The sequence below is a fragment of the Aeromonas sp. L_1B5_3 genome, assembly GCF_963866575.1.
Taxonomy (GTDB): Bacteria; Pseudomonadota; Gammaproteobacteria; order Enterobacterales; family Aeromonadaceae; genus Aeromonas; species Aeromonas jandaei.
This window is the reverse complement of the sequence record NZ_CAWMDN010000155.1, coordinates 1-57097: the sequence shown is the minus strand read 5'-3', so window position 1 is coordinate 57097 and position 57097 is coordinate 1. Positions and strand designations below refer to the sequence as shown.

Genomic DNA, 57097 nt, shown 5'->3' with positions numbered 1-57097 from the left:
GTGTTGGCAGTGGTGTGTACCGCGCCGGATACCAGGCCGTCAACTTCATTGCGCTCCAGCATCATGGTACCCAGTACCACGTTGTCTTCCAGCTGCTCGCGGGCAACCACTTCGGTCATGCCCTTGTTCTTGCGCAGCTCGACCAGACGCGGCACATAGCGCTCGCGCACAACGGCCGGATCGATGATTTCGACGCGATCGGTCAGAACAACACCCTGCTGCTCGGCAACGCGACGGATCTCTTCCGGGTTGCCCAGCAGCACCGGACGGGCAATGCCACGCTCGGCACAGATGGCGGCAGCTTTGATGGTGCGCGGCTCGTCGCCTTCCGGCAGCACGACACGTTTGTTGGCCTGACGGGCCAGCTCGGTCAGCTGATAACGGAAGGCCGGCGGGCTCAGGCGACGGGAACGGGTAGAGCTGATGGTCAGCGACTCGATCCAGTGTTTGTCGATGTGGCCAGCGACGTAGTCCTGTACCAGCTCGATACGCTCGCGGTCATCTTCCGGGATATCGACGTTGAAGTTCTGCAGGCTGACGGCGGTCTGCCAGGTGTTGGTACCGGTCATCATGATCGGCAGGCCGGTGGCCATGGCCTGTTGGCACAGCGCCATTACCTGCGGCTCCGGATGATAGTTACCGGTCAGCAGCAGGGCGCCCAGCTTGACGCCGTTCATGGCGGAGAGGCAGGCGGAGACGATGACGTCAGAGCGGTCGCCGGAGGTGACCAGCAGGCTGCCCGGACGGAAGTGCTCGACCATGTTGTGGATGGAGCGGGCACAGAAGGTCACGGTCTGCAGACGGCGGCTGTCCAGCTCACCCTTGTGCAGGATCTTGGCGGCCAGATGCTTGGCGAGATCCTTGGCGCGCGGGGCGATCAGCTGGGTGTTCCAGGGGATGCAACCCAGAATGCGCAGCGGGCTCTTGCCAAACACTTGCAGCACTTCCAGGTTGTGGGCGGCGTCGGAAGCGTGGTGATGGGCTTCGAACATCTCGGTCAGATCAGGGCGGGTTACGCCATGCTCGTCAACCGGCGCGCCAACCTTGTTGATCACGCAACCAACGATGCGGGGGTTGTTGACACCACCGAAGTTGGAGCAGGCCAGTTCGATGCGCTCTTTCAGCTTCTGGCTGGAGTCATGGCCCGGGTGGGTCACGAATACCATGTCGGCATCCAGCGCCTTGGCAACGTCATAGTTCAGCTTGTTGGCAAAGGGCTGCTTGTCGGTCGGCACCATACCTTCGACAACCAGCACTTCGGCACCGCTGGATTTCACGTGCTCTTCGAAGCGGGCAACGATCTCTTCCAGCAGGATATCGGTGTTGCTGGAGCTGATCATGTTCTCGGCGTAGGAGAGGGTGAAGGGCTCGGGCGGATTGATGTTGGCAGCTGCGCGGATAACGGCGGTTGAGCGCTCGGCACCGGTTTCACCCGGACGCGGCTGGGCAACCGGTTTGAAGAAGCTGACATTGACACCGTGACGTTCCATGGCGCGAACAACGCCAAGGCTTACGGAAGTTACGCCGACACCAGTGCCGACCGGGATAAGCATAATAGTGCGTGCCACTTTATACCCCTTGTTCATTTTTTGGGATCAGGAAAAGGCCGCCCTGGTGGGCGGCCTCGAGTTACTGCGTCAATTAAGCGCCGACCAGTTCCAGCGCGTCGTGGGCGATAACCCACTCTTCGTTGGTCGGGATTACCAGGGCCTTGGTAGAACCAGCCTTGGTGATCTCGCCACCCTTGCCGAAACGAGCCTTCAGGTTGGCGTCGTGATCGACGTCAAAGCCCAGCAGACCCAGCTTGTTCAGGGTGATTTCACGGATCGGGGCGGAGTTTTCACCGATACCACCGGTGAAAACAACGGCGTCCAGACGACCGTCCATGGCGGCAGCGTAGGCGCCGATGTACTTGGCCAGGCGATAGCAGTAAACGTCCATGGCACGCTTGGCTTCTTCTTTGCTGTCGTAGTTGTCTTCAACAAAACGGCAGTCGGAGGTGACTTCGGTCAGACCCTGCAGGCCGGACTCTTTGGTCAGCATGGTGTTGATATCGGCAACGCTCATGCCCAGCTTGTCGTGCAGGAAGAAGATGATAGCCGGATCCAGATCACCGGAACGGGTACCCATCACCAGACCTTCCAGCGGAGTCAGGCCCATGGAGGTATCAACGGATTTGCCGTTCTTGATGGCGCAGACAGAACCGCCGTTGCCCAGGTGGCAGTTGATGATGTTCAGCTCTTCCACCGGCTTGTTCAGCTGCTTGGCTGCTTCCAGGCTGATGTAGTAGTGGCTGGTGCCGTGAGCGCCGTAGCGACGGATGCCGTTCTCTTTGTAGAGTTTGTACGGCAGAGCGTACAGGAAGGCTTCTTCCGGCATGGACTGGTGGAACGCGGTATCGAATACGGCCACGTTCTTGTCAGCCAGCGCCGGGAATACACGGCGGGCTTCACGGATACCGATCAGGTGAGCCGGGTTGTGCAGCGGCGCGTACGGAACGGCGGCTTCGATGCCGGCGATCACGTCGTCACAGATGACAACGGAAGAGGTGAAGCGCTCGCCGCCGTGAACAACACGGTGACCGATGGCGATCAGGTTCTTGGACAGTTCCGGGTTGAGCGGCAGGATCTTGTTGACGATGAAGTCCAGCGCTTCCTGGTGAGCGGCACCAGCGCCCAGATCGGCACTGCCTTTCTCGCCATTCAGTTTCCACTTGATGCGGGCGTCGTCGAGGTTGAAGCACTCGGCCAGGCCGGACAGCAGGTCATCACCGGTGGTTGCGTCAATGACAGCAAACTTCAGGGAAGAGCTGCCACAGTTAAGAACAAGAACCAGCTTACTCATGAATAAATCCTATCGCAGATTGGGTTGTGTAGGCGGATGCGTTGGACGCCGGACGTCCAAAAACTTTCAACTTATCCTTATGAGGGTTGGCAATCTGTTGCTTGCCCCTTGTATAGTGATACAAGACCCGAAATCCAGACGTCCCTGACAGGTCAATAGCAAGATGCTTTTGACGCAAAAATGGGCGTACAAAGGATAACCCGATTGTTGAAAAATAACAAAGTCATCCTCAACCTTTGTTACTTTGCATCAAATTTTGTCGAGGTTTTGCCGTTAGTACGTTCAAAAAGCGCTCGGAGGTAGTATGAGCATGAACATTTTTGGAACTAAGTTACAGCAAGGCCGCCATTATATGACGCTTTGGCCGCGCCGTCCCGAGCTCAATTCGATGTTTCCTGAAAATCGGGTGATCAAGGCGACCGAATTCGCTCTCAAGGTGATTCCGGCACTGGCGGTGCTGAGCGTGATGCTGCAGTTCCAGTTTGGGGAGCAGCACTACTGGCCTTCCGTCATCACTTCCGTACTGTTTCTGCTCAGTCTTCCGCTGCAGGGTTACTACTGGCTCGGTCAGCGGGCCGACACCCGGTTGCCCCCGTCGCTGGCGAGCTGGTATCGGGAGATCAACGGCAAGATGAACGAGCAGGGCGGCCGCCGTCAGCTGGTCTCCCAGCCCCGCTATGAAGAGCTGGCTGATACCCTCAAGGCCGCCTTCCAGCAGCTGGACAAATCGTTTCTCTACGAATAACCCGATTGAAACGTAAAAAAGGCGCCAGTGGCGCCTTTTTTGTTGTCTGATGGCCTGCCATCAGGCTGCCAGCACTTTGCGGATCTCCTGGATGGAGAGCTTGTATTGGCGCGGACATTGGCGCCACACCTGCAGCATCCGCTGGTATTTGTCGCGCATGGCGATGTCGCTGGAGAGCTCGTCGCACGGGCACTTGAGCTCGGGGAAGCGCTTGTCCACTTCCAGCAGGAAGCAGACATAGTCGGCCAGCTCCCGCTCCTGACTGCGGCTGTAGCCGTTGAACTCCAGCCGGCTGGCGTTGATCTCGCCCTGATCGGCAGCATCCAGATTACCCCATGAGATGGCCAGCGCGTGGTGCAGCTCGAGGGTATCGATCACCTCCTGGCAGGTCGCCAGATCCAGATGGCCGAAGCTCTTCTCCAGCTCGAGGATCTGCAGGCAATAGCCGCGCTCGATGATGGTGCTGGCACGCTGGTAGAAGTCCGCTTTCTCCGGATTGAGTTTTGCCAGAATTTCGTACTGGTTGCTCAGGATCAAACGCTCTGTGTTGCTCATGTTCATGGGATATCTCGCTGGAAGATGATTCTGGGGTCACGTTAACCCATATATAAAATGAATTTTTTGATCTGGGCGGGGGGTTGGTGAGAAAAATCTTCAGGCAAGAGATGGCTTGCCAGAACAAAAAGGCCTGCGTGGCAGGCCTTTCAATAATGCAGAGGAGGGTTACCCCTTGAGGAAATCCAGCACGACTTGATGGTGATCGCTGGTCTTGAACTTGTCGAAGTGGTGGGCAATCTTGCCCTCTTCGTCGATGAGGAAGCTCTGGCGGTGAATGCCGTCATACTCCTTGCCCATGAACTTCTTCGGGCCCCAGACGCCAAAGGCATCGGCGACAGCGTGATCCTCATCGGCCAGCAGGGTGAAGTTGAGCTGATCGCGCTCTTCGAACTTTTTCAGGCGCTTGGCCGGATCCGGGCTGATACCGAGCACCACCACATTGAGGGCGGCCAGCTCGACGTTCACGTCACGCAGGCTGCAGGCCTGGGTGGTGCAGCCGGGGGTCATCGCCTTGGGATAGAAGTAGACCAGCACTTTTTTGCCGCGCAGGGAGGAGAGTTGCAGCGGATTGCCGTTCTGGTCGGGCAAAGTGAAGTCGGGGGCGGGGCTGCCAGCTTGTAATGGTTGCATGGGTTCTCCTTGAGTGAGTGCTCAGGCGTGTTTGCGATTGACGATAAACTCGAACGATTCTGCGCCCAGTTCACGACAGAATCCGGCGAAGGCGGTCTGCGACCGTTCAACCTCTCCCTCTTTGGCCAGATTGAGCTGGAAACTCATCTTGAGCAGGTTGAATGGCTGCTGTTCCAGGGTCATGGATTGCATCGCCTGAATGTTCCAGCCATGTTCGCTGAAGAACTGGGTGCATTGGCTTACGATGCCCGGCTCGTCACGGATCAGGATCCCGACGCTGGCGCTCACGTCATACTGGAGCGACTGGTGGCGCTCGGTGCGCTTCATCATGGTGATGAGATCCCACTCCTGACTGCGCAGGGGGAGGCTGATCTCGAGTTGCATCATGCTGTTCCAGTCGCCCGAGAGCAGCATGATAAAGGTGAATTCATTGCCGAAGATGCCAAGACGGCTGTCCACAATGTTGCAACCACAGCTACTGACGTGACGGGTCACTTCATTGACAATGCCAGGCCTGTCCGTGCCGATGGCCGTTACGACCAGATAGTGAGTCATAAATCTTCTCTCGTCCGTTATGTATCTTGAAAGCCGCACAGGATTGCCGATTTTCGGGCTGTGGATGGCCCGCCGCGAGGTGCTCCCCCGACTCTCATTTATTGCTTTTTGTGGCCGATGGTATCACGGCTTGTCCCCTCTCTCCCTTGTTTTTCAAAGGGGGCAGCTTTACCATTACGGCCCTGAAAATCGGGAGAAATATCCATGTTGCGCGGTAGTATTGTTGCCCTCGTTACCCCTATGCTGGCTTCAGGTGAAGTCGATTGGGCCAGTCTGGCCAAGCTGGTCGAGTATCATGTCAGCGCCGGAACCAGCGCCATTGTCGCGGTTGGTACCACAGGGGAGTCGGTGACCCTGAGCGAGCAAGAGCACATTGCCGTCGTTGAAAAGACCGTTGAATATGCTGCCGGTCGCATTCCTGTCATTGCCGGCAGTGGCTCCAACAATACTGCCCACGCCATCGAACTGAGCAAACGTCTGGCCAAAACCGGCGTGGTTGCTGGTCTCTCGGTGACCCCTTACTACAACAAACCCACCCAGGAAGGTCTCTATCGCCACTATTGTGCGATCGCCGAGGCTAGTGGTCTGCCCCAAATTCTTTATAATGTGCCCGGTCGCACCTGCTGCGATCTGAAACCGGAGACCGTGGCCCGTCTGGCCAAGGTGCCCGGTATTATCGGCCTGAAAGAGGCAACCGGCGATTTGAGTCGCACCCCGCTGCTGCGCGAGCTGTGCGGGCCGGATTTTGCGCTCTACAGTGGCGACGATGCCACTGGCTGTGATTTTATGCTGCAAGGCGGTGATGGTGTCATTTCGGTCACCACCAATATTGCAGCGGCCCAGATGGCCGACATGTGTCGTGCTGCGCTGGCCGGTGATGCCGGTCTGGCCCATGACATCAACAATCTCTTGATGCCGTTGCACAAGACTCTGTTCTGCGAACCGAGCCCCACCCCGGTGAAATGGGCCTGTGCCCAGCTGGGATTGATTGCAACAGCAACCTTGCGTCTGCCGCTGGTTGAACTCTCTCCCGAGGGTGAACAGCAGATGGCGCGAGCACTGACCACTGCGGAGTTGATGGCGAGTGTTTAAATCAAATGGAAAGGGAAATAGTGCCCGTCTGGTGCTGACTGTTGCGACCGCCGCCGTGCTGGCCGCGTGCAGCACGCCCCAGGATCGCAAAATGGCCAACCGCGACTTCGGTTATGAAGATGCCCGCCTCGAGGGCCGTGCATTCCTGATCCCGTCAGGATTGAGCGCTCCCGCCTTCAACAGCCAGTTCGATATTCCGCCGTTGCCCGAGAGCAGCCGTGACGGTGCCCTCGGCGCCAAGATCGACGTGCGTCCTCCCGCCCAGCTGCTGACTGTGGTGCCGGGTAGCCAGGTTGTACAGAATGCCAGTGAACCGACCATCGCCTACTATGCCCTGAGCACCAGCCAGAGTGTGGAGCGCGACACCTGGTCGTTCCTGATGAACTTCCTGGCCAAGTACAAGGTCACCACCGAGAAGCTGGACCAGCAGGCCGGCGTGCTGCAGACCGGCTGGTTTGACAACACGGTCGCCCTCGATGGCTGGGGTGAAGATGACGACGATTTCAAAATCCGTCAGCGTTATCAGTTCACCGTGCGCAACGATGCTGCGCGCCATGCCGTCAACATGTCGGTACGGGTACTGGATCACGAAGAGAGCTTCGATGGCGAGACCACTACCCAGCTGAGCCCGGCTGAAGCGCAGCGTTATGCCGTGCGGGTGCTCAACCAGTTCTCTCTCTATTACGACAGCCAGCTCAAGTCCCGCGAACAGCACAAGTCCAACGAGGGCATGGGGCTGGAACTGGGTCTGGACAACAACGAGCTGAGCGCCTGGATTGCCGATGGCTCCTTCGAGCAGGTATGGCGCCGTCTCAACCAGGTGCTGCCGGGTTACGGCTTCGTCATCAAGGATACCCAGCAGTCGCTGGGCTGGATCGACGTCGAGTATGAAGCCCCGTCAGCCGAGTTCTGGAAGGCGAAAGGGAGCGAGCCGTTCAAACTGGAAGAGGAGAAGTACCGCTTCCAGCTGGGTGAAATGGCAGGAGGCAAGACCTCCATCACCCTGTTCGACAAGGACAAGAAGCCGGTGTCGTCCGGGGTTATCTCCCAGATGTACATCAGCATGTCCGAGGCGTTTGCCAAAGGACTGGCTGCACAGGCAGCAAAATCAGAATAAATACAGGGGCCTTGTGCCCCTGTTTTTTTATCTCTGCACGGCTGGCCAGCCACTCAATGTGGATGCCGGCGTGCAGGGCATGGATTGATTACCCCCAACGAGAGCGGAGCTTGCGGCTTCTCTCTTAATACCCCCCACAAACAGGAAGTGTTATTAGCCATGAGTCTTGCAGACCAAGTATTGGCGGTGAATGACGATTTGCCGATCCGTACCGATAAGCCTGTCCATTCCGGTAAAGTGCGTAGCGTCTACTGGCTGACCGCCGCAGATAGCGCCCGTCTCATTCGCGAGAAGGGTTATGACGTGCCAGCGGATGCGCCGCTCGCCATCATGGTGATCAGCGACAGGATCTCTGCCTTCGACTGCATCTGGCAAGGTGTGAACGGGCTGAACGGCGTACCGGGCAAAGGGGCGGCGCTCAACGCCATCTCCAGCCACTGGTTCAAGCTGTTCAAGGAGAAGGGGCTGGCCGACAGCCACATTCTCGACATCCCGCACCCCTTTGTCTGGATCGTGCAAAAAGCCCGTCCGGTGATGATCGAGGCGATCGCCCGCCAGTACATCACAGGTTCCATGTGGCGTGCCTACAAGGATGGCGAGCGCGAGTTCTGCGGCATCACCCTGCCGGAAGGGCTCAAGAAGGATCAGAAGCTGCCGGAGATCCTCATCACCCCGTCCACCAAGGGCGTGCTGAAAGGACTGGATGGCGTGCCGGAAGCCGATGACGTCAACGTCTCCCGTGCCGATATCGAACGCCACTACAAGGGCTTCAACTTCAGCAAGCCGGCCGATATCGACCGCTACGAAGTGCTGCTCAAAGAGGGCTTCAACGTCATCAGCGACGCACTGGCCGAGCTGGATCAGATCTTCGTCGATACCAAGTTCGAGTTTGGCTACGTCCACGATGCCGCCGGCAACGAAAAGCTCATCTACATGGATGAAGTGGGTACCCCCGACAGCTCCCGCATCTGGGATGGCGCCGCCCTGCGTGACGGCCAGATCGTCGAGAAGTCGAAAGAGGGTTTCCGTCAGTGGCTGCTCAACCACTTCCCTGATCCGGACATCCTGCTCAACAAGAACCGCATGCCGGAACGCTTCGCCCTGGCCCGCGACAACAAGCTGCCGACCGAAGTGATGATGGATATCTCCAGCACCTACGTCGGGATCGCCGAGAAGATCATCGGCCACAAGCTGGAGCTGTCGGCCAACCCGAAGCAGGAGATCATCGATATCCTGCGCGCGCAGTACGGTCTGATCGACTAAGGGTTGCGCTCTTTTTTGCCATCAGGAAACAAACGTTTGCCGATAATGAAGAAGAGATGCAGAGAAACAGACGGGCCCCATTGCGGGGCCCGTTTTTTGTATCCGGCGCACGGCGATCAGCCGTTGACCTTGAACACCTGGCCGGTCTGGATGCCCAGCACCGACTTCTTGTAGGCCTGCGCCACCTTGGCGGCGGGTACCGGCACGAACCCTGGGAAGAAGTCGGCGTATTTGTCCATCGACTCCGCCAGCACGGTCGGGCTTACCACGTTGATGCGAAGGCCCCTTGGCAGCTCGCAGGCGGCCGCTTTGACGAAGTGCTCGACGGCGCCATTGATGGTGGTCGCACTCGCCCCCCAGTTGATGGGCTCTTCGCTCAGGATACCGCTGATCAGGGTGATGGAACCTTTGTCGCTCAGGTGGGGGATAGCGGCGCGGGTCAGGTTGATCTGGCCCATCAGCTTGCTCTCAAGCCCCACCTGCCACTGCTCGTCGGTCATCTCGGTCAGGGCATTGAAGGCCACGTTGCCGCTGGCCACTACCAGCGCATCAAACTGGCCCAGCCCGGCGAATAGCGCCTTGATGGAGGCGGGATCGCGCATGTCGACCGTGGCGTCCCCCTGGCTGTGGCCGACCCGGATCACTTGATGATCTTTGGCGAGCAATTCGCTGACGGCAGAACCTATGGTGCCGGACGCACCCACAATCACAATCTTCATCTCTGTCACTCCTCGGTTGGGATGTGTTGATTCTAGTGCAACAAAAAAAGAGAAAAAGCGCGTAAAATAAACCAATTGTTTCCATATTGGAGCTAATGATGGATATCGCCCATCTGGCCAGCTTTTACGAGGTGGTTTTGCGGGGCAGTTTCTCTGCCGCCGCCGATGCACTGGGGGTCAGCAAGGGGATGCTGAGTCGCCACGTCAGCGCGCTGGAGTCTTCCCTCAACGCCCAGTTGCTGCAACGCACCACCCGCCGGCTCAGTCTGACCGAGGCGGGGTCGACCCTCTATCTGCAGGCGGGCGAGATCTTCGCGCTGGCACGGCAGGCGGAGCAGGATATTCAGGCGCTGACCGAAGAGGATAGCGGACGACTGCGCTTCACCTGCCCGATCAGCACCGGCGATCGTATGGTGAGCGAACTGATCGCTCGCTTTGCCGCGCTCTGTCCCGGGGTGGCGGTCGAGCTCAACTTCACCAATCAGGTGGTCGACATGAGCCAGGGGGAGAATGACATCGCCCTGCGCGCCATCAATGAGGTGCCGGACAATCTGGTCGCACTCCCTCTTGGCCGGCTTAAGGATGTGGTGGTCGCCAGCCCTGCGCTGGTGGCAAGGGAAGGGAAGCCGGCAACCCCCTATGAGTTGGGGGGACTATCCTGCCTGCCCATGGGGAGCAATCCGGCCTGGGAGCAGTGGCACTTCAGCCGCAAGGGCGAAGAGGCCCACATTCTGGTGCAGGGCAGGGTGAGGGCCAACCAATACAGCACCGTCATTGAGCTGGCCCGGGCAGGCATGGGCTATGCCAAATGCCCGCTGGTGGCGGTGGATGCCCTGCTGGCGGCGGGAGAGCTGGTGACCGTGCTCGATGACTGGCAGAGCGGTCTGCACCAGCTTCATGTGCTGCATGCCCAGCAGCGGCGGGTGCCACGCAAGATCCGCTTGTTCAAACAGGTGCTGGCCCAGTGGTTTGCCGATCATCCCCGTTATCTGCTGTAAGAGGGCACATCCCACCGGTCGCCCAGAATGGGGCCCGACTACGTTATTTTTCTGTCATCTTCGGCTGCTACCCTGCGCCCATTGTCGGCATCAGGAAGCGAGAAGCGATGAACAAGCATTGGAGATGGGCGGGATTGGCGCTGCTGTGCGGCACCGCCAACGTGCAGGCGGCGGTCGGGGTGAGCGTGCCGGAGAATTTTCGCATCCTAGCGGTGAGCAGTGGCACGCTGCAGGATGAGCAGCACGCCACCCTGAGCGATGGAGAGCAGCAACTGCTGGTGCGCTTCGAGGGGGTTATCCCCAGCCGCAGCAGCGGTGAGAATGATCGGCAGGTTCGCTCCGAGCCACAGGTAGTGCGCTATCAGGCGAGCAACCAGCGGTTGCAACTGGTGGCGAGCGTACCGGCCGATGAGCAGGGGATGCAGGCCTATGCCAAATCGCCCGTAGTGGCGTTGCAGGAGAGTGGCCGGGCACTTGCCATCCAGCAGGATGCACTGGTGACCAGCGGCATGCTGCTTGGGGTGGATTGGAACGGGAAACTGGCTGAATACAACCGCAGTGGTGGCAAGGCGGCGCTGACAGCGGGAGTGGTTGCGGCTCCGTCAATCAATGCAGTTTCTGGCGGCTCTCAACCTGTTGTGGCTGCCAGCGAGCTGGAAGGGCAGTTGCAGCAGCTGTTCCTCAAGGCAGACCCGGCCCTGCGCAAGCGCTTTATCAGTTGGGCTGTGCCGCAGCTTTAAGTTTGCCGCCCGTTGCAGTAACGTGGGCATCCCTGTCGGATGCCCTCTTCATCGTACTCAACGAGGTGTTCATGTTTGAATTGCATTCCCGCCTGCAGGCCGATACCTGCTGGCTTGGCGATCTGCCGCTCTGCCGCGTCCTGCTGGCCAAAGACAGTCAATACCCCTGGCTGATTCTGGTACCGCGAGTGGCCGACCTGCGCGAGATCCACCATCTGGCACCGGAACAGCAGCAACAGCTGATGCAGGAGTCCTGCGCCGTCGCAGCGCTGATGGAGCAGGCCCTCAGTCCGGACAAGATCAACATCGGCGCGCTCGGCAATCTGGTGCCGCAACTGCACATTCATCATGTCGCCCGCTTTGCCACCGATGCCGCCTGGCCAGGCCCCATCTGGGGAGCTCATCCTGCCGTTCCTTACGAGCCACAAGTTTTGGCGCAGCAGGCCGATACATGGCGCGCCCGGCTCGCCAAGCTGAGCGGTTTCACCCCTGTGGCTGCTGATAACGGAGTCAACTGAGAGGCGTGTCGCTATTTCAGTCTTCTGGCCGCGCCATCTGTTAGAGTTATGGTATAGATAAGCCCATTCTCGATGTTCAGGAAGGACACATGATAGTTACAAGATCCGATGATGACGTCGTGTTGACGACTGAGGATGTACTGCTCAGTCTGTGCAACTCGGTAACCGACGTATTGAGTGCCGCGACCATGAGTCAGGTACGTTTTTCCGGTATGGTGCAGCGGATCAGCAAGACCTGCCTCAAGCCTGATATCGGCTGCTTCGTGCTGTTTGATGGCGGCTTCTCCGGTCTGGTGGTGATCAACTTCTCCGCCGCTGCCGCCATGGAGCTCTATGAGAGCTACATGCTGAGCATGGGGCTCTCCAAGGAGGATCTCGCCATCTCTCACACCTCCGACGAGGTGAGCAACGTGATGGGCGAGCTGATGAACCAGATCGTCGGCAGCTTCACCGTCAAGGTGGGCCGCGATCTGCAGACTCACATCACCCAGAACCAGCCGAAGATGCTGGCCCTCAACAAGCAGGTGATGCTGAGCGTCGATACCAATCTCGACAGCCCGGAATCCCGCCGCGTCACCTTCTTCACCGCCCGCAACAACATCTTCTATCTGGAGCTGGCGATGGACAAGACCGAGTTCATCCGCATCCACAATGAGGGGATGGAGCACGAGGAGCTGGATCCCGATGCCCTGATAGCTCAGGCCAAGCAAGACGCAGCCAAACCGGCGCCAGCAGCAGCTCCGGCCGCCAGCAATGACCACGACGATCTGCTCGACTCGCTCGGTATCTGAAGCAGGTCTAAGGCAGCAATGATAAGGCCACCCATCGGGTGGCCTTTTTTATTGCGGCTTTGCTGAGATTAGAAGTTGTAGAGCAGGCCGGTGCTGACGCGGCTCGCTTCGGTATCGTAGAAGCCGATATCGGAGCTGGCGTTGGCATAGGAGAGGGTAAAGGTCGCGCTGAGCGGTTTCACCCCGAACAGGCTGTGCCAGAAGAAGGTGCCGTTGATGGCGAATTCGTCCGCATCGGCGCGCTGGTCGAAGATGGGGTTGGCTTCGTCATACTTGCGCTTGCCGGCATAGACGTTGCTGACAATCGACCACTGGGGGCCACGCTTGGCATAGGTCAGTTGCAGGCCGGTGTTTTCGAAGCTCTCGGCACTGCCATCGAGGTTGGCTTGTTTGTAGATCAGCGCAGGTTCCAGAGCCTGACCGTCGGCGAAGGTCCACTTGTAGGAGAGCTGCATGTCATACATCTTGCCATTGCGATCCAGCATGGATGCGTAGTGAGTGCCATGAACCCGGTCATACTGCTGGCCGCTCTGCTCATCATCCATGTCGATGCTGCGGGCGGTGATGCTGCCGTTGAAGTTGCTGCCCCAGATCTTGTCCCAGGCGAAACGCGCCCCTTTGGATTTCAGGTCGGTGGAGCTGCGATCCACGCCGGTGGCAAAAGGATCGCTCCACAGCTCGACCGGCATGGCGTTGAATACCAGCGAGGTAGCGACGATCCCCTTGTCGCCCATCTCCTGACGCAGACCGAACTGCTGGGTAAAGTCGAAGCGGATGGCATCCTGAATGAGGTTACCGAGGAAGACCTGGGTACGGGTATCGGCAAAGGTGTAGCGGATGTCGGCGTTGATCAGCGGAGTCAGCTTGTTCTCGCTATCCGGTGAGCCCAGATCGTTGATGCGACTGTGGTTGTCGTCGCCGGCATAGAAGTTGGACTTGTAGCTGGTGGCGCTGACGCCGCCCAGCAGGAAGCCGGACCAACCGGACTGGCGCGGAATTTCGCCCAGATCGGCGTATGCAGCGTGGCTCGCAAGCAGGCCGAGGCCCAGCAAGGTGAGATTGCGCATCAAAAGACTCCTGATATATCAAACTGTTGAGGTGTAAAGCCCGGGATGTTCGTGCTGCTGATGTCACCTTGGTATTGCCCGGGCGAGTGCAATGGTCACATATGATACAGGAATATCCAATTATTGGCTTATCACACAAGAGTTAAGCGCGTTGTGCTGGTATTCTGTCCGGCGAATATCGGGGAGAAAACAACAAGATGAAGCAGATTAAATCCTGGGCGCAATACTACGTCGATCTGATGACCAAGCTGGGGCTGGTGCGTTTCAGCATGTTTCTGGCCACCGGCATCATAGTGCTGGCGGTCGCCATCCAGATGGGGGTCACCCTGTTTTTGCGGGGCAGCATCGATGTCATCGATTTCGTGCGCTCGGTGTTTTTTGGTCTGCTGGTCACCCCCTGGGCGGTCTATTTTCTCTCCATCGTGGTGGATCAGCTGGAGGATTCCCGCCAACGGCTGAGCCGGATGGTGCGCAAGCTGCAGGATATGCGCGAGCGGGATCTCGAGCTCAACAATCAGCTGCAGGAGAACATCAGCCGCCTCAACAGCCAGATCGCCGAGACCAACCGGGCCGAGAGTCTGCGTCTGCAGGCCATCGAGGATCTGGAGAACGAGGTGTTCCAGCGGGAAAAGGCCCAGCTTCATCTGGGAGAGCGCACCGCTCTGCTGCGCTCCTTTATCGACTGCTCCCCCGATCTGGTTTACTACCGCAATGAGGATGAGCAGTTCTCCGGCTGCAACCGCGCCATGGAGGAGCTGACCGGCAAGGCTGAGAGCGAGCTGATTGGCCTCACCCCGTTTGATGTCTACAAGCAGGAGATCGCCAACAAGGTGGTAGAGACTGACCGCCAGGTCTTTGCCAGCAACGAGCCGCTCACCTATGAGCAGTGGCTGGAGTACCCCGATGGTCGCAAGGCCTACTTCGAGCTGCGCAAGGTGCCCTTCTTCGACCGCTTCGGCAAGCGGCTCGGCCTGCTCGGCTTTGGCCGTGACATCACCGAACGCAAGCAGTATCAGGACAAGCTGGAGAAGGCGAGCCGCGACAAGACCACCTTCATCTCCACCATCAGCCACGAGCTGCGTACCCCGCTCAACGGCATTGTGGGGTTGAGCCGCATGCTGATGGATACCCCGCTCGACCCGAGCCAGCGTCAGCAGCTCAAGACTATTCACTTAAGTGCGGTCACCCTTGGCAACATCTTCAACGACATCATCGATCTCGACAAACTAGATCGGCGCCGGCTTGAAATTGCGCCAACCCGGATCGACCTGCCTGCCTTCCTCGACGAGCTGGAGACGCTGTCGCGCATTCAGGCGGAGCAGAAGGGGCTCTATCTGCACTTTGATCGCGATGGCGACATGCCGCAATTCGTGATGGCGGATGGCACCCGACTGCGTCAGGTGTTGTGGAATCTGGTGGGCAATGCGGTCAAGTTTACCGATGAGGGCGGTGTCACCGTGCGCTGCCTCTCCCATCCTGCCGACGAGCCGGGCAAGCTGGCGCTCCACTTTGAAGTGGAAGATACCGGCGTCGGCATTCCCCGCGCCCAGCAGGAGAAGATCTTCGCCATGTACTATCAGGTGCAGGGCAAGAAACACGCCACCGGTACCGGGATCGGCCTCGCGGTGTCGCGCCAGCTGGTACAGGCCATGGGCGGCCAGCTCTACGTGGATAGCGAGCCGGGTGAAGGCTCTTGCTTCACCGCCGAGCTGGAGGTCGCCTGTGTCGAACAGGTGTTGCCTGAACTGGAAGAGGAGATGCCCTCCCTCGACATCCTGCTGGTGGAGGATGTCGAGCTCAATGTGACGGTTGCCTGCGCCCTGCTGAACAAGCTCGGCCATCAGGTCAAGGTGGCGCGCGATGGTGCTCAGGCGTTGGCGATGGCCAACCCGGATGATTTTGACCTTATCCTGCTCGATATCCAGCTGCCGGACATGACCGGGTTCGATGTGGCGGCAACCCTGCTCGAGCGCTACGGCGAAAGTTTGCCGCCCATGGTTGCCCTGACGGCCAATGTAACCGGCGATCGCCAGTACTATCTGGATCGCGGCATGCGGGATGTGATCAACAAGCCGCTCGGCTCGAAGGCGGTGCGTGAGGTGATTGGTCACCTGTTTGCCGATCTGGCCGACGACGAGGCGGACGAGCAGGCTGATGCGGTGACTCAGGATGCGTTGCTGGATCTCCCTTTCCTCACCGACTATGCCGATACCGTGGGCAAGCCGGTACTGCTCTCCAGCGTCGAGCTGTTCGAGAAGATGATGCCCGACTACATGGCGGTGCTCGACTCCAACATGATCGCGCGGGATCAGGCTGGCGTGGTGGAGGAGGCGCACAAGATCAAGGGGGCGGCAGGCTCCATCGGCCTGCGTCGCCTGCAGCAGACGGCGCAACTGATCCAGAGCCCGGATCATCCCGCCTGGTGGGAGAATGTGGAAGACTGGATTGAGACGCTGCGCCGGGAATATCCGGGCGATATCGCCCGTCTGCGCCGCTGGTTGTTGTCTTGAATCTAATGGGAGCCGCGGGCAAGGAGCCACAGGATGTATAGCCGTTTGATCACCCCCGAGCGCATTCACCCCTGGGGAAATGAGGGTCTGTTGGAGGCGACCGAGCTGGATCGCGCCCGCATAGTGCAGGCGGCGCCGGTGCGCCGGTTGCAGCAGAAGACCCAGGTTTTTCCGCTCGATGTGAAAGCCTCGGTGCGCAGCCGCCTCACCCATTCGCTGGAGGTGCAGGAGACCGGCCGTCAGATCAGTCGCCGCATTCTGGCGGAATTGCCAGCCGGTGTGGTGTGCGAGGGGGCCTTTATCAATCTGGTGGAGATGTCCTGCCTCTTGCACGACGTGGGCAACCCGCCGTTCGGCCACTTCGGCGAGCAGGTGATGAGCCAGTGGCTCGGTGAAATGCTCGATCCCCTCTATCAGCAGGCACTGGCACAGCCCCCCTCAGTCCAGTGGGCGGAGCTGCGTCAGGATCTGCTGTTGTTTGACGGCAATGCCCAGAGCTTGCGGTTGGTACACAGCCTGCACGAGCTCAACCTGACCCTCGGCCAGCTGGGGGCGCTGTGCAAATACCCGCAGCAGCCGCAACCCGGTGTGAGTTACGGCCAGCATCATGGCTGGAGCAGCAAGCGCGGCATCTTCTTCAGTGAACAGCCCCTCTATCGCGCCCTCGGCCAGAGTCTGGGGCTGGCCCCAGGCTGCCGCCATCCGCTTGCCTACATCATGGAGGCGGCGGATGACATTTCCTACTGCATCGCTGATCTGGAGGATGCGGTAGACAGGCGCATTTTCACCCTGAATGAGCTGCTGGCTGCCCTCTGCAGCGCTGATGGCAGCGAGTACATGACGACCCTGCTTGGTGATGCACAGCGCTCCAGCTGGGGTTTCTTCCCCCATTTTCGTCACCGGTTGACCAGAGATCTGGTGGCGCTGGCAGCCAGCACCTATATCAGCGAGCATGAGGCGATCCTGCAGGGGAGCTATCCGCAGGCCCTGCTCCACGGTCAGGCTCCCACGGCGCGGGTGCTCGATATCCTCAAACAGGTTGCGCGAGCGCAGGTTTTCATGCGCCCCGAGGTAGAGGCGCTCGAACTGGAAGGCTACGCCGCCCTGCGCGGTGTGCTCGCCACTTACTCTTGCCTGCTGGCAATGCCATCCGGGCAATTTTCCCGTCTGCTGGCGGGTGAGGGGGGGAGTGAACTCTTTTTTGCTCGCCGCCTCTATCACCGCCTCTCGACGCGCCATATCAAGGCCTATCGGCTGGCTATCGCCACCCCGGATCCACGCTTTGTCTGCCAGCAGGAGCAGGAGTGGTATTACCGGGTACGCCTGCTGCTCGACTATGTCAGCGGCATGACGGATACCTATGTGCTGGAAGAGTACCGGCTGCTCTCGGGGATCTGATGACTCGGACTCCCTTGCGGGCAGCATAAAATGCCGTAAAAACGTTTAAAAAGGAGCCGCAAGAGGCTTGTGTTAAATTCGGAGTTTTTTTAGACTGCTGCAACCTGTTCAACTTTTATCCGGTAAGGAGACGAAAATGCACCATCAGATGCTAAATCTTGCATTCTCTCGCGGCACTGCGTGCGGCGTGAAATCTCGTGCTCTTTTACCGCGTGGCGTAAACAGGTAACCCCTGTCTTTTTATCACCCGCGGTTTGTCCCGCAGGGTGATATCCACTTTCTCCGGGAGAACCGCATGTTCAACTGGAGAATGTCATGTCTATCGAACTGGTTTTACTGCGTAGCGTCGAGTCTTTGGTACAAAAGCGGATCGCCAAGGTCGAGCGTCGTCTCGCCGTGATCAATCTCTCTCCTACCCTGCTGAAAGATACCGGTCTGGAAGGGTATGAGGGGCAGATCTCCCATATCCGTGAGCGCGAGTATCAAACAGGCTTCCGGCTTGGGAATCGAATAACCTGATGTGGTGGGGGCGTTGTTCCCCCCCAATCTTTTAACGTTGCGAAAAAATGACGTGACAGACCAAAATCTGTCACGTTTTTTGCTTTAAAAAGGATTGTTTATTCACATTCAGCCAATATCCCTCTATCCTCTCGGCCCCGTTTATAGCGGAACTGTTTGTTTTCTCACCGGCTAGAGCCATTATCTAGAGGGTCGAGGATGAATCGTATTGGCCTCACTCATCAGGACAAATAGCTCATGTCTCGCGCTTGTCATCTCCTACTGATTTTTTGCTCACTGCTTCTGCTGAGTTGGCATGTTGCTGCGGAGTCATCGCCCGAAGAGGAACAAAGAGCGGTTGATGAGCAGGGCTTCTCTCAGGAGCTGGTGGTGGGCGTTCCCCGTGGTGGTTATCCCCCCTTTATCTACGAGGTGCCATCGAAACAGTACGCCGGTCCGCTCAAGGAGTTGGCCCTGCGGATTGCCGCCGAGATGGGATTAACTCTGCGTTGCGTATCCTTTAACTCTTATATCGAAGCTCAGGAAGCGCTGAAGAAGGGGAAGGTTGATGCGCTGGTCGGGGTGGAGCTTGATGCTTTGCCGGTGGAGGGGGTGAACCATATCGGTCACCTCGGCTCTTATGGCCGCGCTATCCTGATGCAACATCCCAACCAGCGGTTAACGATCGAGCAGGCAAAAAAAATGCGCTGGGTTTGTATCCGCGGGTTTGGCAGTTGTCGTGAGCTGGCATCGCTGGGAATGCCCAACGTGACGCAGGTCGAGAGCCGTGATGAGGCAACCTATATGGTCAAGCTGGGCCTGGCCGATGGTTATCTGGCGCTGGGCCCTATTCTGGTGCGGGAGCTGCAGCGCCTCCCGGACACCATGGGGATTGCGACTCCTCGCTGGCTGAGCAGCAGCGCCCTGACGATTGCGACCAGCGCAAATAATAGTGAGCTGACAGAGCGGATCTGGCAGGCATATCAGAGGATCCCGGTGACCGATTCCCGCCTGCGCCTGGCGGAGGGGGATAGCCGCTTCAAGGTCGATCTGCTGCTGGAACCTGCCGAGATGGCATGGTTAAAACAGAAAAAAGTGATCCGGTTTGCCGTAGCCCCCTCTTTTTCCGGTATCAGCGAGATCGATGAAGAGGGGAGATTGCACGGGTATGCCGCCGACCTGATGAAGCTTATCAGCCTGCGTTCCGGTGTCCGGTTTGAACTGGTTCCGACCCGCACCTGGCAAGAGTCCATCGAACTACTGCAAGCGCACAAGATTGATTTGATCCCCCTGATGACTCCCCTGAAGGATCGGCGGGAGTTCGCCTCCTTTACTTCCTCTTACCTCAAGTTTGACAGCTACATCGTTGCCAGGAGCGGTGCTCGCAGCTTGAAATCTCTGGCTGATTTAAAGGGACGTCAGATCGGGGGGGTGACAGGTTCCTACGAGGCATCGTTGATTCGCAACTTTGGCGGGAAGATTGTTGAGGTTGGCCGCGATGCAGATCTTCTGAAGTTGCTCGACTCGGGCAAGGTCGATTATGTACTGCTTACCATGACCAACCTTGGCCAGCAGGCGATGAAAGGATTCAACGAGAAGTACCAGGTTGTGCTGGGGAGCCCCGAATTTTCGGTGCCGATCAGTATGGCGGTCGATATTGCACAGCCCGAGCTGACCAGGATTATGGACAAGTTGCTGCAGACCATTACCGATGAAGAGTGGCAGCTGTTCGATCGCCGCTGGCTCAACATCTCGGTCAATATGGCGGTGGACAATAGCCCTCTATACAAATGGCTGGCTTTTGCCGTAGCGGCTCTTGGTACCTCGGGTCTGCTGGTGTTGCTGTGGGCGCGCAGCCTGCGCCGCCAGATTGCCCAGCGCAAGGTTGCGGAAAGCAAGTTGAATGAGCAGCTCTCTTTTGTGCAGACACTGCTCAACTCCTTGCCGACCATGGTGGCACTGCGTGACAACGAGCAGCGTATTACCCTTTGCAATCAAGCCTATCGCGAGACCTTTTTCATCGAGCATGATGGGCAGCCGCGAGACGATCTCGCGCATATGCCCGAGCCGGTTCGTCGCCAGATGGTACAGGAGGAGCGAGCCGTCTGGCAGAGTGGTCGCAAGCTGGAGGGGGCGGGCAACAGTGTGCGGGCCGATGGTTCACCGTTTCATGTGATGTACGTCAAACTTCCCTATCGCGACCCGGCAGGCAAGATGTTGGGGGTGTTGACCGTGCTCACCGATGTCAGCCAGATCAAGGATGCGGAGGCGCGGGCGCGCAAGGCGGAAACCCGCCTGACCCAGATTACCGACAGTATGCCGGGCATTGTCTACCAGTATCTGTGGCAGGGGCCGGGCAAGGGACGATTTCTCTATGCCTCCCAGGGGGCTCGCGAGATCCTCGGGGTCAGTCATCAGGAGCTTTTTGCTGCCGAGTCGGGAGGAGAGATCTTCGGGTTTACCGAAGAGGCGTTGCAGGACTTTGTCAGCAAGGTGGCCAATCATGCCGAGACCCTGGCCCCGCTTGATCTGGAGGTCAAGGTCGAGCGGCTGGAGGGGGATCGCTATCTGCAGGTACGCGGCAGCTTCGTGCGTCAGGAACAACAGGAGCTGATCCTCAACGGGGTGATCCAGGACATTACGGCGCTCAAGCTGCAGGAGCACCAGTTGCGCGAGGCACAAGCCTACGCCGAGCAGGCCATGCAGGCGCGAAGCCGCTTTCTCGCCACCATGAGTCACGAGTTGAGGACCCCCATCTCCGGTATGCACGGTATGCTGGAGCTGTTGCAGATGAGCGAGCTGGATGACGATCAGCGTTACATGGTGCGCAATGTCGTCACTTCAACCAACAACTTGCTCTATCTGGTGAATGACATCCTCGACTTTTCCAAGATAGAGGCTGGCCAGTTGCGATTGCACTATCAGGTCTGTCGCGTGCAATCCGTTATTTGTGACGCGATCCGTGGCCATGCGACGCTCGCGCATAGCAAAGGGTTGCAGGTGGTGCTGGAGTGGGGTCAATCCGTGCCCGATCAGGCCGAGTTGGATGGCGTCAGGGTAGGGCAGGTTATCTCCAATCTGCTCAACAATGCCGTCAAGTTTACCGAGCAGGGGACCATCACTCTTGCTGTTAACTACCTCGACGGGTTGTTGAGCATTATGGTCGCCGATACCGGTATCGGGATTGCCGAAGAGAAGCAGGCGCTGCTTTTCACTCCTTTTGAACAGGTGGAGTCAGACATCAATCGCCGCTTCGGTGGTACAGGGCTGGGGCTGGCCATCTGCGATCAGCTGGTGCGGAAAATGGGGGGCAACCTGCATCTGGTCAGCAAGCCGGGTGAGGGGTCGAGTTTTACCTTCACCGTACCGCTGCAGAAACCACAATGGGATCTGCCAGCTTTGGCTGGGAGCGAGTGGTGGTATTTCAGCAACGATCCGGTGCTGGAGATGGCCATGAGACGTCTTGGTGCCAAGCTCAAACCCATTGAAGCGTCGAATTTCAGTGATGATTTGCAGGGATTGCTGCTGGCAGACGAACTTTGGCTGGAGCAGACGCTGGGGCCCGAGTGGCAAAGCTGGCTTCAACAAAGGGCTCTCAAAGGGATCATTGTGTCTCCCCGCGAGGCGCTTCGCGGGCGTCTCGGTGCTGCTCACTGGTGGCGACTGGGACTCTCCCCTCTCTATCCGGATCTGCTGCTGGAGAGTTGCAACGAATTGCTCAATGAGCAGGTTACCCCCATGCTCACGGCACTTGGGGAGAAGCTGGGAGGTAGGGTGCTGGTGGCCGACGATCATCCGGTCAACCGGGCTCTGCTGGCCAGACAGTTGGCCATTCTCGGGATAGAGGCGCAGGTGGTTGAGGATGGCGAGAAGGCGTTGCGGGCATGGCAGGGGCAGGATTTCTCTCTGCTGCTGACTGATTGTCATATGCCGGTGATGGATGGCTATAGTCTGGCCAGAGCGTTGCGAGCCCAGGGAGTGACTGCGCCCATAATCGGGGTAACGGCTGATACTTCGGAAGAGGCGAGTGCGCGGATGGTTGAGGCGGGCATGAGTGACATGCTGTTCAAGCCATATCCTCTCGAGACCCTGCGTCAACTATTGGCACATTGGCTGACTGATGTGGCTACAGTCTCAACAGAAGAACCCGCAGAACAGCAGCAAATCGCCGAGCAGGCGGAACGCTGGCAAGGGCTCTTTGGTGATGAGGAGGCTGCTCGGGCGATGGCAAAAGAATATCTCGATTCCAACCGTCAGGATGGCAAGGATATGATGGTGGCACTGACTTGCCACGATACTCAGGCGCTGGTAGAAACGGCCCACCGTATCAAGGGGGCCGCACGCATGGTGGGGCTGCAAGAGCTGGCAGCACAGGCAGCCAGACTCGAATCGGCCTCACGATTGAAGCAGACGGAGGAGCTGGAAGAGTTGGTTTGCGGGGTACAGGTATTGATGAACGCAATCTCCCACGAAATTGGATTATGGCTCGATGAATAACGTACAAAACGTACACGATGAATTGGTCATCATGGTTGTCGAGGACCATGCGTTTCAACGCAAGGCCTTGATGCACCAGATCCGTGACCTGGGTTATCAACAGTTGCTGGAGGCTCGTGATGGGCAGGAGGCACTTGAGCTGTGCCAGCGTCACTCGGTTGATATCCTTTTTTGTGACCTGCGCATGCCCGGTATGGATGGAATGGCGCTGTTGCGCCGCCTCTCCCTGGGAGGATTCAGCGGAGGCATCATTCTCTCCAGCGCATTGGAGGATGACGTCGTTGAAGCTGTTTTGCGGATGAGTGCCGCCTATGGTTTGCAGGTGCTGGGCCGAATCGAAAAACCATCGACCAAGCAACAGTTAAAAGTGTTGATCGAGTCGTGGTCTCCTCGTCAGGAGCAGGCCCAAAAAGAGGATGGGCATCGGCTTGGGCTGGATGAACTGCGACGCGCGCTGGACGATGACCAAATCGTCCCCTGGTATCAACCGAAAGTCAGCTTTGCCACTGGTGAATGGGTCGGGATGGAAGCGCTGGCGCGCTGGCAGCACCCGGAATATGGCCTGGTCTCGCCGGGCCGTTTCATTCCGCTGGCAGAAAACAACGGGCTCATCGATCAACTGACCGAGATCATCATCAACAAGTCGCTGCGCGATGGTCATCTCTGGGAGGAGACTGGTCTCTCCCTCAATCTGTCGATGAACCTTTCCACCACCTCGCTGATTGAGGGGGATCTCTGTAACTCCCTGATTGCGCAATGTCTGCGCTGGAGCATAAATCCAGAACTGATCACCCTGGAGGTGACCGAGAGCTCCTTCGTGCAGGATGTGGGCAAGTCGCTGGAGGTGCTGACCCGACTGCGGATGCATGGATTCGGTCTCTCTATCGATGATTTCGGCACCGGCTACTCGTCGATGCAGCAGTTGGCTCTGCTGCCTTTTACCGAGTTGAAGCTGGATCGATCCTTCGTCGATCGCTGCTATGCAGATCCATCCCGTCTGGCCATTATCGAGTCCAGTATCGAGCTTGCCCGCAAGCTGGGGCTTAAATCGGTGGCGGAAGGGGTCGAGGATGAGTTGACTTGGCAACAGTTGGCAAAACTTGGATGTGACGTGTGTCAGGGCTTTTTCTCTGCCAGACCGATGCCGCGCAGTGAATTGCAGGAGTGGCACCGCTCCTGGCAGGAGAGATTGCCTACACTTATATCGACCTGATTCTTTTGGCCTGCGGGCCTCATCTGAACAAGGATGTTCATGAAAATCTCACACAAGCTTCTGATCAGCTTCGGATTTATCAATCTTCTGATCGCCCTCTCCTCTGCACTGGTCTACTACCGGCTAAACCAGATCAATCAATCCCAGCAGATGCTGCTGGCGCAGGCGCTGCCGGCTCTGCAGCGGGATGAGGCCAGCCAGAAAGCGCTGGTCGCCACCGTCTCGGCATTGCGTGGTTATCTCATTCTTGGCAAGGATCCCGCCCAAGCTGCCAGATTGAAGCAGGAGTGGGAGGGGGCCTGGCAGGTTATTACCAGCCAGCAGTTTGATGTGGGGTTGGTACAGTCACTCAAGAGTTTCAAGAGCAGTCAGGAAAAGGTATGGGTGATTGCCCACACAGAGGAGAATCTGCCTGCACATACCCTGATGCTGCAGGAGGCAGGGCCGCTTGCCGAAGCTGCGCTCGATCAGCTGCAATCTTTCGCCAATGAAGAGGTGGCGACTCCTCAGGATCAGCTATCGGGAGATCGCCGCATGTTGCTCAAGCAGGTGGGAGATGCCTACAACAGCTTGTCAAATGCGCTCTCCGCCCTGCGAGATTTTCTTATTTCCGGCGACCCGGAATATCGCAGCAAGTATGAGGACTATTACAAGTTCCATCAGCAACGGGTGGCGGAACTCAAACAGCAGTCCAGTCTCTTTTCCGAAACCGAGCGCAGCCTCTGGCAGCTGTTTGAGGAGATGGGAACCCCCTTCTCGGAGCTGGTGGGCCAGGTCATCAGCAAGCGGCAAGCACCGGATTGGGATCAGGCTAACTACTTGATGGCAAAAGAGATTGAGCCGATGCAGGAGATCCTCTACGAACGGCTGGCCAAACAGGTAGGGGAAACCCGCAGCAAAGTAACTGCAATCTCAGGAGAGATGACCCAGGCTGGCCACTCCATCACTCGTACTCTGTTGCTGGCAACGGGGAGTTCCATCGTGCTTGGCATGTTGGTGGCGTGGCTCTTCAGTCGTCGTTTGACTCGTGACATCGCCAGTCTGGTTGTGCGGGCTGGCGAGGTCGCCGATGGCAAGCTGGCAGCCAACCCCTTGCCCATCTTGAGTCAGGATGAGCTGGGCGGTTTGACCGGCTCCATCAACCGGATGTCGGCCCAGCTACGCAGTCTAGTGAGCGAGCTGCAGGGGGCGGTGGGACAGGTAGATGTCGCCTGTCAGGATGTAGGCAGCACAACTCAGGCCATAGTGACCGATTTGACCGCGCAGGATATTCGGGTAAAAGCGGTCGCCAGCGCGATCGAGCAGATGTCGGTCAGTATGAAAGAGGTGGCGGGCAATATTGCCAATGCAGCCGACAGTGCCCATCAGGTGCAGCAGCAAACCCGGCAGGGACAGAATGCATTGGCACGGATGACAGATGCCATGCAGCAGATCGCCGCCATGATTGGGCAAGCCAATCACGCGATGGGATTGCTTGAGAAGCAGAGCGAACAGGTCGGGCAGATCACCGAAGTTATCGCCACCATAGCCGAACAGACCAACTTGCTGGCCCTTAATGCGGCAATAGAAGCTGCGAGGGCCGGTGATCAGGGGCGCGGTTTTGCCGTGGTCGCCGATGAGGTACGTCAGCTGGCAACCCGCACCCACCAGTCAACCGCCGAAATCAGCCAGACGATTAGCGCAATTTCCCAGCAAACCCGCCAGACCGTCGCCACGGTGAGCGGTGGCACCCAGCTGGTCGAGCAGGGGCGTGATGCAGTCGGGTTGGTAACCGAGACGTTGAATGCGATGAACCAGCTGGTGCAGGCGCTATCTGGCCAGCTGGAGGCCATCGCAACGGCGACCGAGCAACAATCCCAGGTCGCCGCCGAAGTGGCTGGAACGGTAGAGGATATTGCCGCTCTGAGCCGTCAATCCTGTCAGCAGAGCCAGCAGGGTGAGGGCATAGTCGCCCGTCTGGCGGGTGATACCGGCAAGCTGACGGCAGTGATCGCCCGTTTTGAGCTGGAGTGACGGGGGTGGCAGGATATCATCCTGCCACCTCTTAGTCGATTCGTCTGAAGGCGTGGTTTTCGAAGCTGCTGGTGGTCTCTTTATTGAGCAGACTGACCAGCAGAATGGCCCGTTTCTCCCCATCCGGCTCCATATAGATGGCTTCAAACCCTGCCAATGGCCCCTCTTCAATCAATACCTTATCGCCCGCATTTGGCAGCTTGGCGTAGCTGGCTCGCGCCTCGTCGCTGTCATCGCGGCTCATCAGCTGATAGACCAGCTTGTTGCTGATGGGCGTCCATTCACTGCCGAAGTGGATGATCCGGCTGATGCCACGGGTCGATTTCAGGGTGACCGGAGTGACCTCTTCCAAATCGACGTAGATGAAGAGGTAGTTGGGAAACATGGGTTCCTTTACCGGGACTCGCTTGCCCCGACGCAGTTTCTCGATTTCCACCATGGGGTAGTAGGACTCAATGCCCTGGGCATCGAGGTGGGCGCGGGCGCGGGCCTCTTCCTTTGGCTTGCAGTAGGCCAGATACCATTTTTTCATGTGATGTTATATTCGTGTTGCCGTGCTCGCCGATATGATAGCGGCGGCAATAAAAAAGGCCACGCATTGCGTGGCCTTTTTTGTCGAGTGAGCAATTACCAACCTTTTACCAGGCCGCCTTTGAACAGCTCCAGCCCTTTCTTGTAGACATCATCGGTCTGGAAGGCCTGTACGAACTGTTTGACCTTCTCGTCATCCTTGTTGTTGTCGCGAGCGACGATCAGGTTGACGTAGGGGGACTCTTTGTCTTCAACAAACAGACCATTTTCGGTCGGGGTCAGACCAATCTGGCCGGCAAAGGTGTTGTTGATGATGGCGAGATCCACGTCTTCCAGCGAGCGGGGCAGCTGGGCAGCTTCCAGTTCAACGATCTTGAAGTTGCGCGGGTTGCTGGCGATATCGAGTACGGTCGCTTCCAGACCAGCACCATCTTTCAGGGTGATCAGGCCTTGCTTGGCCAGCAGGATCAGGGAGCGGCCCAGGTTGGTCGGATCGTTCGGTACCGCGATCTGGGCGCCATCTTTCAGCTCGCTCAGCGACTTCAGCTTCTTGGAGTAACCGGCGATCGGGTAGACGAAGGTGTTGCCGACCGGTACCAGTTTGAAGCCGCGATCACGTACCTGCGCATCCAGATAGGGTTTGTGCTGGAAGGCGTTGATGTCGATGCTGCCATCGTTCAGCGCCACGTTCGGGGTGACATAGTCGGAGAAGTTGACGATCTCGACGTTCAGACCATATTTCTCTTTTGCCACCTTGGCGGCTACTTCGACCAGCTCGGTCTCAGGGCCGGCAATGGCGCCTACTTTCAGGGTCTTGTTCTCTTCCTTTTGACCGCAACCGGCCAGTACCAGACCAGCCAGCAGAGCTGCCGCAACGGATTTGATGCCAAATTTCATAAAACCTCCTGTCAGAAATCGACGATTAACGATGATCACATTTGTTGACCAGGCGTTCACCAGCGCTCTGGATAAGTTGAACTAGCACGACCAGTATCACGACGGTGACCAGCATGACGGTCGGATCGAAGCGCTGATAGCCGTAACGGATGCCCACATCACCGAGACCACCACCACCGATGGCACCAGCCATGGCGGAGTAGTTCACCAGCGTGACGAGGGTAATGGTGACGCTGTTGAGGATGCCGGGCAGGGCCTCGGGCAGCAGCACCTTGGTGATGATTTGCAATGGCTTGGCACCCATCGCCTTGGCCGCTTCCAGCAGGCCGTCGGGTACTTCCATCAGGGCACCTTCCACCAGACGGGCGATGAAAGGGATGCAACCGACGGTCAGCGGCACGATGGCCGCTATGGTGCCGATACTGGTGCCGACAATCAGCCGGGTCAGCGGAATAATCGCGACCAGCAGGATGATAAAGGGCACCGAGCGACCCACGTTGACCACCATGCCCAAAGTGCGGTTGAGCAGCGGATTGGCCAGGATCTGGCCGGCTTTGGTCACATGCAGAGCCACGCCGAGCGGCAGTCCGAGCAGGCAGCCAAACAGGGCGGAGGCAAACACCATGATAAGGGTGTCGCCCAGGGCCGTGATGAGCAGATTAATCATGGCTTCGGACATAACCCATTACCTCCAGCTGAATGTGATTGTCGATAAGGAACTGCTGGGTCGCCTCGCACTGGGCTTCATCTCCGAACAGTTCTGCCAGCAGGAAACCGAACTTGACGCCACCGGCGTACTCGATGTCGGCGCTCAGGATGCTGATGTCGATATTGAAACGGCGGCTCGCCTCGGAGATGAGCGGCGTATCGACCGTGCTGCCGGTAAAGCCAAGCTTCAGCAGCGGGTAGCTGCCGGGCACTCGCTCGTTGCTCATCCGATCCTGATACTCCTGCGGTACCTCGAGATGGATGGTGGAGCGAATGAAATCGCGGGCCAGCTGGGTCTTGGCATTGCTGAAGAACCACGCCACTTCGCCCTGTTCGATCAGGCTGCCGTCGCTGATGATGGCCACTTCGTCACAGATCCCCTTCACCACATCCATTTCGTGGGTGATGAGCAGGATGGTGAGCCCCAGCTTGACGTTGATCTCCTTGAGCAGGGTCAGGATCGAGCGGGTGGTCTGCGGATCGAGTGCCGAAGTGGCCTCGTCACAGAGCAGCACTTTGGGCGCAGGGGCCAATGCGCGTGCGATGGCGACCCGCTGTTTCTGGCCGCCGGATAGTTCGGACGGATAGGCGTGAGCACGGGCTTCCAGCCCGACCAGCGCCAGCAGCTCTTCGACCCGGCTCTTGATCTGATCCTTGTTCCAGCCCGCCAGCTCCAGCGGAAAGGCGATGTTGGCAAATACGGTACGGGAGGCGAGCAGGTTGAAGTGCTGGAAGATCATCCCGATCTGGCGGCGGGCCTGGGTCAGATCCCGTTCGCTCAGGGCGACCAGATCCTGGCCGTCGACAATCACCTGACCCTCTGTCGGGCGCTCCAGCAGGTTGACACAGCGGATGAGGGTACTCTTGCCGGCACCGGAGGCACCGATCACCCCGAAGATTTTGCCTTGGGGTACATGCAGACTCACGTCACGCAGGGCGTGCACGGCGTCACTGCCTGTACCGTAGACTTTGTTGAGACCGATCAACTTAATCATGGATTCTTCCGTGCTAACAGCCTTACAGCACAGGGCGCTACAGGCGAGAAAATTGGGCAGAGGTTTCACTAGGTTGCACTGCCATCATGGGGGATGATGCTAAGATGTCCGGATGGCTGTGTCAACGCATGTTTTTACGTCTAGACGTCTAAAAAAGTGATAAGGATTTTCAGTTGGCAGATAAGGAATAGCAGGGTTTGGCATTGTTCCATATTGAATTTCGCTTTGAAGCCGAAGAGCCGAATTAAAGTTGGCTAATGGCGTGTGATGCTCTGTTCTATTAGGTATCCCTGTCGCGACTATCCGGCTGTGGAGCCTACCTCTCTCAAGCCCCAGAATTGCATAAAGTTGAACCCCCTGTCTGCCCACTTATATATACCTCGGCCAATTTTGATGCAGCGCAAGAAGATGCCGGATCGTGATTGGGGCCTGGCTGGCCGTTTTTTATACTGAAGTTGCGGATTTCCCATGGAGGGCAGAGCGATGAGATTCCAACAGATCAAAGAGTTGCTGCACTACCTCGAGCAGGTGCATCACCAGCTCGGTCTCTGTTACCGGCGTCTGGGCAATCAGGTGGATAGCGAACGCTGCCGGATGTTGCTGGTCTATCTGCAAGGGCGGGAGGATGCCGCCAGTGTCCATCTGCATGAGTACGCCACCCAGCTGGGCGGCCCGGTGCGGGAGACCTGGCTGGATCAGAGCTTTAGCGAGGACATGTTGCCAGCGATTATGCGCTGCGAGTTGCCCGCTTCAGCCAGAACCGAAGATATCGTTGCCCTGGTTTGCCGCTGGGAGGAGCAGTTGATTGGCGAATTGGGTCATCTGGCCCGGGAGTGCCCGACTCGGAGCACGGCTGAATTGCTGGATAATTTGGCCCGACTGGAGCAGACCCGCCTGACCCGCTTGGTGCACGGTGCTCACCAGCTCGATGACTTGTAGCAAGGACTGAGGGTCGATCACCAGATAGAGAGAGGGCCCGGCATTGCTGCCGGGCCCTCTTCGTATCGGGAGCTCATGGCACTGATGCGCAATCAGCCCTGATGTCGTTCGGCGGCGTAGAGCGCCGCACCGATAATACCGGCCTGGTTGAGACTGGCAGCGGGAATGAGCGGCGCCCGGGTTTCGATGCGATCGACGAACTTATCCAGTTTGGCTGCGCTGCCGCCGCCCAGAATGAAGAGGTCGGGGGAGAAGAGAAACTCGAGGCGAGCCAGATACTTGTTGAAGCGTTTGCCCCAGCGCCCCCAGGAGAGATCCTCGCGTTTGCGCACTGCGTCCGAGCAGTAGTGCTCGGCGATCATCCCTTCCAGCATCAGATGGCCCAGCTCGGTGTTGGGCAGCAGGTGACCGTTGACGAAGACTGCGGTGCCGATGCCGGTGCCGACTGTGATGAGGATGATAACCCCCTTGCGATCCTTGCCGGCACCAAAGCGCATCTCGGCCATCCCGGCGGCGTCGGCATCGTTGAGCACATAGCAGGGCTTGCCGGTGACATCGGCAAACAGGTGCTCGGCATCGGTCTCAATCCAGCTCTTGTCGATATTGGCTGCGCTCTTGGCAATGCCGTTGTGGATGGTGGCCGGGAAGCCGCAACCCACGGGTCCTTTCCAGTCGAAGTGTTCGACCAGAGCCTTGAGGGTATGGGCAATGGCGGCCGGGGTGGCCGGCTGTGGTGTGGCAATGCGATGGCGCTCGCCAATCAGCTCACCGGTTTCGGTATCGACCAGACAGCCCTTGATCCCCGAGCCTCCAATATCCACTCCCAACATTTGCATCTGTGATGTCCTTTTTGTGTGCCGACCATTGTTGCTCAACCATGGCGTGCTGATCTTTGTGGGTCGGCAGAGCATGAAAAAACTGCTGCAATCCGGCAAGGGGCAGATCACTCAGGCGTGATCCGGCAGACCTTTTTCGATGCAACGGATCAGCAGGCGGGTTTTCTTGTTCGTTTCATCCTGGCGTCTGGCCAGCATTGCCAGCGCCCATTCAATATGTTCTGCCACCATGGGCTCTGCTTCCGGCAGCGCTTGCTGCAGGGCTGCCATCACTTCCGGGTTGGCCGGGCCGTTGCCAAGGGCTACCGCCAGATTGCGGCGCCAGCGTTGATAGCCGATGCGGCGGATTGGGCTCCCCTCGGTATGTTTGAGGAACTCGGCCTCGCTCCAGCGCCACAGCGCCAGCAGGGGCGGGCGATGCAGGCTGGCGCGGGGGCTGAAATCGGGTTCCGGGCTGGCATCTGCGTAGCGATTCCACGGGCAGATGAGCTGGCAGTCGTCGCAGCCGTAGATGCGGTTGCCCATCAGGGGTCTGAACTCTTCCGGAATAGGGCCGTCGTTCTCGATGGTGAGATAGGAGATGCAGCGGCGGCCATCCACCACATAGGGTGCGACAATCGCGCCGGTGGGGCAGATGTTGATGCAGGCGACACACTTGCCGCACTGCTCTTTTTCCACCGGCGCATCGATGGGGAGTGGCAGGCTTACCAGCAGCTCCCCCAAAAAGAAGAAGGAACCGGCGGACTCATTGAGCAGCAGTGAGTGTTTGCCAACCCAGCCGAGGCCAGCCTTGGCGGCCAACGGCCGCTCCAGCACGGGAGCGGAGTCGACAAAGGGGCGCCACTCACCAAGGGGGTCAGACGTGCCTTGAAACAGCTCGGCGCAGCGCGCTTCGATTCGGTCACCCAGCTGTTTGAGGCGATTGCGCAGCACCTTGTGGTAGTCGCGGCCGAGGGCGTAGCGGCTGATATAGCCGAGAGTCGGGTCGCGCAGGGTGGCGGCAAAGCCTGCCTCGAAGGGGAGGTAGTTCATTCGCACCGAGATGACCCGCAAGGTGCCCGGCAGCAGCTCATGGGGGCGGGCGCGCATCATGCCGTGACGCGCCATGTAATCCATGGAGCCGTGATAACCGGCGTCCAGCCAGGCCTGCAATTTCGGCTCTTCGGCCCGCAGATCCGTGTCGGTGATGCCAACTTGGTCAAATCCTAGCTCGCTCGCCCAGAGCTTGATATCTTGAGCCAGTTGGTTGAAATCAGGTGTTGTCATGCTGCATGGCATCCCGGCACTTGAGCACTTGGAGCGAAAGAGAGCAGATCGGGAGCCATCATGGTAGAGGTCATCGGGGACGCTTGGTGCAAAAAAGTGGGAAGCAGTCTATCACAGGGGCTGTGGTCGACTGAACAGATCCGCTCGCGAGAGCGGCGCTGGGCCGAGCATGAGGGGCAACCCCTCTATGCGCTGATGGAGCGGGCAGGGCTGGCGCTGTGCACCTATGCCTGCAGCCACTGGCCCGCGAGCAACTGCTGGTGGATTTTTGTCGGCCCCGGCAACAATGGCGGCGATGGTTATGTGCTGGCCCGCCTTGCCCGTGAACGTGGCCTTGAGCCGGTGGTGATCGCCGCTCGCTCTCCCGACCAGCTGAAAGGGGATGCCAGGATTGCCGCCGATAGCTGGCTGGCGGCCGGTGGTGAGGTCTGGCTGGCAGAGCAGTTCGATCAGGCGTTATTTCCTCCTCCCGATCTGGTGGTCGATGCCCTGCTTGGCACCGGTGTCAGTACACCCCTTGCACCGTTACTGACAAAGATCGTCGCAACAATCAATGAGTTGGCTGCACCTGTGCTGGCGGTCGATCTTCCTTCTGGCCTCAATGGCGATACCGGCCGGATCATGGGGGCTGCCGTGCGGGCGACCCGAACTCTTACTTTTATCGGTATCAAGCAGGGGCTGCTCACCGCTGACGGGGTCGATGTGACCGGTGAGCTCGATTGTGAGCCGCTTGGTGTCGTGCCTGATGAGGAGATTCACCCCGCAGCATGGCGGCTCGATTATCCGGTGCTGCAATCCTTGCTGACCCCGCGTCAGCGCTCCTCGCACAAGGGTTCCCACGGCAAGGTGTTGCTGGTGGGCGGGGAGTGCGGCATGCAGGGGGCCATTGTGCTCACCGGCCGGGCCTGTCTGCGGGCTGGCGCCGGTCTGGTGCGAATCAGCCAGCACCCTGTGTTGCCGCCGGTCAGCCTCTATCAGCCTGAATTGATGAGCCTGCAGGAAGAAGATGATGGCGGTTGGGCCTCGGTTCGGGTCATTGGCCCCGGGCTGGGTCAGGGAGAGTGGGGCAGACAGCAGTTTGCTCGCCACCTTACCGAACAATTGCCGCTGGTTTTGGACGCCGACGGGTTGAATTGGCTGGCGCAATCTCCCCGCCATCAGGATAATTGGGTGCTCACTCCGCACCCTGGCGAAGCGGCGCGGCTGCTGGGGTGTTCCATTGCCGAGATTGAAGCAGACCGGTTTGCCGCCGTGCGGGCGCTGCAACAGCGTTACGGCGGAGTGGTGCTGCTCAAGGGGGCGGGGACTCTCATCCATGATGGCGAGCGGCTTGCCTTGTGCAATGAAGGCAATCCCGGCATGGCAAGTGGCGGCATGGGCGATCTGTTATCTGGTATAATCGCCGCCCTTTTGGCTCAGGGTTGGTCTGCCACCCTGGCAACCTGGCTGGGGGCCGTGATCCACGGCGAGGCAGCCGATCTGGCTGCTGCTGATGGAGAGCGTGGCATGCTGGCATCAGATCTGCTGCCCTTTATCCGCAAGCTGGTTAATCCCGACACCATAACAAGTTAAAAAAGAAGAACATGGCAAAACAGTTGATGATGACACTGCCGGACGAGGCAGCAACAGTGGCTCTGGGAGGCCGTCTGGCAAAGGCTTGCCAGCAGGCGACGACCGTGTTTTTGCACGGGACGCTCGGGGCTGGCAAAACAACCCTGACCCGTGGCTGGGTGCAGGGGCTTGGCCATCAGGGCAAGGTGAAAAGTCCGACTTATACCCTGGTGGAACCCTACGAGCTGGAGGGGTGGCAGGTTTACCACTTCGATCTCTATCGTCTGGCCGATCCGGAAGAGCTGGAATTCATGGGAATTCGCGACTATTTTGCCGCCAATACCCTCTGTCTGGTGGAGTGGTCGGAGAAGGGGGAAGGCTGGTTGCCGGCGCCTGATCTCGAGATCACCCTCACTTATGTAGGCGAGCAGCGCGAAGCTCTGATTGAAGCTCGTTCTGCTACTGGCGAAGCTATTCTGGAACGGTTGTCATCCACGTGCGTTTGATCCTTGTTATTGCTCTCTCCCTGATGGCGTTACCCTCCTGGGCTAATCAGCTCAAGAGCGTGCGGATTTGGCCATCACCTGATAACACCCGGGTGGTGCTCGACATGAGCAGCGCCCCCGATTTCAACTATTTCACCCTGACTGGCCCCGATCGGCTGGTGATCGACATGAAAGGGGCGAGCAACGCCACCAATCTGGCTAGGGTCGAGAACAGCAGCGAACTGGTGCGTAAAATTCGTGAAAGTTCACCGCTGGAGAAGGGGGGGCTGCGTCTGGTGCTCGACCTCAGTTCCGCCATCAAGCCGGTAGTCTTTCCGCTGGCGCCTGCCGGCCCCTATGGTCACCGTCTGGTGATCGACCTTCCCTATGAAGAGAAGCGCTCGGCTGCCGCGGTGCAGTCCACGCCGGTTGGCGGCAAGGGCAAGGGGGTGGTGATTGCCATCGACCCGGGCCACGGCGGTGAAGACCCGGGTTCCATCGGCCCGCGCCGTACCTATGAGAAGCGGGTGACCCTGGCGGTCTCCCAGAAACTGGCGGCACTGATCGACCGCGAGCCGGGCATGCGCGCCGTGCTGACCCGCCGCAGCGACTACTTCGTTGATCTCAACAAGCGTTCCGAGATCGCGCGCAAGGCCAAGGCCGACCTGCTGGTATCGGTGCACGCGGACAGCTTCCACAACTCCACCCCGCGTGGCGCCTCGGTCTGGGTACTCTCGACCAACCGCGCCAACCGCGAGATGGGCAGCTGGCTGGAGAAGCAGGAGAAGCAGGGTGAGCTGCTGGGTGGTGTCGGCAAGGTGTTGGCCGAATCCGATCCCAACCCCTATCTGGCGCAGACCTTCCTCGACCTCTCGATGGACAAGTCCCGTGCCGAGGGTTATGACGTCAGTCGCCAGATCCTGCGCTCGCTGGGCAAGGTGGCACGGCTGCACAAGAGAGCGCCGGAGCACGCCAGTCTGGCGGTGCTGAAGGCCCCTGACATTCCCTCTGTGCTGGTTGAGACCGGCTTTATCTCCAACCATGCGGAAGAGCAGCTGCTGGCTACTGCCAGCTATCAGGATCAGCTGGCTCGCGCCATTTTCGAGGGTATCCGCAACTACTACCGTGCTCACCCGACCAAGGGGGCCATGCTCACCGGCAAGGGGGTCGCCAGCGCCCCGGCCTCGACCCATAAACAGGTCGCTGCCAGCAAGCCTGCGCCAGCCAGACAGGTTGCGAGCAAGCCGGCGGCAGTTCAGTCCCAGCCGGTAGTGACCAACCGGATGCCGGCGACGGTGCGCGACAGCGGAAGCACTTCTGGCAGCTCCTCCGGTGCCGGGGTGATCAAGCCTTATTCCGAGGCGGCCAAAGAGACCGGCGCTCCGGTCACCAGCGTGCAGGAAAACGAGAAGTCGCAGATGATCCGCCATGTGGTCACGCGCGGTCAGAGCCTCTCGCGCCTGGCCGAGAAGTACGGCGTGAGTCAGGCGAGACTGGCGGAGATCAACAAACTCAAGTCACGGGAAATCCAGATAGGGCAGGTGCTCTATATTCCCAAGCAATAACTGAGCGGGAGCTAGCGATGCCGATCCGTATTTTGCCACCTATTCTGGCCAACCAGATTGCCGCCGGAGAGGTGGTGGAGCGGCCCTCCTCCGTGGTCAAGGAGTTGGTGGAAAACAGTCTGGATGCGGGCGCCGACCGGGTCGAAATCGATATCGACAAGGGCGGTGCCAAGCTGATCCGCATCCGTGACAACGGTTGCGGCGTTGCCAAAGATGAGCTGGTGCTGGCGTTGTCGCGCCACGCCACCTCCAAGGTGGCGACCCTCGATGATCTGGAGGGGATCAACAGCCTGGGCTTTCGTGGCGAAGCGCTCGCCTCCATCAGCTCGGTTTCCCGCCTCACTTTCACCTCCCGCACCGCCGAGCAGGCCGAAGCCTGGCAGGCGCAGGCCGAAGGGCGCGAGATGAGCGTTACCGTCAAGCCTGCGGCCCATCCGGTGGGTACCACGGTGGAGGTGGTGGATCTCTTCTTCAATACCCCGGCGCGGCGCAAGTTCATGCGCAGCGAAAAGACCGAGTTTGCCCATATCGACGAGCTGGTGCGCCGCATCGCGCTCTCCCGCTTCGATGTCACCCTGATCCTGCGACACAACGGCAAGGTGGTGCGCCAGTACAAGGCTGCCAATACGGTGCCGGAGCAGGAGCGGCGTCTTGCTGCCGTCTGCGGTACCCCCTTCATGCACCATGCGCTGGCGGTGGAGAGCGAGCACAGCGACGTGCGTCTGTGGGGCTGGCTGGCGACCCCCGAGGGCGCCAGACCGCAGAACGATCTGCAATACACCTATGTCAATGGCCGGATGATGCGCGACAAGCTCATCAATCACGCCATTCGTCAGGCCTATGACGAGCTGCTGCCCGCCGACCGCTTTGCAGCCTATGTGCTCTATATCGAGCTGGATCCCCGTCAGGTGGACGTCAACGTTCACCCTGCCAAGCACGAGGTGCGCTTCCATCAGGCGCGGCTGATCCACGACTTTATCTTTCAGGTACTCTTTACTGCCTTGCGCCGCGAAGGCCGCGCCGTCAACGAGCAAGAGCCGCCGCTGGCCGAGACGCTGGTCGAGCTGCCGGTCAGCCCACAGATCGAATATCCCGGTCAGGCACCGCGTACCGAGTGGTATGGCGCCGAACACAGCTATCGGGCGCCGGTGCAGGTGCGGGAAGGGGGCTGTGGTGGTGCAGGCCGGGTCAGCAACTATCAACCACCCGAGCCGCCGAGCCGGGAGGCGATGCGTGGCATGGGGGCCCTGCTTACCACGCTGCCCGTTGCCACAACCGTTTCAGCTCCCGAGCCGGGAGTTGCCACTCAGACTGTTTCAAAACAGGGCGGGTGCCGGGCACTGACTCTGGTGGAGCAGGCTTATCTACTGTTCGAGCGGGATGGTCAGCTGGCGCTGCTTTCACTCGTACGCGCCGAGCGTCTGCTGCTGCGCCACTGGCTGCTGGAGACCTGGGGCCAGGGGCTGGCAGCCCAGCCGCTGCTCTTGCCCGTCTCCTTCAAGCTGCCGAAGAACCTGAGTTCGCTGGTAGAAGAGCAGGAGCGGCTGCTGAAACGGATGGGGCTGGAGTTGAAAAGCGGGGGGCGCGACACCATGATCCTGACGCGGGTGCCTGCGCTACTGCGTCAGACCGATCTGGTGCGTCTGCTACCCGAATTGCTGCAAATTATCGAGGGCGGATCTGACAGTGATGCTGGCCAGCAGGCTGAAGTATTATGCCAATGGCTGGTTGAGCAGGGGATAAGCCGCGAAAAAATATACGATTTTTCAACTGCCAGTCGTCTGCTGACGGAACTTGTGGCCGATTTCAGTGACCAACTGGCAGATATTCGCATGGCTCGCCCGCTCTCGCTGGCGGCTGTGCTTGAGGAGTTTGAACATGGCGAGTGACTTGCCGACCGCAATTTTTTTGATGGGGCCGACGGCCTCCGGCAAGACGGATCTCGCCATTGAACTGTGTCAGGTGTTGCCCTGCGACATCATCAGCGTCGATTCGGCGCTGATCTATCGCGGCATGGACATAGGCACCGCCAAGCCGACCGCCGATGAACTGGCTCGGGCCCCACACCGACTGATCGATATTCTCGATCCCGCCATGAGCTATTCGGCAGCCGATTTTTGCAAGGATGCCCTGCGGGAGATGAAAGAGATCGCCGACCGCGGCCGCATTCCGCTGCTGGTGGGCGGTACCATGCTCTATTTCAAGGCGCTGCTGGAAGGGCTCTCTCCGCTCCCTTCTGCCGACCCTGTTATTCGGGCCGGAATAGAAGAGGAGGCTGCCCGTCTTGGCTGGCAGGCGCTGCATGACGAGCTGGCGCGTATCGATCCGGTCGCCGGGGCGCGTATTCATCCCAATGACCCGCAGCGGCTCAGCCGGGCGCTCGAGGTTTACCGCATCAGCGGCAAGACCCTCACCGAGCTGACCCTGGTGCAGGGGGAGGGGCTGCCCTATCGGGTACAGCAGTTTGCCATCGCCCCGAGCGATCGCGCCGTGCTGCATCAGCGGATCGAACAGCGTTTCGACAAGATGCTGCAGGGGGATTTCGAGCAGGAGGTGCGGGCGTTGATGGCTCGTGGTGATCTGACCCCGGATCTCCCCTCCATTCGCTGTGTAGGTTATCGCCAAATGTGGGACTACCTGAACGGCGAGATAGAGTATGATGAGATGCGTTATCGTGGCATTGTTGCCACTCGCCAGTTGGCAAAACGGCAGATGACCTGGTTGCGCGGTTGGGCCGATGTGACCTGGCTGGAATCCGGTGAGTCTGACAACCTCGCCCGCGTGCTTGCTCGCGCTGGTGCGGCTTGACACTCCCTGTATAATCAGGTTGTTATATTGAATATCCGGTGTTTAAAAACAACAAACTATAAGGAAAAGAAAAATGGCTAAGGGGCAATCTCTCCAAGACCCGTTTTTGAATGCGCTGCGCCGTGAGCGGATTCCTGTTTCTATCTATTTGGTGAACGGCATCAAACTGCAAGGTCAAATCGAGTCCTTCGACCAGTTTGTCATTTTGCTGAAGAACACCGTGAGCCAGATGGTCTACAAGCATGCCATCTCTACCGTGGTTCCGGCCCGTGCCGTTAACCATCATCAGCAGGCTGCCGGTGGCGCTGGTGATGAACAGGGTGATGCCGAGGCGTGATATCCCGGGGCGAGTCTACTCGCCAACTCAGATTCATCATGAAACCTGTTAAGGAGCAAGCGCTTGTTTGACCGTTATGAAGCTGGCGAACAGGCCGTTCTGGTGCACGTCAACTTCAGTGATGAGGGTGAGCGGGAGGATCTGGAAGAGCTCAAAATGCTGGTGAGCTCGGCTGGCGTCAATGCACTGGGAGTCATCACGACCAGCCGCAGTGCGCCCAGCGCCAAGTATTTTGTCGGCAGTGGCAAGGCTGAAGAGATTGCGTACCAGGTCCAGATGCTGGATGCCGACGTCGTCATCTTCAACCATGCCCTGACCCCTGCCCAGGAGCGTAACCTGGAGCGTCTGTTCCAGTGCCGGGTAGTGGACAGAACCGGTCTGATCCTCGATATCTTCGCCCAGCGCGCCCGTACCCATGAAGGTAAACTGCAGGTCGAACTGGCCCAGTTGCGTCATCTTTCTACCCGTTTGGTTCGAGGCTGGACCCACCTTGAACGTCAAAAAGGCGGGATCGGCTTGCGCGGCCCGGGTGAAACCCAGCTTGAAACCGACCGACGCCTGTTGCGCGAGCGCATCAAGGCGATTTTGCGCAGGCTCGACAAGGTGGCCAAACAGCGGGAGCAGGGGCGACGAGCCCGCAACCGCAATGAAGTACCGACAGTTTCTCTGGTTGGTTACACAAACGCCGGAAAGTCCACTTTGTTCAACCAACTTACAGCTGCCAGCGTGTATGCTGCCGACCAGTTGTTCGCAACCCTTGATCCAACGCTGCGTAAACTGGTGATCCGGGATGTGGGCGATGTGATTTTGGCCGACACGGTTGGATTTATTCGACACTTGCCCCATGATCTGGTCGCTGCGTTCAAAGCGACCCTGCAGGAGACCCGCGAAGCGGACCTGCTGCTCCATGTGGTGGATTGTGCCGATGAGCAGATGCAGGAGAATATCGACTCCGTGCAACAGGTGCTGGCTGAAATCGAGGCGGATGACAGGCCCCAGCTGATGATCTGCAACAAGATCGACAAGCTGGCCGATCGCCCGGCGGGTCTGGAGCGGGATGATGAAGGTCGTCCGCTGCGGGTCTGGCTGTCTGCCCAGACTGGCGAGGGGTGTGAGTATCTGTTTGCGGCGCTGACCGAATTGCTGGCCGGCTCCATGGTGCACCACACCCTGCAACTGCCGCCTTCTGCTGCGAGATTGCGTAGTGCGCTCTATCAGTTGAAAGGGATTGAGCAGGAAGGCTTTAGCGAGGAGGGGGATTTTGTGCTGGAAGTCCGCCTGCAACTGGCTGACTGGAACCGCCTCGTGAAACAGGAAGGTGAGAGTTTACAACGCTTTATCAGGCATTGAACCGTTGATGAGGATAACCGCCTGGCGGCTTCGTCAACGAGCTGTGACCCGATAGAGATGATATCCATCTGCATGTATTAATGGAGACGCTGATGGCTTGGAATGAGCCTGGTAACAACGGCAAAGACCGTGACCCCTGGGGGAATAACGGCAAGAATCAGGGGCCCCCTGATCTGGACGAGATGCTGCGCAAAATGAGTCGTCGCTTTGGCGGCCTGTTTGGCAGTGGCAAATCTGGCGGCGATGTAGGCCGCTTTGGTATCTCCATCGCGCTGGTTGTCGCCGTGGTGGTATGGGTCGTTAGCGGCTTCTATACCATTCGTGAAGCAGAGCGTGGTGCAGTGCTGCGCTTTGGCAAGTTTTCCCATATCGTCGAGCCGGGCCTGCGCTGGAAGCCGACTTTCATCGATCAGGTGATCCCGGTGGACGTTGAGTCCGTGCGCTCCCTGCCTGCGTCCGGCTTTATGCTGACCCAGGACGAGAACGTGGTACGGGTCGAGATGGACGTGCAGTATCGTGTCGTCAATCCGGAGCAGTACCTGTTCAGCGTGACCAATGCCGACGAGAGTCTGAGTCAGGCCACCGATAGCGCCCTGCGTTACGTGGTTGGCCACACCAAGATGGATGACGTGCTGACCACCGGTCGTGAAAAAGTGCGTCAGGAGACCTGGCAGGTGATCGATGGCATCATCGAGCCTTACCAGATGGGTCTGCAGATCGTCGACGTCAACTTCCTGCCGGCGCGTCCGCCGGAAGAGGTGAAGGATGCGTTCGATGACGCCATCTCCGCTCAGGAAGATGAGCAGCGTTTCATCCGCGAAGCGGAAGCCTATGCCCGTGAAGTTGAGCCCAAAGCCCGTGGTCAGGTGAAGCGTCTGGAGCAGGAAGCCGAAGCGTACAAGTCCCAGATCGTGCTGAAAGCACAGGGTGAAGTGGCCCGTTTCAACGAGTTGCTGCCCCAGTATCAGGCTGCGCCCGAGCTGACTCGCAACCGTATCTACCTGGAAACCATGGAAGAGCTCTATCAGCAGGCAAACAAGGTCATTGTTGATATGCCGGCTGGCAACAACAGCATGATCTATCTGCCGCTCGACAAGCTGACTGGCAAGCCGGCAGCTGCTCAGCAGACTCGTCCTGCGACTGTGCCGGTAGCAGAGCCTGCGCCTGTTTCCAACGAGGGTGCCAACTCCACTCCGATGCCGCTGCGTAGCGGTGACCGCTTCAGCTCAGGGAGAAACTGATAGATGAAAAAGCTAGCTATTGGTGCAATCGCTGTGGCTGCCATGGTCTGCTTCTCTTCTGTCTTTATCGTTGATGAAGGTCAGAAGGGGATCGTGGTGCAGTTTGGCAAGGTGAAGCGGGTTGATTCCGGTGAGCCCCGTCTCTATGAGCCGGGTCTGCACTTCAAGGTGCCGCTCATCGATCAGGTTCGCAAGATGGATGCCCGTATCCAGACCATCGACAGCCAGGCCGACCGTTTCGTCACCTCCGAGAAGAAAGACCTGATCATCGACTCCTACGTGAAGTGGAAGATCGAGGACTTCTCCAAGTACTACCTGGCAACCGGTGGTGGCAACAAACTGCAGGCAGAAGATCTGCTCAAGCGCAAGATCAACAACGGTCTGCGCTCCGAGATCGGTAACCGCACCATCAAGGACATCGTCTCCGGTGAGCGCAGTACCGTGATGGAAGATGCCCTGAAGAAGATGGCGCGCTCCTCCGAGCTCGGCATCAAGGTGGTGGATGTGCGGATCAAGCAGATCAACCTGCCGGTGGAAGTCTCCAACTCCATCTATCAGCGGATGCGTGCCGAGCGTACTGCGGTGGCCCGTGAGCATCGTTCACAGGGTCGCGAGAAGGCCGAAATCCTGCGCGCCGACATTGACCGCAAGGTAACCGTCATGCTGGCGGATGCCGAGAGTAACGCGCGTCAGTTGCGCGGTGAAGGTGATGCAGAAGCGGCCAAGATCTATGCCGAAAGCTACAAGAAAGACCCCGAGTTTTTCAGCTTCGTGCGCAGCATGGAGGCCTATCGCAAGAGCTTCACCGGCGGTAACGAGCTGATGGTGCTCAAGCCGGACAGCGAGTTCTTCCGCTATCTCAAGTCTCCTCACGGCACCAAGCAGTAATCGCCGGAGTTGTCTTGCCAGGGGCCTGCATTGTCAGGCCCTTTTATTTGTCTGCCAAACCACCAGAGAAGGTGGTTTTTGACGGGAGAAGGGCACAATGATGACATCCATACTGACAGGTATTGGCCTGTTGCTGCTGTTTGAAGGGCTCGGGCCATTGCTGATGCCAAAAGGGTGGCAGCAGATGTTGCGGCTGCTAAGCGATCAGCCAGCGGAGCAGCTGCGCCGTATCGGCGGTTCGCTGGTGGTGGCGGGTGCCGTGATCCTCTGGATGGTGAGCCGATGGTAGCAAACGCATAAACAACAAGAGGCCCATGGGGCCTCTTGTTGTTTATGAAAACAGTGACGGGATCAGGCGCTGCGCTGTACGGCCATGTGGGCCAGAGTTTCCAGTGCTTGCTTGTGCTGGGAGTCCGGCAGAATGGCGAGGGCGGCAATCGCCTTGTCAGCCTCTTCCCGAGCCCGCATGCGGGAGTACTCCAGCGCGCCGGTACGATCGAGAATGGCCAGGATCTGGTCGAGGTGTTCCATGCCGTTGCGGTGCTCGATGGCATCGCGCACCAGCTGACGCTCCTCGGGCGAACCCACTTCCATGGCTCGCAGCAGCGGCAGGGTCGGTTTGCCTTCAGCCAGATCGTCACCGACGTTCTTGCCCATCTCTTCGCTTTGAGAGCAGTAGTCCATCACGTCGTCGATGATCTGGAAGGCGGTGCCCAGATACTTGCCGTAATCCGTCATCGCCTGCTCGACGGGCTCGGGCTGATGGGTCAGCACGGCCGCGAGGCGTGTCGCGGCTTCAAACAGCTTGGCGGTCTTGCAGTAGATGACCGTCATATAGCTCTGTTCGGTGGTATCCGGGTCGTTGCAGTTCATCAGCTGCAGCACTTCCCCTTCGGCGATGGTGTTGGTGGCATCGGAGAGGATCTCCATCACCCGCAGGTTGGAGAGCTCGGCCATCATCTGGAAGGAGCGGCTGTAGAGGTAGTCACCCACCAGAACGCTTGCCGCATTGCCAAACAGGGCGTTGGCCGTTTCGCGGCCACGGCGCAGGTCGGATTCATCGACCACGTCGTCATGCAGCAGGGTAGAGGTGTGGATAAATTCAATAATGGCGGCCAGTTTCAGGTGATCCTCACCTTCGTAGCCCAAGGCGCGAGCTGCCATCACAGTCAGCATGGGGCGCATCCGCTTGCCGCCAGCACTGACAATATAGAAACCCAGCTGATTGATCAGACTAACGTCGGACTGGAGTCGGGCCAGGATCAGTTCATTGACCGCCGTCATGTCGGCGGCACAGAGCGCACGGATAGTCTGTTGGTCCATAAGTCTCGTAACGTGACAGCAGCAATAACTGCGATTTTTAGTAATGCTGGGGATTCTACACGATTTCACAATGGGTTACAGTTAAGCGTTTATCCACGGCGGCAGATATGCGCACAAAATAAACTTTTTGCGAAAATGGCCTTGCCTGAGCAGATCGATTTGCGTAGAATGCCCGCCCATTGTTATAGGTTTTTGTGCATGTCTGCCTTGAGCAAAAGACATGCCTTTACGGAGTTAATCAAATGTACGCGGTATTCCAAAGCGGCGGAAAACAACACCGTGTGGCCGAAGGTCAAATCGTTCGTCTGGAAAAGCTGAACGTTGAGACTGGCGCTACCATCGACTTCAACGAAGTTCTGATGGTTGCTGCAGGCGACACTTTTAAAGTAGGTGCTCCTTTCGTTGAAGGTGGCAAGGTTGTAGCTGAAGTTGTGGCTCACGGCCGTGGCGAGAAAGTGACTATCGTCAAGTTCCGTCGTCGTAAGCACCACCGTAAGCAAGCGGGCCACCGTCAGTGGTTCACTGAAGTCAAAATCACTGGCATCAGCGCTTAATTAGAGGAGTCCGATAGATGGCACACAAAAAAGCTGGCGGTTCATCCCGCAACGGTCGCGATTCTGAAGCTAAACGCCTGGGCGTGAAGCGGTTCGGCGGCGAAACAGTTCTGGCTGGCAGCATCATCGTTCGTCAGCGCGGCACCAAGTTCCACGCTGGTGAGAACGTTGGTCTGGGCAAGGACCACACCCTGTTCGCTACCGCGAACGGCAAGGTGCAGTTCGAAGTTAAAGGTCCGCTGAACCGTAAGTACGTTAGCATCGTTGCTGAGTAATTACGGACCGCAAGGATCCGAAGCCCCGCCAACAGGCGGGGCTTTTGTTTTTCCGAAATGATGACGAAAAAACGGAACGTAGATGACCCGGGCGCAGAGATGGCTCGGTGAGGCAAGATGCGTATCGCCCGCAGGGGTCTGTACCACTATAATTGCGTATCGGTTTTTCGAATTAAGGTGACGGTTACCTATGAAGTTTGTTGATGAAGTCCAGATTCGAGTCGATGCCGGTGACGGTGGTAACGGTTGTGTAAGCTTTCGCCGTGAAAAATATATTCCCAACGGTGGTCCGGATGGTGGCGATGGTGGTGACGGTGGCGACGTGTATCTGGTCGCCGACGAGAACCTCAACACCCTGATCGACTACCGTTTTGAGCGCTTCCATGCCGCCGAACGTGGCGAGAATGGTCAGAGCGCCAACTGTACCGGTCGCCGCGGCAAGGACAAGATCCTGCGTGTGCCGGTCGGTACCCGTGCGACCGACGAAGATACCGGCGAGCTGCTGGGTGACCTGACTCACCACGAGCAGAAGCTGCTGGTCGCCAAGGGCGGCTTCCACGGCCTTGGCAACACCCGCTTCAAGAGCTCGGTCAACCGGGCGCCGCGCCAGAAGAGCAACGGTACTCCGGGTGAAGTGCGCACCCTGAAGCTGGAGCTGCTGCTGCTGGCTGACGTCGGTATGCTGGGTCTGCCGAATGCCGGCAAGTCCACCTTTATCCGCGCCGTATCAGCCGCTCGTCCGAAAGTGGCTGACTATCCCTTTACTACCCTGGTGCCGAACCTGGGCGTAGTACGTGGCGAGAACTCACGCTCCTTCGTGATCGCCGATATCCCGGGTCTGATCGAGGGTGCAGCCGAAGGCGCTGGCCTCGGGATCCGCTTCCTGAAACACCTCGAGCGCTGTCGCGTATTGATCCATCTGGTGGATATCTGCCCGGTTGATGGTTCCGATCCGGCCGAAAATGCCGTGACCATCGTGCGTGAGCTGGAGAAGTACAGCCCCGAGCTGGCGGGCAAGCCGCGCTGGCTGGTGTTCAACAAGATGGACCTGATCCTGGAAGAAGAGGCTCAGGAAGTGATGGATCGCGTGAAAGCCGCCCTCAACCACGAAGGGCCGGTCTACGCCATCACTGCCATCAGCAAGGAAGGGACCAAGAAGGTCTGCTACGACATTCTGGATCTGCTGGATACCATGCCCCGTCAACTGGAGCAGGATGCCAAAGAGGCGATCGAGAAAGTGGAGTTCAAGTGGGATGACTACCACAAAAACCAGCTGGCCAAGGCCGAAGCGGAAGCGCTGGCCGCCTCCATGGCCTTCGACGAGAGTCTCGATGATGATGACTGGGATGACGAAGATGATGATGGCGTGGAAGTGATCTACGTCCGCGATTGATTTCGCTGTTCTTTGCCAAAAACCGGAGCCTGCAGAGGCTCCGGTTTTTTTATGGCTGGCGCCTGGTCTCTATACCTGATTAGCTTGGGGCAGGCAGAGTGTTTAGTGAATTAATATTCCGCTAACTGCCTGTTTACCCGTTCACACTGGTTTTATTTGGGTATTTATTCGTTAATTAATCTGAAATTGCTTTTTTAATCCATTCTATTGGGATATTCTTGCGCCCCGTTTGGCTGGGTGTGCATGAATATGCGTATTATCCGGCATAAGTTTTAGCTATGTCAGGGCAGTAGATTATGTTGGAAAAGAGTCTGGAAGCGCCTGCGGTCAATACCCGCCGCAATCTGTTGATGTTCTTGATCCCTTCGTTGATCGGGATCCTGTTGTTCATGACTCCGGTACTCTATGACGGAAATGTCACCATTCCGGTAGCCGTGCTGGCCAAGCTGGTTCAGCGGGTGTTTGCCGACTATCTGGTTGCCATGGTCAGCGCGGTGATCACCACCACCATGCTGATGACCGTCGTCGCCTGGTTGTTCAAACCGGCGATCCTGGTGCGCCGTCCTTTCCTCAACAGCTTGTTCAACGTCTCCCCCTTCTGGGCCTGTGTGCGGGTGCTGGGCGGGATCTTCGTACTGCTGACCTTCTTCCAGACCGGGCCTGAAGTGCTGCACTCCGGCGCAACCGGCGGGTTGGTGCTCAACGATCTGCTGCCAGTGCTGTTTTCCGTCTTTATCTTCGCTGGCCTGCTGTTGCCACTGCTGCTCGACTTCGGGCTGCTGGAGTTCGTCGGCACCATGATGACCCGCATCATGCGCCCGGTGTTCCGTCTGCCGGGTCGCTCCGCAGTGGACTGCTTTGCCTCCTGGTTGGGGGACGGTAGCGTCGGCATTCTGCTCACCAGCAAGCAGTACGAAGGGAAGTTTTATACCCAGCGGGAAGCCGCCGTCATTGGCACCACCTTCTCTGCTGTCTCCATCACCTTCTGTCTGGTGGTGATCTCGCAGGTGAAGCTGGAGCACATGTTTGTTCCCTTCTATCTGACCGTCTGCCTGGCCGGTGTGGTTGCGGCCATCGTGGTACCACGCCTGCCACCGCTCTGCTGGAAGAAGGATATCTATATCGATGGCACCCCCTTGTGCCGCAAGCAGGAGTCGGTACCGCATCAGCACAGTGTGCTGAGCTATGGTCTCGAGCGTGCATTGACCAAGGCGGAGAAGATGACCGATCTCGGCGCTGTGTTACGGGAAGGGGTGAAGAACGCGCTGGACATGGTGTTTGGTGTGCTGCCAGTGGTGATGGCGATCGGTACTTGTGCTCTGATGCTGGCTGAACATACCCCCGTCTTCAACTGGCTGGGTGCACCGTTCGTTCCCTTGCTCGAACTGCTGCAGCTGCCGGAGGCAGAAGCGGCTGCCAAGACCATCATGGTCGGGTTTGCCGACATGTTTATCCCGGCTGTGCTGGCGTCCAGCATCGAGAGCGAGATGACCCGCTTCGTCATCGCGGCCATGTCGGTGACCCAGCTTATCTATATGTCTGAAGTGGGGGCGCTGCTGCTGGGCAGCAAGATCCCGGTCAAGTTGTGGGAGCTCTTTATTATCTTCCTGATGCGTACCCTGGTGACCCTGCCGGTGATTGCCGGTATGGCCCACCTGTTGTTCTGATACAGACTGCCATAGCCTTAAGGCCACTCCCTATGGGGTGGCCTTTTGCTATCTGGCGTTTGCCGTGGCAGAAAGTGTTCCGTTCGAACATCTCATGGTAGAGTGCCCCTCTGTTAGCAAATTGTGATGCAACGGAGTGTATTTATGTCTGCCATCCCCTATTCCCTTCTCGATCTGGTGCCGGTTGCCGAGGGTTCCCATCCTGCCGAATCGTTCCGCCATTCGCGCGATCTGGCACAACATGCCGAGCGTTGGGGCTACCACCGCTACTGGCTGGCCGAACACCACAACATGCCGGGTATTGCCAGTGCCGCGACATCGGTGTTGATCGGCCATCTTGCCGGGGCAACCAGCACCCTGCGGATCGGGGCGGGTGGCATCATGCTGCCGAACCACTCGCCGCTGGTCATTGCCGAACAGTTTGGCACCCTGGCCTCGCTCTACCCCGACCGCATCGATTTGGGCCTTGGCCGGGCGCCCGGGACCGATCAGCGCACCATGCGGGCTCTCAGACGCCAACGCAGCGGTGAGGTGGATGACTTCCCGGCCGATGTCCGCGAGCTGATGAGCTATTTTGGCGACGAGATAGGCGCGGTACAGGCAGTACCCGGGCAGGGGCTGCATCTGCCAGTCTGGCTGCTGGGCTCCAGCCTCTACAGTGCCCAACTGGCTGCGGTGATGGGCTTGCCGTTTGGTTTTGCCTCCCATTTCGCGCCAGCCATGTTGCTGCAAGCACTTGAGATCTATCGCAGCCAGTATAGCCCTTCTGCTCGCTGGCCCAAGCCCCATGCTGTGGTCTGTATCAATATGATCGCTGCCGACAGCGAACGGGAGGCGCGCTTCCAGTTCACTACGTTGCAGCAGCAGTTCCTGCGCCTCCATCGCGGTGATGCGGGCAAGCTGCCAGCACCGGTTGCCGAGTTGGGCGAGCAATGGTCGCCACGCGAGTTGATGGCGATGGAGCAGACCCTTGCCCGCTCTCTGGTGGGCGATCCGGAGCAGATCCGCCATGGCCTCAAGGCGCTGCTGGCGGAAACCCAGGCCGATGAGCTGATGTTCAACGGCCCCATCGTCGATCATCAGGCTCGCTTGCGCTCTTTCGAGATCGCAGCCGGGTTGATGCGAGATCTATAAGCTCGCCTCCCCGCATATAAAGGCGCTATCTTGCAGAGAGAGTCTGGTGTCGCCCTGCTGTCAGGTTCTCGCAACGGGGCGGTTGGGGAACTGGATCCCGGATATCGAGCCTTTATCTAATGCACTGAATTAAAAGGAAAGTCAGGTTGGTGTCAGGCTGCTGTCGTGTCGCGTGCCACCCTCCGGCCCCTATGCTGGCTCCGTCAAGCAACCACAAGGAGTTCGAGATGATCGTCAGGAAGTTGAGATTGCAGCGGGGCTGGTCACAGGAGCAGTTGGCCGCCTTTACCGGCCTGAGCGTTCGCACCATTCAGCGGATCGAGCAGGGTCAGCAACCCGGACTGGAATCCCTCAAGGCCCTGGCCGCCGTCTTTGAGCTCGATGTGGCGCAACTGGACGGCACACGGCAACAGGAGCATGAGATGAGAGGGAGTGACACGATGGAACAGGATGGATTGCAGGTATCGGCTGAAGAGCGAGCTGCCATGAAGTATGTGGAGGGGCTCAAGGGCTTCTATCACCATGTCGCCAGCTATCTGCTGGTGATTGGCGGGTTGTTTGCCATCAACTACCTGAGCAACCCGGGTTATATCTGGGCCTGGTGGCCGGCGCTGGGGTGGGGATTGGGGTTGGCGTCCCATGCCATTCGGATATTCGAGCCTTTCAAACTGTTTGGCCCCGAGTGGGAGCGACGCCAGATCGAGAAACGGTTGGGGCGCAAGTTGTAACAAGAGCTGTTGTGGAAAAAGAGAGCCCGGCAAGTTGCCGGGCTCTCTTTTTGGTTCAGGTCTTTGCAATCACTGCCCTAGCTGGCGTGAGTGGGGCAGGGGGTGGCAAAGAGGGCATCATCCTCATAACGCCACAGAGTGAGGCTGTTGCCCCAGACACAGCCGGTATCGAGCGCTTTGATGTCACTCTTGCCGGTGTTGCCCATCAGGGCCGCCCAGTGGCCGAACACCAGAATGGGGTCATCCACGTGATGCTCGCGCTGCTCGAACCAGGGGCGCAGGCCTGGGGTCGACTCCTTGGGGCCCTTCTTGCATTTGAAGTCGAGCCGACCATCGAAGTAGCAGAAGCGCATCCGGGTGAAGGTGTTGATGATGTAGCGGTAGCGGTCGATCCCGACCAGATCATCTTTCCAGCCATCCGGCTGATCGCCATACATGTTGTGCAGCAACCACAGGTACTGATCGCCACGCAGCAGGCTCTCTACCTCGCGGGCGCAGTTGCGGGCGGTGCGGGCATCCCACGCCGGAGAGATACCGGCATGCACCATCATGATGGGCAGGTCGGGGTGTTCGGCCAGCAGCGGGCGGTGGCGCAGCCACTCCAGCAGTTCGTCCCGATCCGGCGCATCCATCAGGCTCTGCAGCTTGTCTTTCTTCTTGAGCGGTGCAACGCCATTGGCCACCGCCAACAGGTGCAGGTCGTGGTTACCGAGCACGGTAATGGCACGGTTGCCCAGATCCTTGACGAATCGCAATGTGTTGAGCGAGTCCGGGCCGCGGGCGACCAGATCGCCGCACAGCCAGAGCACGTCATTTTCGGGATCGAACTTGGCAAGATCCAGCAGACGGCGCAAGTCGTCGTAACAGCCCTGGATGTCACCGACAAAACAGTTCGCCATGAAACCTCAGTTGATAATGTTGGGGATGGCCAGCGTGAAGGGGGCGACGGGCGCCTCAAACTGCTGGCCAGAGCCATCTTGCAGGGTGTAACTCCCCTCCATCACTCCGAGCGGTGTCGCCAGCGGCACGCCGCTCTGGTAGCGGTAGGTCTCTCCCTCGGCAATAAGGGGTTGCTCCCCGACCACGCCGGGGCCCGAGACTTCCTGCATCTTGCCATTGGCATCGGTGATGAGCCAGCGCCGATGCAGCAGCTGCACCGAGCCGGGCCCCAGATTCTCAATCTCGATCAGATAGTGAAACTGGTAGGGGTCTTTGCTATCCGCCACATACGAGGGGTATGGGCGGACAACGATGTGCGGGAGCGACACAGGATCAGGCCTTTGGCTGATCCGCCAGCCAGTTGGCGATCATGACAAATTGCTCGAGGGAGAGGTTCTCCGGACGCAGGTTGCCATCGATACCAAGCTCGGTCAGCTGGGCGTCGGTGATGAAGTTGGAGAAACTGTTGCGAATGGTCTTGCGGCGCTGGCCGAAGCCCTCGGTGCAGACGCGATTCAGACAACGGATGTCTTTGGCGACGATGGTCGGGTTCTTGTGCGGCACCAGACGAACCACGGCAGAGTCCACCTTCGGCGCCGGTTTGAAGGCGCCCGGGCCCACTTCCAGTACCGGGATCACCTGGCAGTAGTACTGGGTCATCACGCTCAGACGACCATAGGCTTTGCTGCCAGGGCCGGCGGCCAGACGCAGGACCACTTCCTTTTGCAGCATGAAGTGCATGTCTTCGACCCGATCGGCGAACTCGCACAGGTGGAAGATGAGCGGGGTGGAGATGTTGTAGGGCAGGTTGCCGAAGATACGCAGCGGCCCCTTGCCTTCACCCATCAGGGTGCTGAAGTCGAAGCGCATGGCATCGGCTTCGATGACGGTGAGCTTCTCCTTCAGGGTCGGGTGCTCGCGCAGGCGCGCCGCCAGATCCCGGTCCAGCTCGACCACGGTCATCTTGTCCATCTGGGCGGCAACCGGCTCGGTCAGCGCGGCCAGACCCGGGCCGATCTCCACCAGGTTTTGGCCTGGCTGCGGATTGATGGCGGCCACGATCTGGTCGATCACGTAGCGATCGTGCAAGAAGTTCTGACCGAAACGCTTACGGGCCGTGTGGCCCATGTGCACCTTACTGCTCATATCTTTTTTTCTCTACCATCTTGATGGCGTGGTTAATCGCGGTGACAAGGCTGCCCGAATCGGCCAGGCCCTTGCCTGCCAGATCCAGCGCGGTGCCGTGATCCACCGAAGTGCGGATGAAGGGAAGCCCCAGAGTGATATTGACCGAACTGCCAAAGCCCTTGTATTTGAGCACGGGCAGCCCCTGGTCGTGGTACATGGCGAGTACCGCATCCGCATCCTTGAGGTATTTCTCCTGGAACAGGGTGTCGGCCGGCAACGGGCCGACCAGATCGATCCCCTCCTGGCGCAGAGTCGCCAGAGCAGGTTCGATCACGTCAATCTCTTCACGTCCGAGGTGGCCGCCTTCCCCGGCATGGGGATTGAGGCCGCAGACGTAAATTCGGGGGTTGGCGATGCCAAACTTGGTGGCGAGATCCGAATTGAGGATGCGGATCACCTTGCCGAGGCGATCTTCCGTGATAGCCATCGCCACATAGGCAAGGGGGATATGGGTGGTCGCCAGCGCAACCCGCAGTCCCTCGGTTGCCAGCATCATCACCACATCGGCGGTGCCCGACTGCTGGGCGAAGAACTCGGTATGACCGCTAAACGAGACACCGGCCTGATTGATGATCCCCTTGTGTACCGGCCCGGTCACCACGGCGGCAAATTCGCCGCTCATGTTGCCATCGCAGGCGCGCTGCAAGGTTGCCAGCACATAGGCGCCGTTGCCTTCGTTCAGCTCGCCCGGTACCACAGAGGTACCGAGAGAGACAGAGCATACCGTCAGGGTGCCGGCTCGCTGCGGTTGAGCAGGTTGACTGGCATCATAGGGCTCAAGCTCGATGGGCAGCCCCAGCAGGGCCGCCCGCTCGCGCAGCAATACCGGATCGGCAATGACCACCAACTGGTGCGGCCAATCCTGCTGGGCAATCTGCAGCACCAGATCGGGCCCAATCCCGGCCGGTTCGCCCGGGGTGACGGCAAGACGACGGCAGTTCATCAGCTACCGGCGCCTTCGATACGGATGTAGGCCTCGTCACGCAGCTCGTCCAGCCACGCCTGGGACTCTTCCACGAAGCGACGGTTGTAGATGAGCTGGTAGGCACGCTGCTCCTGTGCCTTGTCGGTGGCGTCCTGGCTACGGCGATCTTCCACCTGCACGATGTGCCAGCCATGGCTGGTACGGAACGGGGCACTGATTTGGCCCGGCTGCAGGCGGTTGACCATGTCGCGGAACTCGGGCACATAGACGTTGGGATCAGACCAGCCCAGTTCGCCACCCTGTACTGCAGAGCCCGGATCTTCGGAGTACTTCTCAGCCATGCTGGCGAAGCTTGCCTTGCCGCTCTTGATGTCGTGCAGAATGCCGTCCAGCATCCCCTTGGCCTTCTCTTCGCTCAGGATGATGGAGGGCTTGATCAGGATGTGGCGAGCCTTCACCTCGGTCAGCATCACCTGCTGCTGCCCCTTGGTATCGAACACCTTGATGATGTGCAGACCGGCACCGGAGCGCAGCGGGCCGACGATGTCGCCCTTCTTGGCACCCTGTACCGCTTCCGCCATCAGGGTCGGCATCTCTTGCGGGCTCATCCAGCCCCAGTCACCACCTTCCAGCGCCTTGGGCCCATTACTCTCGGCAATGGCCAGTTTGCGGAAGTCGGCACCCTGCTTGAGGGCAGTCAGGATACGCTCGATCTTGCTCTTGGCTGCATCCAGCTGGGCAGCGGTGGGGTTATCCGGCAGGGAGATCTGGATATGGCCGACGTGGTATTCGTTCTGTTGCTGACCCTGTTTTTTCAGGATCTCGACTACCTGCTTCACCTCCTGCTCGGAGATGTTGATGCGACGGCGTACCTGATTGCGGCGTACCTCGTTCATCAGGATCTCGCGGCGCACCTCTTCCCGATACTGGGCATAGCTCATCCCTTCACGGGCGAGCTGGGCACGCAGCTGATCCATGGTCATCTTGTTATCGGCGGCGATCCCCTGGATAGCTTGCTCCAGCTGGGTATCGCTGATCTTGAGGCCCTGGCGATCAGCCAGTTGCAGCTGCAGACTCTCCTGGATCAGGCGATCCAGTGCCTGCTTGCGCAGGGTGGCGTCATCGGGCAGGGACTGGCCGCTCTCTTGGGCGGAGAGCTTTACCTTGTTGACCAGTGCATCCTGTTGACTGGCAAGCACCACGTCCTTGTTGACCACGGCCAGCACCTTGTCCATCAGCTCGGGGGCCGCCAGTGCCGCCTGACTCATGGCGCCAAACATACCCGCGGTCAGCAGGGCAATCAGGGTCTTTTTCATATCCATCTCTCAAGGCTGGACCAGCATCATTGCTGGTCTTTCAGATTAAACGGGCGAACATAGGGCAACAGCTCGGTATCCAGCGTGACGCTGCGGCCACCGGTACCGACACTGCCAAGTCCCTTCATCTCGAATTGAAGACCGATCGATTTCTCGGAGGTGGGCTTCAGAGTGATGTTGTCTGGCTGGTTGTGCCACTCCAGACTCAGGTTGATGCTCCAGCAGCAGGAGTCATATTTGACGCCTATTTTGCGGTCAATATTGACGTTTTGCTGGATGTCACGGTAGTAGCCACCATACATCTGCCACTGATCGGCGATCGGCGCCATCATAACCAAACCTGCCTGGCTCAAGTCTTCGGCCACAGCACTGTTGTAGTAGCTCTTGTTGCCATCCTTGATAAAGCGGTAGTTGACCTGGCTGATGAACTTCTCGTTGCGGTATTCCACCGCGCCATTTGCCGCACTGAACTGACTTTTCTCTGTATCGTATTGAGTGCCAGCGTGAGCAAACCACTGCTCCGTGACCCGGGCATCCCCCTCAAAGGAGAGCAGGGAGCGAGAGTTGGTGCTCTCGGGATCCGAAGGATAGAGGCGAACCTTGGGCGGCGTAATCTCGAATGCCTGGGCTACTGCCAAACGCAGCCGCTCGTCACCTACGTTGTCATAGATCCGGCTGGTGAGACCGGCAGTGACCCGGTTGGCGTCGCTGATGCGGTCGAGACCGGCATAGCGACGATCGCTGAACAGGCTGTAGTAATCCTGACGGGTGGTGGTGGAGTCGTAGATCCCGATATCGTCCTGATCCCGATAGGGAACATAGAGATACTGGAACTCGGGTTCCAGAGTCTGGGTGCCCTTGCCATCATACCAGTCAACCGGGCGATCGAAGTTGAGCCCCCCCTTGAGCCGGAAGGAGGGGAGGGTGCGATTGACGGTGCCATCCTTCAGGGTGAGCTGGCCAGTGCTGGAGTCGGTAAAACGCGAGCGATCCGTGTAGACCAAATCCTTGGGTACCTCCTGGTTGTAGGAGGTAAACATCAGCTTGTACTGGCTGGTGAGGTAGTAGCCAGGGGCATCGATGAGAGGCACGGTCAGGGTCGGAGCCAGGTGCAGGCGGGTGGTGGTGTAACGCTCACCGGCCTGCTGGGCACTGGCGCTGCCGCTGTCATAACCAAATTTGGTCAATTCGCTGTTCCAGGCCAGATCGAACCACTTGCCCTGCTGGTAGTAGTTGTAGTCGATACGCGGCAGCATCTCGTGGGGCAGTAGCGCGTAAGGGCTCAGGATCTGATAGCGGCGCACTTCTGAGGTGAGGTTCCAGTTCTGCTGGTAATATCCGGCAGTAAAGGATTGCTGCAACTGACTGTCGACTTGGGTACCTACCGGCGGACTGAAGTCGTTGAAGTAGTTGTAATCCTTGTCGCGCACCTGGGTGTAATCGACACCAAAGCGCAGGGAACCATCCATCAGGCTTGAGCCGTGACGCACGTTCATCAGATAGCGGTGGCCATCAGACAGGTAAGGGGTACCGGTCGACGGGTTGATGAAGCTGGGGTTGCCGGCATCATACTGCTTGTCGTCCGCCAGGTTTTCAAAGTAGAGGATGCCTGCGTGGGCGGGGTCCGGCATATAGCGGAACTCCACCTGCTCCATCAGGCCGCGTTTGTCCATAAAACGGGAGGTGATGGTGGCATCGTAGTTGGGGGCTATGTTCCAGTAGAAGGGCTGGGTGATATCCATGCCGTTGCTGGAACTCTGGGTATAACCGGGGTAGAGCAAGCCTGTCTTCCGCTCATCCTTGATGGGGAAGTTGATATAGGGGAAGTAGAACACCGGATAGTCGTAGAGCCAGAGGCTGGCGTTCCACGCTTCGCCGAACACCTCTTTCTGGTCGATGTCGATGCTGCCCGCTTTGAGGGTCCACACCTCCTGACCCGGGGGGCAGGTGGTGTACTGGGCCCCCTCCATGGTGATGTTCTGGTTGTTGTTGGTCATGGTGACCCGCTTGGCAAAGCCGCGCACCGGTGAGCCATGAACCTGATATTTGCCCTCTTCCAGTTCGGAGTTCTTGGTATCCAGGTTGGATTTGAGGGTCTTGTCGCTGGTGACGGTCACCTGACCGTCGTTGTAATAGATGTTGCCGATGGCGATGACATCCCGGCTCTTCTGGTCGAGCTGGGCATAGTCGGAGTCGAACTTGCGAACCCCCTGACGAACCTTGACATCCCCTTCATAGACGGCGGTGCCGCCCTGCTTGGCTTCGAGGCGGTCAGCATCCACCTCCACCGGCAGCGCATTGGCCTCCTCGGCAGAGGCTGGTTTTTCGACCTTGGGGACATAGTCGTAACAGAGGCTGTCGAGGATCCCTGTGGCTGGCGGCGTCTCAAAAGGGGCAGCCTGAACCATCATGGATGTCAGGGCCGGTGCCAGGCTGATAGTCAGGGCGATGGGATAACGGTATCCCAGTGTCCATTTTGTCATGTGAAAGACTCGTGCAATCCGTGATAGATACGGTTGATCCAAGGCATGCATTTTACGACAGGTTTCATCGAGTTGACATTGCATGTCATTGCTTTATGTTAGCCGGCAATGATAAAGCATTATTGCGGCCAGGGCTAACAGCCAAGTGCTGCTTTCCACCTTGGTCCCCGACTTATGCACGATCGCGATTCCCTGCTATTGCAGTGGGCACGCCAGATTTCAGGCGATGCCACCCTTCAGTTGACCCTCATTTCCGGTGATGCCAGTTTCCGCCGCTACTACCGTGGCGCAGGGCTGGTATGGGTGGATGCCAATCCGAAAACCGAAAAAAATCATGAGTTTGTTCGTAATGCAGCTGCCTTGCGTGCACGTCAGCTTTTGGCGCCAGAGGTCAAGGCCGTTGACTATGAACAAGGTTTGCTGGCGGTCAGCGACCTGGGCGATACCCAGCTGATCAGCTGCTTGAATGAGCAAAATGTGCTGGCCTGGTATACCAAGGCGATCGATCTGTTGCCGACACTGGGGTCGGTGGATCTGGCGCTTGAGCCCTTCGATGCCGCCTTTATGGCGCGGGAGAACAGCATTTTCCCCGAGTGGCTGCTTGGCCATCATCTGCAACTGACCCTGAGCGATGAAGAGCAACAATTGCTTGATGAGACCTTGGCCTGTCTCACCGCCTGTAATCTGTCTCAGCCACAAGGGGTTATGCACCGTGACTTCCACAGTCGCAACCTGATGGTGTGCGGCGGAGACACTCCTGATACCAGCGAACTCGCCATCATCGATTTTCAGGATATGGTCATCGGGCCGCTCACCTATGACCTCGTTTCTCTGCTGAAAGATTGCTATGTGCGCTGGCCGGACGCGGTGATCGAGCAGGGGATGCAACACGGTTTTGCCACTCTGCAGCAGGCGGGACTGCTTGGCGAGCGCGACTACGCCAGTTTCCGCCGCGATGCCGACCTGACCGGCATGCAGCGCCATCTGAAAGCGGCGGGAATCTTCACCC

At 58.6% G+C, this 57097-nt stretch carries 52 protein-coding genes (1 of these 52 cut by a window edge); 32 read left to right on the top strand and 20 right to left on the bottom strand.

Translation table 11 applies throughout. The annotated features are described in order from the left end of the window. Together pta and AACR93_RS20305 are read right to left on the bottom strand one after the other, a co-directional pair. Window positions 1-1586 carry the 5' portion of a phosphate acetyltransferase gene (gene pta / locus AACR93_RS20310; protein ID WP_041210398.1) on the bottom strand. It extends 595 nt beyond the left edge of the window, so the window shows 1586 of its 2181 coding nt (coding positions 1-1586); the start codon lies at window positions 1584-1586; its stop codon lies beyond the left edge, outside the window. A 55-nt stretch (window positions 1587-1641) separates the two neighbouring features. After that, window positions 1642-2844: an acetate kinase gene (locus AACR93_RS20305; RefSeq protein WP_005339118.1), complete on the bottom strand. Its 1203-nt coding sequence runs from the start codon at window positions 2842-2844 to the stop codon at window positions 1642-1644. 304 nt (window positions 2845-3148) lie between these two features. On the opposite strand from AACR93_RS20305, the gene yfbV reads away from it, so the two are divergent. Beyond that, window positions 3149-3589, top strand: coding sequence for a terminus macrodomain insulation protein YfbV (gene yfbV, locus AACR93_RS20300; protein ID WP_043851809.1), 441 nt, complete (start codon window positions 3149-3151; stop codon window positions 3587-3589). A gap of 60 nt (window positions 3590-3649) precedes the next feature. On the opposite strand, the gene AACR93_RS20295 is transcribed toward yfbV, so the two are convergent. The 3 genes from AACR93_RS20295 to AACR93_RS20285 form a co-directional block, all read right to left on the bottom strand. Further along, window positions 3650-4150, bottom strand: a complete 501-nt coding sequence (locus AACR93_RS20295; RefSeq protein ID WP_043851808.1) for a YfbU family protein — start codon at window positions 4148-4150, stop codon at window positions 3650-3652. A 162-nt stretch (window positions 4151-4312) separates the two neighbouring features. After that, window positions 4313-4777 (bottom strand): thioredoxin-dependent thiol peroxidase, encoded by a 465-nt coding sequence (gene bcp / locus AACR93_RS20290; RefSeq protein ID WP_043851807.1) that lies wholly within the window; start codon window positions 4775-4777, stop codon window positions 4313-4315. Between the two features lie 21 nt (window positions 4778-4798). Further along, window positions 4799-5332, bottom strand: a complete 534-nt coding sequence (locus AACR93_RS20285; protein WP_041210402.1) for a glycine cleavage system protein R — start codon at window positions 5330-5332, stop codon at window positions 4799-4801. A gap of 204 nt (window positions 5333-5536) precedes the next feature. On the opposite strand from AACR93_RS20285, the gene dapA reads away from it, so the two are divergent. The 3 genes from dapA to AACR93_RS20270 all read left to right on the top strand — a co-directional run bounded on the left by dapA (window position 5537) and on the right by AACR93_RS20270 (window position 8804). Next, on the top strand, window positions 5537-6424 hold the full coding sequence (gene dapA / locus AACR93_RS20280; protein ID WP_041210403.1) for a 4-hydroxy-tetrahydrodipicolinate synthase: 888 nt from the start codon (window positions 5537-5539) through the stop codon (window positions 6422-6424). After that, window positions 6417-7541, top strand: a complete 1125-nt coding sequence (bamC, locus tag AACR93_RS20275; RefSeq protein WP_041210404.1) for an outer membrane protein assembly factor BamC — start codon at window positions 6417-6419, stop codon at window positions 7539-7541. Before dapA ends, bamC begins: the two co-directional genes overlap by 8 nt. Window positions 7542-7700: 159 nt before the next feature. Further along, window positions 7701-8804 (top strand): phosphoribosylaminoimidazolesuccinocarboxamide synthase, encoded by a 1104-nt coding sequence (locus AACR93_RS20270; RefSeq protein WP_043851806.1) that lies wholly within the window; start codon window positions 7701-7703, stop codon window positions 8802-8804. 116 nt (window positions 8805-8920) lie between these two features. On the opposite strand, the gene AACR93_RS20265 is transcribed toward AACR93_RS20270, so the two are convergent. Further along, window positions 8921-9523: a short chain dehydrogenase gene (locus AACR93_RS20265; RefSeq protein ID WP_043851805.1), complete on the bottom strand. Its 603-nt coding sequence runs from the start codon at window positions 9521-9523 to the stop codon at window positions 8921-8923. Between the two features lie 98 nt (window positions 9524-9621). Between AACR93_RS20265 and AACR93_RS20260 the strand changes: the two genes are divergently transcribed. From AACR93_RS20260 to AACR93_RS20245, 4 genes are all read left to right on the top strand, one after another. Then, entirely contained in the window at window positions 9622-10521 is a 900-nt protein-coding gene (locus AACR93_RS20260) for a LysR family transcriptional regulator (protein WP_043851804.1), read from the top strand. 107 nt (window positions 10522-10628) lie between these two features. Further along, window positions 10629-11261, top strand: a complete 633-nt coding sequence (locus AACR93_RS20255) for a DUF2057 domain-containing protein (protein WP_043851803.1) — start codon at window positions 10629-10631, stop codon at window positions 11259-11261. A 71-nt stretch (window positions 11262-11332) separates the two neighbouring features. Then, on the top strand, window positions 11333-11779 hold the full coding sequence (locus AACR93_RS20250; RefSeq protein WP_043851802.1) for an HIT domain-containing protein: 447 nt from the start codon (window positions 11333-11335) through the stop codon (window positions 11777-11779). An 89-nt stretch (window positions 11780-11868) separates the two neighbouring features. Then, on the top strand, window positions 11869-12570 hold the full coding sequence (locus tag AACR93_RS20245; protein ID WP_033114911.1) for a DUF3334 family protein: 702 nt from the start codon (window positions 11869-11871) through the stop codon (window positions 12568-12570). 68 nt (window positions 12571-12638) lie between these two features. Here AACR93_RS20245 and AACR93_RS20240 read toward each other — a convergent pair whose 3' ends face one another. After that, window positions 12639-13637: a DUF2860 family protein gene (locus tag AACR93_RS20240; RefSeq protein WP_043851801.1), complete on the bottom strand. Its 999-nt coding sequence runs from the start codon at window positions 13635-13637 to the stop codon at window positions 12639-12641. A 197-nt stretch (window positions 13638-13834) separates the two neighbouring features. Here AACR93_RS20240 and arcB point away from each other — a divergent pair, with 197 nt between their 5' ends. The 6 genes from arcB to AACR93_RS20210 all read left to right on the top strand — a co-directional run bounded on the left by arcB (window position 13835) and on the right by AACR93_RS20210 (window position 25766). Next, window positions 13835-16147, top strand: coding sequence for an aerobic respiration two-component sensor histidine kinase ArcB (gene arcB / locus AACR93_RS20235; protein WP_043851800.1), 2313 nt, complete (start codon window positions 13835-13837; stop codon window positions 16145-16147). 33 nt (window positions 16148-16180) lie between these two features. Further along, window positions 16181-17545 carry a dGTPase gene (gene dgt / locus AACR93_RS20230; RefSeq protein ID WP_043851799.1) on the top strand — a complete coding sequence of 455 codons (1365 nt, stop codon included), beginning with the start codon at window positions 16181-16183 and terminating at the stop codon, window positions 17543-17545. 315 nt (window positions 17546-17860) lie between these two features. After that, a complete protein-coding gene (locus AACR93_RS20225) occupies window positions 17861-18064 on the top strand; it encodes a hypothetical protein (RefSeq protein WP_043851798.1) in 204 nt (67 codons plus the stop codon). A 237-nt stretch (window positions 18065-18301) separates the two neighbouring features. Beyond that, entirely contained in the window at window positions 18302-22540 is a 4239-nt protein-coding gene (locus AACR93_RS20220) for an ATP-binding protein (RefSeq protein ID WP_043851797.1), read from the top strand. 31 nt (window positions 22541-22571) lie between these two features. Further along, complete coding sequence (locus tag AACR93_RS20215) at window positions 22572-23753, top strand: EAL domain-containing response regulator (protein ID WP_442853473.1); 1182 nt, start codon at window positions 22572-22574, stop codon at window positions 23751-23753. A 39-nt stretch (window positions 23754-23792) separates the two neighbouring features. Continuing rightward, a complete protein-coding gene (locus AACR93_RS20210) occupies window positions 23793-25766 on the top strand; it encodes a methyl-accepting chemotaxis protein (protein WP_043851795.1) in 1974 nt (657 codons plus the stop codon). Window positions 25767-25797: 31 nt separating this feature from the next. Here AACR93_RS20210 and rfaH read toward each other — a convergent pair whose 3' ends face one another. The 4 genes from rfaH to metN form a co-directional block, all read right to left on the bottom strand. Next, the gene (gene rfaH, locus AACR93_RS20205; RefSeq protein ID WP_041210416.1) at window positions 25798-26298 is read right to left on the bottom strand and encodes a transcription/translation regulatory transformer protein RfaH; all 501 of its coding nucleotides are present in this window, start codon (window positions 26296-26298) and stop codon (window positions 25798-25800) included. A 95-nt stretch (window positions 26299-26393) separates the two neighbouring features. Next, on the bottom strand, window positions 26394-27194 hold the full coding sequence (metQ, locus tag AACR93_RS20200) for a methionine ABC transporter substrate-binding lipoprotein MetQ (RefSeq protein WP_041210417.1): 801 nt from the start codon (window positions 27192-27194) through the stop codon (window positions 26394-26396). A gap of 25 nt (window positions 27195-27219) precedes the next feature. Further along, window positions 27220-27873: a methionine ABC transporter permease gene (locus AACR93_RS20195; protein ID WP_005339070.1), complete on the bottom strand. Its 654-nt coding sequence runs from the start codon at window positions 27871-27873 to the stop codon at window positions 27220-27222. Beyond that, window positions 27854-28897: a methionine ABC transporter ATP-binding protein MetN gene (gene metN / locus AACR93_RS20190; protein WP_043851794.1), complete on the bottom strand. Its 1044-nt coding sequence runs from the start codon at window positions 28895-28897 to the stop codon at window positions 27854-27856. The genes AACR93_RS20195 and metN overlap by 20 nt, the downstream gene beginning before the upstream one ends. 483 nt (window positions 28898-29380) lie before the next feature. Here metN and AACR93_RS20185 point away from each other — a divergent pair, with 483 nt between their 5' ends. Then, the gene (locus AACR93_RS20185; RefSeq protein WP_043851793.1) at window positions 29381-29836 is read left to right on the top strand and encodes a hypothetical protein; all 456 of its coding nucleotides are present in this window, start codon (window positions 29381-29383) and stop codon (window positions 29834-29836) included. A gap of 92 nt (window positions 29837-29928) precedes the next feature. Here AACR93_RS20185 and ppgK read toward each other — a convergent pair whose 3' ends face one another. Next, window positions 29929-30672, bottom strand: a complete 744-nt coding sequence (ppgK, locus tag AACR93_RS20180; protein ID WP_043851792.1) for a polyphosphate--glucose phosphotransferase — start codon at window positions 30670-30672, stop codon at window positions 29929-29931. A 111-nt stretch (window positions 30673-30783) separates the two neighbouring features. After that, a complete protein-coding gene (gene queG, locus AACR93_RS20175; protein ID WP_043851791.1) occupies window positions 30784-31938 on the bottom strand; it encodes a tRNA epoxyqueuosine(34) reductase QueG in 1155 nt (384 codons plus the stop codon). A gap of 60 nt (window positions 31939-31998) precedes the next feature. Between queG and AACR93_RS20170 the strand changes: the two genes are divergently transcribed. The 10 genes from AACR93_RS20170 (at window position 31999) to AACR93_RS20125 (ending at window position 42452) form a co-directional block, all read left to right on the top strand. Continuing rightward, window positions 31999-33510: a bifunctional ADP-dependent NAD(P)H-hydrate dehydratase/NAD(P)H-hydrate epimerase gene (locus AACR93_RS20170; protein ID WP_043851790.1), complete on the top strand. Its 1512-nt coding sequence runs from the start codon at window positions 31999-32001 to the stop codon at window positions 33508-33510. Window positions 33511-33521: 11 nt separating this feature from the next. Continuing rightward, window positions 33522-33995 carry a tRNA (adenosine(37)-N6)-threonylcarbamoyltransferase complex ATPase subunit type 1 TsaE gene (tsaE, locus tag AACR93_RS20165; RefSeq protein WP_041210423.1) on the top strand — a complete coding sequence of 158 codons (474 nt, stop codon included), beginning with the start codon at window positions 33522-33524 and terminating at the stop codon, window positions 33993-33995. Then, the gene (locus AACR93_RS20160; RefSeq protein ID WP_043851789.1) at window positions 33986-35539 is read left to right on the top strand and encodes an N-acetylmuramoyl-L-alanine amidase; all 1554 of its coding nucleotides are present in this window, start codon (window positions 33986-33988) and stop codon (window positions 35537-35539) included. Before tsaE ends, AACR93_RS20160 begins: the two co-directional genes overlap by 10 nt. 17 nt (window positions 35540-35556) lie before the next feature. Next, the gene (gene mutL, locus AACR93_RS20155) at window positions 35557-37428 is read left to right on the top strand and encodes a DNA mismatch repair endonuclease MutL (protein ID WP_043851788.1); all 1872 of its coding nucleotides are present in this window, start codon (window positions 35557-35559) and stop codon (window positions 37426-37428) included. Beyond that, a complete protein-coding gene (gene miaA / locus AACR93_RS20150) occupies window positions 37418-38347 on the top strand; it encodes a tRNA (adenosine(37)-N6)-dimethylallyltransferase MiaA (protein WP_082044161.1) in 930 nt (309 codons plus the stop codon). Before mutL ends, miaA begins: the two co-directional genes overlap by 11 nt. Before the next feature lie 73 nt (window positions 38348-38420). After that, the gene (gene hfq / locus AACR93_RS20145; protein ID WP_033114894.1) at window positions 38421-38684 is read left to right on the top strand and encodes an RNA chaperone Hfq; all 264 of its coding nucleotides are present in this window, start codon (window positions 38421-38423) and stop codon (window positions 38682-38684) included. A gap of 63 nt (window positions 38685-38747) precedes the next feature. Then, window positions 38748-40034 carry a ribosome rescue GTPase HflX gene (gene hflX / locus AACR93_RS20140; RefSeq protein ID WP_043851787.1) on the top strand — a complete coding sequence of 429 codons (1287 nt, stop codon included), beginning with the start codon at window positions 38748-38750 and terminating at the stop codon, window positions 40032-40034. A gap of 92 nt (window positions 40035-40126) precedes the next feature. Next, on the top strand, window positions 40127-41275 hold the full coding sequence (gene hflK, locus AACR93_RS20135; protein ID WP_033114892.1) for an FtsH protease activity modulator HflK: 1149 nt from the start codon (window positions 40127-40129) through the stop codon (window positions 41273-41275). Between the two features lie 3 nt (window positions 41276-41278). Then, window positions 41279-42163 carry a protease modulator HflC gene (gene hflC / locus AACR93_RS20130; protein WP_041210428.1) on the top strand — a complete coding sequence of 295 codons (885 nt, stop codon included), beginning with the start codon at window positions 41279-41281 and terminating at the stop codon, window positions 42161-42163. 97 nt (window positions 42164-42260) lie between these two features. Further along, window positions 42261-42452 carry a DUF2065 domain-containing protein gene (locus AACR93_RS20125; protein ID WP_043851786.1) on the top strand — a complete coding sequence of 64 codons (192 nt, stop codon included), beginning with the start codon at window positions 42261-42263 and terminating at the stop codon, window positions 42450-42452. Window positions 42453-42514: 62 nt separating this feature from the next. Here AACR93_RS20125 and ispB read toward each other — a convergent pair whose 3' ends face one another. Next, on the bottom strand, window positions 42515-43486 hold the full coding sequence (gene ispB, locus AACR93_RS20120) for an octaprenyl diphosphate synthase (RefSeq protein ID WP_033114889.1): 972 nt from the start codon (window positions 43484-43486) through the stop codon (window positions 42515-42517). Window positions 43487-43728: 242 nt separating this feature from the next. Between ispB and rplU the strand changes: the two genes are divergently transcribed. The 6 genes from rplU (at window position 43729) to AACR93_RS20090 (ending at window position 49237) form a co-directional block, all read left to right on the top strand. Further along, the gene (rplU, locus tag AACR93_RS20115; RefSeq protein WP_005304210.1) at window positions 43729-44040 is read left to right on the top strand and encodes a 50S ribosomal protein L21; all 312 of its coding nucleotides are present in this window, start codon (window positions 43729-43731) and stop codon (window positions 44038-44040) included. A 17-nt stretch (window positions 44041-44057) separates the two neighbouring features. Beyond that, a complete protein-coding gene (gene rpmA, locus AACR93_RS20110; protein ID WP_005304202.1) occupies window positions 44058-44315 on the top strand; it encodes a 50S ribosomal protein L27 in 258 nt (85 codons plus the stop codon). 190 nt (window positions 44316-44505) lie between these two features. Then, entirely contained in the window at window positions 44506-45708 is a 1203-nt protein-coding gene (gene cgtA, locus AACR93_RS20105; RefSeq protein WP_041210430.1) for an Obg family GTPase CgtA, read from the top strand. Between the two features lie 296 nt (window positions 45709-46004). Further along, a complete protein-coding gene (locus AACR93_RS20100; RefSeq protein WP_043851785.1) occupies window positions 46005-47375 on the top strand; it encodes a YjiH family protein in 1371 nt (456 codons plus the stop codon). A gap of 144 nt (window positions 47376-47519) precedes the next feature. Further along, window positions 47520-48509, top strand: a complete 990-nt coding sequence (locus tag AACR93_RS20095; RefSeq protein ID WP_043851784.1) for a luciferase-like monooxygenase — start codon at window positions 47520-47522, stop codon at window positions 48507-48509. Between the two features lie 227 nt (window positions 48510-48736). After that, on the top strand, window positions 48737-49237 hold the full coding sequence (locus AACR93_RS20090; RefSeq protein WP_043851783.1) for a 2TM domain-containing protein: 501 nt from the start codon (window positions 48737-48739) through the stop codon (window positions 49235-49237). Window positions 49238-49314: 77 nt separating this feature from the next. Here the strand turns inward: AACR93_RS20090 and AACR93_RS20085 are convergent, their stop codons facing one another. Genes AACR93_RS20085 through lptD form a run of 6 tightly spaced genes read right to left on the bottom strand, consistent with a single transcriptional unit; the run spans window position 49315 to window position 56088 of the window. Then, the gene (locus AACR93_RS20085) at window positions 49315-50136 is read right to left on the bottom strand and encodes a symmetrical bis(5'-nucleosyl)-tetraphosphatase (RefSeq protein WP_043851782.1); all 822 of its coding nucleotides are present in this window, start codon (window positions 50134-50136) and stop codon (window positions 49315-49317) included. Window positions 50137-50142: 6 nt separating this feature from the next. Further along, window positions 50143-50505, bottom strand: a complete 363-nt coding sequence (apaG, locus tag AACR93_RS20080; RefSeq protein WP_043851781.1) for a Co2+/Mg2+ efflux protein ApaG — start codon at window positions 50503-50505, stop codon at window positions 50143-50145. Between the two features lie 4 nt (window positions 50506-50509). After that, the gene (gene rsmA / locus AACR93_RS20075; protein ID WP_041210436.1) at window positions 50510-51322 is read right to left on the bottom strand and encodes a 16S rRNA (adenine(1518)-N(6)/adenine(1519)-N(6))-dimethyltransferase RsmA; all 813 of its coding nucleotides are present in this window, start codon (window positions 51320-51322) and stop codon (window positions 50510-50512) included. Continuing rightward, complete coding sequence (gene pdxA / locus AACR93_RS20070) at window positions 51312-52307, bottom strand: 4-hydroxythreonine-4-phosphate dehydrogenase PdxA (protein WP_043851780.1); 996 nt, start codon at window positions 52305-52307, stop codon at window positions 51312-51314. Before pdxA ends, rsmA begins: the two co-directional genes overlap by 11 nt. Next, window positions 52307-53605: a peptidylprolyl isomerase SurA gene (surA, locus tag AACR93_RS20065; RefSeq protein WP_043851821.1), complete on the bottom strand. Its 1299-nt coding sequence runs from the start codon at window positions 53603-53605 to the stop codon at window positions 52307-52309. Before surA ends, pdxA begins: the two co-directional genes overlap by 1 nt. A 26-nt stretch (window positions 53606-53631) precedes the next feature. Further along, on the bottom strand, window positions 53632-56088 hold the full coding sequence (lptD, locus tag AACR93_RS20060) for an LPS assembly protein LptD (protein ID WP_043851779.1): 2457 nt from the start codon (window positions 56086-56088) through the stop codon (window positions 53632-53634). Window positions 56089-56262: 174 nt separating this feature from the next. Between lptD and AACR93_RS20055 the strand changes: the two genes are divergently transcribed. Continuing rightward, window positions 56263-57097 (top strand): aminoglycoside phosphotransferase family protein (locus tag AACR93_RS20055; RefSeq protein WP_043851778.1); only part of this gene is annotated, 835 nt, incomplete at its 3' end.

Excerpts from the sequence above, each read along its gene's own strand:
- AACR93_RS20305 (WP_005339118.1), bottom strand. The coding sequence starts at position 2,844 with ATGAGTAAGCTGGTTCTTGTTCTTAACTGTGGCAGCTCTTCCCTGAAG.
- yfbV (WP_043851809.1), top strand. The coding sequence starts at position 3,149 with ATGAGCATGAACATTTTTGGAACTAAGTTACAGCAAGGCCGCCATTAT.
- AACR93_RS20295 (WP_043851808.1), bottom strand. The coding sequence starts at position 4,150 with ATGAACATGAGCAACACAGAGCGTTTGATCCTGAGCAACCAGTACGAA.
- bcp (WP_043851807.1), bottom strand. The coding sequence starts at position 4,777 with ATGCAACCATTACAAGCTGGCAGCCCCGCCCCCGACTTCACTTTGCCC.
- AACR93_RS20285 (WP_041210402.1), bottom strand. The coding sequence starts at position 5,332 with ATGACTCACTATCTGGTCGTAACGGCCATCGGCACGGACAGGCCTGGC.
- dapA (WP_041210403.1), top strand. The coding sequence starts at position 5,537 with ATGTTGCGCGGTAGTATTGTTGCCCTCGTTACCCCTATGCTGGCTTCA.
- AACR93_RS20270 (WP_043851806.1), top strand. The coding sequence starts at position 7,701 with ATGAGTCTTGCAGACCAAGTATTGGCGGTGAATGACGATTTGCCGATC.
- AACR93_RS20265 (WP_043851805.1), bottom strand. The coding sequence starts at position 9,523 with ATGAAGATTGTGATTGTGGGTGCGTCCGGCACCATAGGTTCTGCCGTC.
- AACR93_RS20260 (WP_043851804.1), top strand. The coding sequence starts at position 9,622 with ATGGATATCGCCCATCTGGCCAGCTTTTACGAGGTGGTTTTGCGGGGC.
- AACR93_RS20255 (WP_043851803.1), top strand. The coding sequence starts at position 10,629 with ATGAACAAGCATTGGAGATGGGCGGGATTGGCGCTGCTGTGCGGCACC.
- AACR93_RS20250 (WP_043851802.1), top strand. The coding sequence starts at position 11,333 with ATGTTTGAATTGCATTCCCGCCTGCAGGCCGATACCTGCTGGCTTGGC.
- AACR93_RS20245 (WP_033114911.1), top strand. The coding sequence starts at position 11,869 with ATGATAGTTACAAGATCCGATGATGACGTCGTGTTGACGACTGAGGAT.
- AACR93_RS20240 (WP_043851801.1), bottom strand. The coding sequence starts at position 13,637 with ATGCGCAATCTCACCTTGCTGGGCCTCGGCCTGCTTGCGAGCCACGCT.
- arcB (WP_043851800.1), top strand. The coding sequence starts at position 13,835 with ATGAAGCAGATTAAATCCTGGGCGCAATACTACGTCGATCTGATGACC.
- dgt (WP_043851799.1), top strand. The coding sequence starts at position 16,181 with ATGTATAGCCGTTTGATCACCCCCGAGCGCATTCACCCCTGGGGAAAT.
- AACR93_RS20225 (WP_043851798.1), top strand. The coding sequence starts at position 17,861 with ATGTCTATCGAACTGGTTTTACTGCGTAGCGTCGAGTCTTTGGTACAA.
- AACR93_RS20220 (WP_043851797.1), top strand. The coding sequence starts at position 18,302 with ATGTCTCGCGCTTGTCATCTCCTACTGATTTTTTGCTCACTGCTTCTG.
- AACR93_RS20215 (WP_442853473.1), top strand. The coding sequence starts at position 22,572 with ATGGTTGTCGAGGACCATGCGTTTCAACGCAAGGCCTTGATGCACCAG.
- AACR93_RS20210 (WP_043851795.1), top strand. The coding sequence starts at position 23,793 with ATGAAAATCTCACACAAGCTTCTGATCAGCTTCGGATTTATCAATCTT.
- rfaH (WP_041210416.1), bottom strand. The coding sequence starts at position 26,298 with ATGAAAAAATGGTATCTGGCCTACTGCAAGCCAAAGGAAGAGGCCCGC.
- metQ (WP_041210417.1), bottom strand. The coding sequence starts at position 27,194 with ATGAAATTTGGCATCAAATCCGTTGCGGCAGCTCTGCTGGCTGGTCTG.
- AACR93_RS20195 (WP_005339070.1), bottom strand. The coding sequence starts at position 27,873 with ATGTCCGAAGCCATGATTAATCTGCTCATCACGGCCCTGGGCGACACC.
- metN (WP_043851794.1), bottom strand. The coding sequence starts at position 28,897 with ATGATTAAGTTGATCGGTCTCAACAAAGTCTACGGTACAGGCAGTGAC.
- AACR93_RS20185 (WP_043851793.1), top strand. The coding sequence starts at position 29,381 with ATGAGATTCCAACAGATCAAAGAGTTGCTGCACTACCTCGAGCAGGTG.
- ppgK (WP_043851792.1), bottom strand. The coding sequence starts at position 30,672 with ATGCAAATGTTGGGAGTGGATATTGGAGGCTCGGGGATCAAGGGCTGT.
- queG (WP_043851791.1), bottom strand. The coding sequence starts at position 31,938 with ATGACAACACCTGATTTCAACCAACTGGCTCAAGATATCAAGCTCTGG.
- AACR93_RS20170 (WP_043851790.1), top strand. The coding sequence starts at position 31,999 with ATGGTAGAGGTCATCGGGGACGCTTGGTGCAAAAAAGTGGGAAGCAGT.
- tsaE (WP_041210423.1), top strand. The coding sequence starts at position 33,522 with ATGGCAAAACAGTTGATGATGACACTGCCGGACGAGGCAGCAACAGTG.
- mutL (WP_043851788.1), top strand. The coding sequence starts at position 35,557 with ATGCCGATCCGTATTTTGCCACCTATTCTGGCCAACCAGATTGCCGCC.
- miaA (WP_082044161.1), top strand. The coding sequence starts at position 37,418 with ATGGCGAGTGACTTGCCGACCGCAATTTTTTTGATGGGGCCGACGGCC.
- hfq (WP_033114894.1), top strand. The coding sequence starts at position 38,421 with ATGGCTAAGGGGCAATCTCTCCAAGACCCGTTTTTGAATGCGCTGCGC.
- hflK (WP_033114892.1), top strand. The coding sequence starts at position 40,127 with ATGGCTTGGAATGAGCCTGGTAACAACGGCAAAGACCGTGACCCCTGG.
- hflC (WP_041210428.1), top strand. The coding sequence starts at position 41,279 with ATGAAAAAGCTAGCTATTGGTGCAATCGCTGTGGCTGCCATGGTCTGC.
- AACR93_RS20125 (WP_043851786.1), top strand. The coding sequence starts at position 42,261 with ATGATGACATCCATACTGACAGGTATTGGCCTGTTGCTGCTGTTTGAA.
- ispB (WP_033114889.1), bottom strand. The coding sequence starts at position 43,486 with ATGGACCAACAGACTATCCGTGCGCTCTGTGCCGCCGACATGACGGCG.
- rplU (WP_005304210.1), top strand. The coding sequence starts at position 43,729 with ATGTACGCGGTATTCCAAAGCGGCGGAAAACAACACCGTGTGGCCGAA.
- rpmA (WP_005304202.1), top strand. The coding sequence starts at position 44,058 with ATGGCACACAAAAAAGCTGGCGGTTCATCCCGCAACGGTCGCGATTCT.
- cgtA (WP_041210430.1), top strand. The coding sequence starts at position 44,506 with ATGAAGTTTGTTGATGAAGTCCAGATTCGAGTCGATGCCGGTGACGGT.
- AACR93_RS20100 (WP_043851785.1), top strand. The coding sequence starts at position 46,005 with ATGTTGGAAAAGAGTCTGGAAGCGCCTGCGGTCAATACCCGCCGCAAT.
- AACR93_RS20095 (WP_043851784.1), top strand. The coding sequence starts at position 47,520 with ATGTCTGCCATCCCCTATTCCCTTCTCGATCTGGTGCCGGTTGCCGAG.
- AACR93_RS20090 (WP_043851783.1), top strand. The coding sequence starts at position 48,737 with ATGATCGTCAGGAAGTTGAGATTGCAGCGGGGCTGGTCACAGGAGCAG.
- AACR93_RS20085 (WP_043851782.1), bottom strand. The coding sequence starts at position 50,136 with ATGGCGAACTGTTTTGTCGGTGACATCCAGGGCTGTTACGACGACTTG.
- rsmA (WP_041210436.1), bottom strand. The coding sequence starts at position 51,322 with ATGAGCAGTAAGGTGCACATGGGCCACACGGCCCGTAAGCGTTTCGGT.
- pdxA (WP_043851780.1), bottom strand. The coding sequence starts at position 52,307 with ATGAACTGCCGTCGTCTTGCCGTCACCCCGGGCGAACCGGCCGGGATT.
- surA (WP_043851821.1), bottom strand. The coding sequence starts at position 53,605 with ATGAAAAAGACCCTGATTGCCCTGCTGACCGCGGGTATGTTTGGCGCC.
- lptD (WP_043851779.1), bottom strand. The coding sequence starts at position 56,088 with ATGACAAAATGGACACTGGGATACCGTTATCCCATCGCCCTGACTATC.